Raw genomic sequence first — 56,815 nt, forward strand, 5'->3', positions numbered from 1 at the left:
TGGATCTCTGGACGCTCTTCCGGCTCGGACATCGGGATGCGGCTCCCTGCCTGCTCAAAAGGGGGGACGGTTACTCAGCCGTAGCGTAGTGGCGGCCCCACCGATCGGCAGTGCGGCATTTACCACACCTAGGGTGGCTTGCATGACGCCCCGCGATGCAGCAGACGACCATTCCGCGAACGACGGCAACTCCTCGGGGGGAAGCCGCTGGTCCGACCTCGACCGCCCGCCCCTGAACGCCACGGCGCTGCGCCGCGCGCTGGTCCGCCCGGGCGGCCTGTGGTCCGGCCTGGAGGTGGTGCAGAGCACCGGCTCCACCAACGCGGACCTGGTGGCCGCCGCCGAGTCCGGGAAGGCGGCCGAGGGCGCCGTGCTGGTCGCGGAGGCGCAGACCGCCGCGCGCGGCCGCCTGGACCGGCGGTGGACCGCCCCGGCCCGCTCCGGCCTGTTCTTCTCGGTGCTGCTGCGGCCCGGCGACGTGCCGGTGGCCCGCTGGGGCTGGCTGCCGCTGCTGACCGGCGTGGCGGTGGCCACCGGACTGGCCCGCTCCGCCGGTGTCGACACGGCGCTGAAGTGGCCGAACGATCTGCTGGTCACGGTCGGCGGCGAGGAGCGCAAGGCCGGCGGCATCCTCGCCGAGCGGGCCGGGAACGACGGCGTCGTCATCGGCGTGGGCGTCAACGTCACCCTCCGCGCGGACGAGCTGCCCGTCCCGCAGGCCGGCTCGCTGGCCCTGGCGAACGCGGTGAGCACGGACCGCGACACGCTGCTGCGGGCGGTGCTGCGCGCGCTGGAGGACTGGTACGGCCGCTGGCGCACCGCCGGGGGCGACCCGTCCGCCGCCGGCCTTCAGGAGGCGTACGCGGCGGGCTGCGCCACCCTGGGCCGCCGGGTGCGCGCGGAACTGCCGGGCGACCGGTCGCTGATCGGCGAGGCGGTGGCGGTGGACGGCGACGGCCGCCTGGTCCTCGCCACGCAGGACGGCGTGCAGGAGCCGGTGGGAGCGGGCGACATCGTGCACCTGCGCCCGGCGTGACGGGCCGCGCCCGGTGAGGGCCCGGACCCGAGAAGACGCCGGTCAGGTCACCCCTCGGCCCAACCTGACGGAGTGAGCTGGCGCACACCTGCCGTAGAGTTGAGGCCGGTCGGTACCTGACCGTGGCAGATGGGAAGGGCAGCAGGCGTGACCGTCGACGACACGGGCTCCGGCGCGGACGACGCGGACGACGCGGACGGCCGGGTGGACCCGGAGGCCGCCGACTCCGGCGAAGACCCGCTGGCGCTGCGACTCGAACAGCTGATCCTCGGCGCCGAGCGTCGCTACACCCCTTTCCAGGCGGCCCGCAGCGCCGGCGTCTCCATGGAGCTGGCGTCCCGCTTCTGGCGGGCCATGGGCTTCGCCGACATAGGGCAGGCCAAGGCGCTGACCGAGGCCGACGTGCTGGCCCTGCGGCGGCTGGCCGGTCTGGTCGAGGCGGGGCTGCTCAGCGAGGCCATGGCGGTGCAGGTGGCGCGCTCCACCGGGCAGACCACCGCCCGGCTGGCCGAGTGGCAGATCGACTCCTTCCTGGAGGGCCTGACCGAGCCGCCCGAGCCGGGCATGACGCGCACCGAGGTGACGTACCCGATCGTCGAGCTGCTGCTGCCCGAGCTGGAGGAGTTCCTGGTCTACGTCTGGCGCCGCCAGCTCGCCGCGTCCGCCGGGCGGGTCGTGCAGGCGGCGGACGACGAGGAGATGGTGGACCGGCGGCTCGCGGTGGCCTTCGCGGACCTGGTCGGCTTCACCCGGCTGACCCGCCGGATGGAGGAGGAGGAACTCGGCGAGCTGGTCGAGGCCTTCGAGACGACCTCCGCCGACCTGGTGGCCGCGCGCGGCGGCCGCCTGATCAAGACCCTCGGCGACGAGGTGCTCTACGCGGCGGACGACGCCGGTACGGCGGCGGACATCGCGCTGCGCCTGGTGGAGACCCTGGGCAACGACGAGACGATGCCCGAACTGCGGGTCGGCATGGCGTTCGGCACGGTCACCACCCGAATGGGCGATGTCTTCGGTACGACCGTCAACCTCGCCTCCCGCCTCACCTCCATAGCCCCGCGCGACGCGGTGCTGGTGGACAGCGCGTTCGCCGAGGAACTGATCCGCACGGGTGACGCCCCCGCGTCCGAGGCGGAGGCGGCCGAGGCCGCCGCGGCGGCGGAGAAGGAGGGCGAGGAGCCCCCGGTGTACCGCTTCGCCCTGCAACCGACCTGGCAGCGCCCGGTCCGAGGCCTGGGCGTGGTCGAACCCTGGCTGCTCACCAGGCGCGAGGGCGCGGCGCCGTGACCACCGTGGGGCCCGGCGCCCCCCGCCCCGCCCTCACCGCACCCCGATACACAGTCCGATGATCGGAACGCACAGGCCGCCGCCCCCGGCGGACGGGGTGGGCGCCGGACTCTCCGGAGCGGCCGGCCCGCTCCGGCTGGGTGCCGGGGTCGGGGTCGGCCGCGGCTCCGACCCGCCACTGGCGGACGGCTGAGGCGCGGGCGCACCGCCCGAGGGAGCCGCCGACCCCGGCCCGCCCGCACCGTCCGCGGCCCCGTCACCCGGACCGTACGACGACGGGACAGGCGCCGCGGAGCCCGGCCCACGGGAACCACGGGGCCCGGCCGCCACGGAGGCCGCCCCGGCGCTCCCCATGGGCCCGGCCGCCGAAGCCGCACCGGACCCACCGGCCCACGTACGGCCACGCGCCCCCTGCCCCGCACCACTCCCCGCACTCCCGCCCGCACCACCACGCGCGCCCGGCGACGCCCCTGCACCTCCGGCACCACTGGCCTCCGGCGCGGCATGCCGCACGGGAGGGGACTCCGCCTCGGCGGTCCCCAACCCCCCGCCCGCGTACTCGGGGGCCAGCCGTACGAGACCGAGCGCACCGGCGGCCAGGGCGAGACCGCCGGCGGCGAGCAGCGCCTTGCGCCGCCGGGACCGACGGTGCCGGCCGCGCGCCCGTACGCCGATGACGCCTATGTGGGCCTGACCGTCCCGAACCGTACTGGTGTCCGTCATAACCGCCCTCCCGACGCGCTCGCGCCCCCGTTGCGCCCCGGCACGTTATGCGCCGAACCGCGGGTTACGCGGAAGTCGGACGAAATGTCACTCGAACGGGGTGCCGGACCTCGACAAGGGGAGCGCGCAGGGGTGACCGCTCTTCCCCCGCACGGGCGAGGCCTGCGATGATCGGACCAGCAGTCTTGTTAACACGCGTTAACCGGGAGGGTGTCATGAGCGAGGAGCGGTTCGGCGAGTTCGTACTGGTCCGGCGGCACGGATACGTCGCGGAACTCGTACTGGACCGGCCGAAGGCCATGAACGCCGTGTCGACCGACATGGCCCGGTCGATCGCCGGGGCGTGCGCGGCCCTCGCCGCCGACCGGGACGCGCGCGTGGTCGTCCTGACCTCGTCGCACGAACGGGCGTTCTGCGTCGGCGCGGACCTCAAGGAACGCAACTCCTTCACGGACGCCGACCTGATGAGGCAGCGCCCGGTCGCGCGCGGGGCGTACACCGGCGTACTGGAGCTGCCGATGCCGACGATCGCCGCGGTGCACGGCTTCGCGCTGGGCGGCGGCTTCGAGCTGGCGCTGTCCTGCGATGTGATCGTGGCCGACAGGACGGCGCTGGTGGGCCTGCCGGAGGTGTCCGTGGGGGTCATCCCGGGCGGCGGCGGCACCCAGCTGCTGCCGAGGCGGGTGGGCGCGGCACGGGCGGCCGAGCTGATCTTCACGGCCCGCCGCGTGGAGGCGGCCGAGGCCCGCGAGCTGGGCTTGGTGGACCAGCTGGTGGACGAGGGCCAGGACCGTACGGAGGCCCTGGCCCTCGCCGCCCGCATGGCGGCGAACTCCCCGATCGGCCTACGCGCCGCCAAGCGCTCCCTGCGCCTCGGCCAGGGCCTGGACCTGCGCGCCGCACTGGACGTGGAGGACGCGGCCTGGCGCACCACGGCCTTCTCGGCGGACCGCGCGGAGGGGGTAGCGGCCTTCAACGAGAAGCGCACCCCGAACTGGCCGGGCGAGTAAGCCCCACACACCCCGGCCCGACCCACGGCCCGCCCACCCCCGCGCACCCTGCCCCCACCAGGCCGCACCCGCCTTACAACGAAAGCGGGCCACCGCCCTCGCGCCTCGGCCCCCACCGGGCCGCAGCCGCCGTACGGCGGAAGGGGCCGTGGTGGTACGTCCATATGCCCGCCGCGTACTGCGGTCCCTCCTCCGTCAACGAGTCAACCTCCGGGCCGTATGTCCGTGGGCGGCGGGCTGGACGTACCACCACGGCCCCGACCCACCACGCACCCCAAGCGCCCCGGCCCACCACTCACCCAGGGCGCCCCGACCCACAGCGCACCCCACGCCCACCGGGACCCACGCTCAGCCCTTTCGAGTCCCCGTTCGGAGAAAACATCCCTAGCCTGGGGTGATGGGTGAGAACAGACGGCTGGCCGCCGTCGTGGCGTTGGCGCAGGGAATGGCCGCGGCGCACACTCCACGCGAGTCGTGGCGCGCGGCGGCACTGGGAGCGTGCCGCGCGCTGGAGGGCAGCTTCGCCGCCCTCTCCGTATGGGAACGCGACCGAAGCCGCCTGCGCGTCCTGGTGAACGTGGGCGACCGCGCCCCCGAGGAGGAGGAGTTCCCGGAGGACGAGACGTACCCCGTGCACCAGTTCCCGGAGATCACGGAGTTCCTGCACGAGCGCTGGGCCTCGGGCGGCGAGCCCGACGCCTGGGTGGAGACCGCAGAGGGCCCCGCCGCCGGCCGGCCCGGCTACTGCCACCAGCGGGTAGCCGCCCTGCGCCGCAGGGGCCGCGGCTGCTGCGTGGTCGCCCCGATCGTGCTGCACGGCCGCGCCTGGGGCGAGCTGTACGTCGCCCGCAAGACCGGCGCCCCGCTCCTGGACCGCGCGGACGCGGACTTCGCGACGGTCCTCGCGGCGGTCGTGGCGGCCGGTCTCGCGCAGACGGAACGGCTGGAGGAGGCCCGCAGGCTGGCGTTCACGGACTCGCTCACGGGCCTGGCCAACCGCCGGGCCGTGGACGTCCGCCTGGACGAGGCCATCGAACGGCACCGCACCGAGGGGGTGGTGGTCAGCCTCGTCGTCTGCGACCTCAACGGCCTCAAGCGGGTCAACGACACCCTCGGCCACGCGGTCGGCGACCGCCTCCTGGAGCGCTTCGGGTCGGTGCTGTCGCTGTGCGGGGCGATGGTGCCGGGGGCCCTTGCGGCACGCCTGGGCGGCGACGAGTTCTGCCTGCTGGCGGTGGGCCCGTCGGCCGACGAGGTGGTGAAGGCGGCCGAGGAACTGTGCGGGCGCGCGGCGGAACTGGAGCTGGGGGAGGGGGTGGCGTGCGGCGTGGCGTCGACGGAGGACGACGTCGGCACGGTGGCGTCGGCCCGTCGGCTGTTCCGGCTGGCGGACGCGGCGCAGTACCGCGCGAAGGCGCTGCGCGCGGACCGTCCGGTGGTCGCGGGCAGGGAGGGCCCCGACGACCCGGTGGTCCGCCTGGCGGACGAACCGTCCCCGCCGAAACCCCCGGCGGAACGCCGCCGCTTCCGCGGCCGCCGACTCTGAGCGAGCCCCAACCCGCACGCACCCCCAACCCGCACGCACCCCCACCCCGAAGGCCACCCCCCGCCCCCACCCCCAAAGCTGGCCCCACCCCCAAGTAAGGGTCACCCGCCTCCCCCACTAGTGACATCCCCGCATTCAATGCGTACGCTCCTGAATATGGATATGCACACTGTGGTGGTGGGGACGACCGGCGTCACCGCGTCGGACGTCCTCGCCGTGGCCCGCGCCGGCGCCCGGGTCGAGCTCTCCGAGGACGCGCTGGCCGCCCTCGCCGCGGCCCGGGAGATCGTGGACGCCCTGGCGGCCAAGCCGGAACCCGTCTACGGCGTCAGCACCGGCTTCGGCGCCCTGGCGACCCGGCACATCAGCCCGGAACTCCGAGCCCAGCTACAGCGCAACATCGTCCGCTCGCACGCGGCCGGCATGGGCCCGAGGGTCGAGCGCGAAGTCGTACGCGCCCTGATGTTCCTGCGCCTGAAGACCGTCTGCTCCGGACACACGGGCGTGCGCCCCGAGGTCGCGCAGACGATGGCGGACGTCCTCAACGCGGGCATCACCCCGGTCGTCCACGAGTACGGCTCCCTCGGCTGCTCCGGCGACCTGGCCCCGCTCTCGCACTGCGCCCTCACCCTGATGGGCGAAGGCGACGCGGAGGGCCCCGACGGCACGGTGCGCCCGGCCGGCGAACTCCTCGCCGAGCACGGCATCCAGCCCGTCGAGCTGCGCGAGAAGGAGGGCCTGGCCCTCCTCAACGGCACGGACGGCATGCTCGGCATGCTGATCATGGCCCTCGCCGACCTCGACACCCTCTACAAGTCGGCCGACATCACCGCCGCCCTCTCGCTGGAGGCGCTGCTCGGCACGGACAAGGTCCTCGCCCCCGAGCTGCACGCCATCCGCCCGCACCCGGGCCAGGGCGCCTCCGCCGCCAACATGCTGGCCGTCCTCAAGGGCTCGGAACTCACCGGCCACCACCAGGACGACGCCCCCCGAGTACAGGACGCGTACTCGGTGCGCTGCGCCCCGCAGGTCGCCGGCGCCGGCCGGGACACCCTCGCGCACGCGCGCCTCGTCGCCGAGCGCGAACTCGCCTCCGCCGTCGACAACCCGGTCGTCCTGCCCGACGGCCGCGTGGAGTCGAACGGCAACTTCCACGGCGCCCCGGTCGCCTACGTCCTGGACTTCCTCGCGATCGCCGCCGCCGACCTCGGCTCGATCGCCGAGCGCCGTACCGACCGGCTGCTCGACAAGAACCGCAGCCACGGCCTGCCGCCGTTCCTCGCGGACGACGCCGGCGTCGACTCGGGCCTGATGATCGCCCAGTACACGCAGGCCGCGCTGGTCAGCGAGATGAAGCGGCTGGCCGTACCGGCGTCCGCTGACTCGATCCCGTCCTCCGCGATGCAGGAGGACCACGTCTCGATGGGCTGGTCGGCGGCGCGCAAGCTGCGTACGGCGGTCGGCAACCTGACCCGGATCATCGCGATCGAGCTGTACGCGGCGGCCCGCGCGGTGGAGCTGCGGGAGGGGCTGACCCCGGCGCCCGCGACCCGGGCGGTCATCGAGGCCGCACGGGCGGCGGGCGTGGGCGGCCCCGGTCCGGACCGCTTCCTCGCCCCCGACCTGGCCGCCGCCGACGCCTTCGTGCGCGACGGCGGACTGCTGGCGGCGGCGGAGACGGTCACGGGCCCGCTGCAGTGAGCGATCCTCTTCGGTGAGCCATCCCCTGCGGTGAACCAGGGAGGCCCCGCCGCGACGACACGCGGCGGGGCCGTCACCTGCGCGGTCGGAAAGCCAACTGGCGGCAGAACGAGCCGGGTTCGGAGCCAGAGCCCGAGCCGGTTCAGAGCCCGAGCCGGTTCAGAGCGTGAGCCGGTTCACAGCCCGAGCTTGTTCAGAGCCCGAGCCGCTCCCGCCGCACCGAATACACCACGAACCCGGCGCCCAGGGCGAGGAAGACCGTACCGCCGACGACGTACGGGGTGGTGTCGATGCTTCCGGTGTCGGCGAGCAGAGTGCCCTCCTCGGAACCGGCCTGCTCCGAACCACCCGCACTCTCGGCGCTGTTCGCGCCGTCCGCGCCGTCCGTCTCGGTGTCCGCGGCGGCGGCCCGGAACCCGGCGGCGTGCGCCCCGTCCGAGCCGGACGAGGACAGGGTCAGCCCCTCGCCCCGACCGCCCCCCGCGTCCCGCGCCGCCGAGGCGACGGTGGCCGCCCCGGCCGCCGTTCTCGCCGGCGCCTCTCCGGTCGCGCTCGCGGAGGGGACGAACCACAGGGCGCCCAGCAGGGTCCCCGCGGCGGTGGCGGTCAGCAACGTACGGCGAGCGGATGACACGGAATATCGATCCCCTTGTGGCGCTGGCGAATTGGCCGTGTGGGCTGATGGTAGTGAAAGTCGAGGGTCACGGGAAAGTCACGGGTTCCCGGCGCCACTCGCCACGCCGGTACGCCCCACTACGCCCCCTTCCCGCCCCCGACCACGCCCTCGACGCCCTGCCGCGCCCCTCCGCAACCCCGCTGGAACGCACCGCCGTTATCGCGCTGTGACAAAGGACACCGGAGAACTTCACAGAAGTCCCGGCGTGCCCGGCTCCTCGGCGAGAATGAGAGGGAACGGCACGGCGCGCGGGCCGACGCGGGCGCGCCCTTCCCCGCGGACGTGGTGTGTCCCACATCCGTACGCCCTGGGGAACGGGACGAATCGGTCGTAGCGTTGTTCGTTCGTGACGGGGGAAGCAAGGGGTCTTGGGGAATTCGGCAACGATGGAGAAGCGTGTGATGACGAACAGTAGGCGGCGCAGGGTCCTCGTGGCCTCGTCCGCACTGCTTGGCGGTGTGCTGATGCTCTCGGCGTGTTCCGGCAGCAGCGACGCCGCCGACGGGTCCGGCGACGACAGCACCTCGCAGGCCAAGACGGACCAGGCCGCGGCGCAGGAGTCGTCGGAGGCCCAGATCAAGATCACACCAGCGGACGGCTCCGACGACGCCTCGATCAACAACTCCGCCACCGTCACGGTCGCCAAGGGCACGCTGACGGACGTCACGATGACCACGACCGACGGCAAGGCGGTCCAGGGGCAGATATCCGCGGACAAGACGAGCTGGAAGCCCAGCGTCCAGCTGAGCCGCGCCACCACCTACAAGGTCGCCGCGACCGCCACGGACGCCAAGGGCCGCGCCGCCCACGAGAACGCCTCGTTCACCACGGTCGCCCCGGCGCACAGCTTCATCGGCTCCTTCACGCCGGACAACGGCACCACGGTCGGCGTCGGCATGCCGGTGTCGATCAACTTCGACAAGGCGATCACCAACAAGGCGGCCGTCCAGAAGGGCATCACGGTCACCTCCTCCAGCGGACAGGAGGTCGTGGGCCACTGGTTCGGCGCCAACCGCCTGGACTTCCGGCCCGAGGAGTACTGGAAGGAGAACTCCACCGTCACGCTGAAGCTCAACCTCGACGGTGTGCAGGGCGCGCAGGGCGTCTACGGCGTCCAGCAGAAGACGGTCACCTTCCACATCGGCCGCAACCAGGTCTCCTACGTCGACGCGAAGACCAAGCAGATGAAGGTCACGCAGGACGGCAGGACCGTCAAGACCATCCCGATCTCCGCGGGCGCCCCCGACCACACGACGTACGAGGGTCAGATGGTGATCGCCGAGAAGTTCACCCAGACCCGGATGAACGGCGCGACGGTCGGCTTCAAGGACTCCGACGGCAAGGGCGAGTACGACATCAAGGACGTGCCGCACGCCATGCGCCTGACCACGTCCGGCACCTTCATCCACGGCAACTACTGGGGCGCCCCGTCCGTCTTCGGCAGCGCCAACACCAGTCACGGCTGCGTGGGCCTCCAGGACAAGAAGGGCGCGAACGACCCGAGCACGCCGGCCGCGTGGTTCTACAGCCACTCGCTCATCGGCGACGTCGTGGTCGTGCAGCACACCGGCGACAAGACGGTGGCCCCGGACAACGGCCTCAACGGCTGGAACATGAGCTGGTCCCAGTGGAAGGCCGGCTCCGCCGTCTGACCCGCGCTCAACCCCCTGCCGATGCCGCCCCTCCGAGGGCGGCATCGCTGTTCCCCGGCCCCGCCCGCCGCCCCGGATCAGGGTCCTGGCCCCGCCCGCCGCCCCGGATCGCCGCCCCGGATCGCCGCCCCGGATCGGCGTCCCGGCCCGTCCGGCGCCCGCGACGGGCATCCCGGCGCCGAGCGGCGCCGACGCCTTCTCATGCTCCTCTTATGCCGGCCTTATCGCTTCATCACAGTGCCTCCCTAGCTTGCGGCGCATGTTCTTCACCTACCTGAGGCGCGAACTGCGCCGCCGTAGAAAAGCGGCCCTCGTCGTCGCCTCCGGTCTCGCCCTCGGCATCGCGCTCGTCATCGTGGTCACCTCCGTGTCCAACGGCATGAGCAAGGCTCAGGACAAGGTCCTCCAGTCGCTGTACGGGCTCGGCACCGACATGACCGTCACCAAGGCCGCGACGCCCACCTCCGGCGAGTCACAGCGCCCCCGCTTCCAGTTCGACGCGAAGGGCAGTGACGACAGCAAGACCCAGAGCAGCGACCGGGTCATGGCGCAGGGCTTCACCACCCTGCCCACCACGACGGTCACCAAGGTCGCGGGCCAGCAGGGCGTCTCCTCGGCCGTGGGCGGGCTCAGCCTCAACGTGGTGAAGATCAGCGGCCAGTTCACCCGCGGCGAGTTCCAGCAGCAGAAGGGCAGTGGCGAGGGCGGCCGGTACGGCGGCGGCGCCCCGCAGGGCAGCGTCCAGGGCGGCGGCGCGAACTTCGACGTCAACCAGTACAGCGTCTACGGCGCCGACGTCACCCAGCCCGCCCTCGGCCCGCTGACCTCCTCGAAGATCACCAGCGGCCGTACCTTCAAGACCACCGAGACGGACGCGAAGGTCGCCGTGGCCGACTCCGCGTACGCCAAGGAGAAGAAGCTCACCACCGGCAGCACGGTCACGATCAAGGACGTCAAGTTCCAGATCATCGGCATCGCGACGGCGAACAGCGGTGACGCGGCGGCCAACCTCTACATCCCGCTGAAGCAGGCGCAGACGCTCAGCGACAACAAGGACAAGGTCACCACGATCTACGTCAAGGCGGCCGACTCCCAGCAGATCGACACCGTCAAGAGCGCCATCCAGAAGAACGTCTCGGGCACCACGGTGACCACCTCCGCCGACCTGGCGAAGACCGTCTCCGGCTCGCTGTCCACCGCCTCCAGCCTGGCCGCCAACGTCGGCAAGTGGCTGTCGATCGCGGTGCTGGTGGCCGCGTTCCTGGTCGCCGGACTGCTGACCTCCTCGGCGGTGTCCCGGCGGGTGCGCGAGTTCGGCACGCTGAAGGCGCTGGGCTGGAAGTCGGGCCGGGTGACCCGGCAGGTGATCGGCGAGGCCGTCGTCAACGGCCTGGTGGGCGGCGTGCTCGGCATCGCGCTCGGCCTGGCGGGCGCGTACGCGGTGACCGCGATCAGCCCGTCGCTGCAGGCCGAACTCGGTTCCTCGGCCGGCTCCGGCGCGGGCGGCGGCTTCGGCAGGAGCGGCGGGGGCGGCGGCTTCGGCGGCCCCGGCCGGCAGACGGCGAAGTCCCTCGAAGTGGCGCTCACCGCGCCGGTCAGCCTCACCACCATCGCCGTCGCGGTCGGCCTCGCGGTGGCCGGCGGCCTGGTCGCGGGCGCGTTCGGCGGCTGGCGCGCCTCGCGACTGCGCCCGGCGGACGCGCTGCGCCGGGTCGAGTAGCGCGAGGCGCTTCCCGCCCTTCCCTTCCCGCATCCCTCCAGGAGCTGCTTCACCCATGTACGAACTCAGAGGCGTCACCAAGCGCTACACCCGGGGCAAGGAGGCCGTCCTCGCCCTCGACGGCATCGACCTGACGATCGGCGACGGCGACCGGCTGGTCATCCAGGGCCCCACCGGCGGCGGCAAGTCCACGCTGCTGCAGATGCTCGGCGGCCTGGACCGGCCGACCTCCGGCGAGGTCGTCCTGGACGGCACCGACATGGCGAAGCTGTCCGAGGCCCGGCTCACCAAGGTGCGCAGCGAGAACATCGGCTTCGTCTTCCAGTCCTTCAACCTGATACCGACCCTGACCGCGCAGGAGAACGTCGAGACCGCCCTCGTCCCGCTCGGCGTCAAGACCAAGGAACGGCGCGAGCGGGCCGCCGAGGCGCTGACGTCGGTCGGCCTCGGCGAACGGCTCGGCCACCTGCCCGGCGAGATGTCCGGCGGCCAGCAGCAGCGCGTCGCCATCGCCCGCGCCCTGGTCAAGCAGCCCAAGGTGCTCCTCGCCGACGAGCCCACCGGCAACCTGGACGAGTCCACCCGCGACGAGATCATGGACGTCCTCGAACGCCTGTGGAAGGAGCACGGCCTGACCTTCGTCATGGTCACCCACGACTCCGCCATCGCCAGAAAGGCCCCCCGCCTGGCCACCATCCGCAAGGGCCGCATCACGGTGAAGGAGAACGCGCAGGCGTAGCCGCGGGGGCGGTACGGCGGCCCGTGCGGGGACCCTCTGTCCCCGTACGGGCCGCACCGCCCGGCGGATACGGAATGGCCTCGAATCCTCGGGCGTTGAGCGAGGTGGGCGAGTGTCGGCCCGTGGGTGAGCCGAGCGGCCCGAGTGACCGAGCTGACCGAGACATTGGAGGGCCGCTATGGCTGCGCAGACGCAGAGGGCCGTGCTCGCGGGCGGGTGCTTCTGGGGGATGGAGGAGCTGATCCGCCGGCTCCCCGGCGTGACGGCGACCCGGGTCGGATACACCGGCGGCGACGTGCCGAACGCGACGTACCGCGACCACGGCACGCACGCGGAGGCCGTGGAGATCCTCTTCGACCCCGAGAAGACCGACTACCGGGCGATCCTGGAGTTCTTCTTCCAGATCCACGACCCGAGCACCAAGAACCGCCAGGGCAACGACATCGGTCTCAGCTACCGCTCGGCGATCTACTACGTGGACGACGAGCAGAAGCGGATCGCCGAGGACACGATCGCGGACGTGGACGCCTCCGGGCTGTGGCCGGGCAAGGTCGTCACCGAGGTGGAGCCGGTCGGCCCCTTCTGGGAGGCCGAGCCCGAGCACCAGGACTACCTCCAGCGCTACCCGAACGGCTACACCTGCCACTTCCCGCGTCCGGGATGGCGGCTGCCCGCCCGCGCCGAGGGCTGACCCCGCCCGTACCGGGGGCTGACCCCGTCCGCGTCGGGGTGCGCCGGCTCGCGTCGGGGTGCCCCGCCTGCGCGGGGCTGACCGCGACGCGGCCCGGCCTTCCTGAGACGGGCCGCATACCCCGAGTCGGTGCGGCAGTTCAGTGCGGCAGCGTCGCCGGGCTGCCGCCGTTCGCCTCGTAGCCCGCGACCGCCAGGGCGCGGTAGACGGCGAACTCCGCCGCCGGGTCCGCGGAGAGCGTCCAGGGCAGGGCGCCCACATGGCCGTCGACGTGTATGAGCTGGCTCATGGCCTCCGCCCAGCGCTCGGAGCGGACCAGGAAGAAGATCAGCAGATGGCGGACGTGGGCCGTCATCGGGTCGCCCGGACGGGCCGCCTCCACCGCGAACAGCGCGCCGTGCACCGCCTTGGTGACGACCTCGCTCTGGTAGAAGCCGCGGACCAGGTTCACCTCGGGCAGGTGCTCGAAGACCGCGAACAGCGGCATCGCCGCCAGCAGCGAACCCCGGGGCGCGCGGGCCGCCGCCGCTTCCGCGAAGGACATCGCCAGCTCGCGCGAGCCGTGCCACTTCTCGCACCAGTAGTGCAGGGCCGCCAGGTGTGCGCCCATGTGGGCCGGCGCCCGGTCCAGGATCTTCAGCCACAGCTCCTCGAACTGCGGCTGCGTGTACCCGAGGCCGCGGGCCACGGCCAGTTCGATGATGTACGGGACCGGGTCGCCGGGCGCCAGCAGGGCGGCCTGGCCGCAGGTCTCCCGGGCCTCCTCCATGATGATCCGGAACTCGTCCGTCCCCGGCGTGGACGTGCGCCACGCCTGCTGCACCAGGAACTCCGCGTGCACGGCGGCGCCGCCCGCGTCCTTGGGCGCCTCGGCCCGCCACACCCGCAGCCACTGGCCCCCGGGCGTCTCGTGCACCCCGCCCGGCCGCTGCTGCAGCTCCAGCGCCGCCGCGCCGGCGAAGGCCTGCACGCGCTGCCAGCGCAGCTCGCCCTCGGTCTCGGTGCCGGCCAGCAGCTGCGCGGCCGCGCGGTAGTCCTGGGTGCGCTGCACCAGGTCCAGCACGTCCAGCAGGTCCTGGTCGGGGCCGGGCATGCGGACGTCCAGCTCCTCCTCCGGCGCGAAGCCGTAGTCCGCCGGGTCCGCGGCGTCGGGGTGCCCGGGCGGGACCTGCTCGATGACGCCACGCCTGCGCCGCAGGAACGGCAGCAGCACGAAGCCCAGCATGACCAGCGCCATCAGGACCCAGAGAATCTCCATGCCCCCAAGCGAACCAGACCGCGCCGACAATTGGCCAACCTGTCCCGCGGACCTGTGGAAAACCCCGCGCCGGTGCCTGTGGAAAACTCCGCCCGCCCCGTTCGCCCCTTCCTCCACGCGCCCCGTCAACCGTCCCCGTCACCCGCCCCCGTCGACCGGCCGCCCGCCTCCGCGGGCCGACCCCCCTTCCTCCGCCCGCCCCCTTCCTCCGCCGCCCGGCCCGCCGTCCCGCACCGGCCGCCCGGGCGCACTACGCTCGGGCGCATGAGTGACAGGCACATCAGTGAGCACTTCGAGACCCTCGCGATCCACGCGGGCAACACCGCGGACCCCCTGACCGGCGCGGTCGTCCCGCCGATCTACCAGGTCTCGACCTACAAGCAGGACGGCGTGGGCGGTCTGCGCGGCGGCTACGAGTACAGCCGCAGCGCCAACCCGACCCGGACCGCCCTGGAGGAGAACCTCGCCGCCCTGGAGGGCGGCCGCCGCGGCCTCGCGTTCGCGTCCGGACTGGCGGCCGAGGACTGCCTGTTGCGTACGCTGCTCGCCCCCGGCGACCACGTCGTCATCCCGAACGACGCCTACGGCGGCACCTTCCGGCTGTTCGCCAAGGTCGTCTCCCGCTGGGGCGTCGAGTGGTCGGTCGCCGACACCAGCGACCCGGCCGCCGTACGGGCCGCGCTGACGCCGAAGACCAAGGTCGTGTGGGTGGAGACGCCCTCCAACCCGCTGCTCGGCATCACCGACATCGCCGCCGTCGCGCAGGTCGCCCGGGACGCCGGCGCCCGGCTCGTCGTCGACAACACCTTCGCCACCCCCTACCTCCAGCAGCCGCTCGCGCTCGGCGCGGACGTGGTCGTGCACTCGCTGACCAAGTACATGGGCGGCCACTCCGACGTCGTCGGCGGTGCGCTGATCACCGGCGACGCGGCCCTCGGCGACGAGCTGGCGTACCACCAGAACGCCATGGGCGCGGTCGCCGGTCCGTTCGACTCCTGGCTGGTGCTGCGCGGCACCAAGACGCTCGCGGTGCGCATGGACCGGCACAGCGAGAACGCCACGAAGATCGCGGACATGCTGTCCCGGCACGCGCGCGTGACGAGCGTCCTGTACCCGGGCCTGCCCGAGCACCCCGGTCACGAGGTCGCCGCCAAGCAGATGAAGGCGTTCGGCGGCATGGTCTCCTTCCGGGTCGCCGGCGGCGAGGAGGCGGCCGTCGAGGTCTGCAACCGCGCCAAGGTCTTCACGCTCGGCGAGTCCCTCGGCGGCGTCGAGTCCCTGATTGAGCACCCGGGCCGGATGACGCACGCCTCCGCGGCGGGCTCCGCCCTGGAGGTCCCGGCCGACCTGGTGCGGCTGTCCGTCGGCATCGAGAACGCCGACGACCTGCTGGAGGACCTCAAGCAGGCCCTCGGCGGCTGACGGCGGCGCTCACCAGCCGCGTACGGGTGGAGTCGTCCGCGACGGCGGCTCCACCCAGGGGCGTGCGGCCGAGACCCACACCGTGAGCGCGATCACCGCCGCCAGCAACGTCAGCCACAGCACGCGGCGGACGAGCGCCTGGCGGCGCAGCAGCCGCTCGCCCCGGCGTACCGCGTCGGCGTACAGGCCGGGCGGCACCTGGGGCCGGGGCTGCGCCAGGAGGCGCCGTACGACCCGCTCGCGTTCCGTCCTGTTCACTTTCCGCCCCCTCCGCCCGGCCCCGTCCCCGCGCCGTCCGCCCCTCGTCGTGCACGCGCGCGTGCACGACGCCGTACGACAGGGCTACGACGGGGCCGGCTTCGGGGCGCCCGCGTCCGCCGGGGCGCGCGCGGGCGGACGGGCGAGGGCGGCGACCGCGCGGTCGCCGAGGACGCGGACCCGGTCCTCGGGCAGTCCCAGCAGCGCCGCCGTCTGCTCCTCGGCGACCCCCTCGTACAGCGTGAGGACGACGACCAGCCGCTCCTCGGGCGGCAGGTCCCCCAGGGTGCCGGCCGGGCGGGGACGGGCGCGCGGCAGCGGGGCGTGCGCCCGCCACGCCTCGCGGGCGAAGCGGGCGGCGAGGTGACGGCGGGCGTGGTCGTACGGGTCGTCGCCGCGCAGCCGGTCCCAGGACGCGTACGTCCGGGCGAGGGCCAGCGTCAGCAGGCGTCGCGCGCGCGGGTTGTCGTCCGGGGCCTCCGCCGTCAGCAGCGTCGCGGTGTGCAGCAGCCGTCCGCCGGCGCCCGCGACGAACGCCGCGAAGTCCCCGGCCGGGCGGTTGCCGCCCGACGACGCCTGCCGTTCTCGCACCGCGCCTCCCGCGAAGGGCGATCTTGGGGGAACAGGACCCGGACGCGTGCGGCCCGGGTGCGGGGACGGATCAGGACGCCCGGCCCGGTTCCGCCGCCGCGGCCGGCCCCGTCGCCGCGGCGCCCGGGGAGGTCTGCCGGGCGGACAGCGCGTGGTTGAAGCGGGTCAGCAGCGAGCAGAACACCTCGCGCTCCTCCGGCTCCCAGTCGTGGGTCAGCTCGGCCATCAGCCGGCGCCGGGACGAGCGCACCTCCGCCAGCCGCGCCAGCCCGCGCGGGGACAGCTGCAGCACCACCGCGCGCCCGTCCTCGGGGTGCGAGGTGCGCTTGACGAGCCCGGTGTCGACGAGCGGCGCCACCTGCCGGGTGACCGTGGAGGAGTCGATGCCCATGCTCGCGGCGAGCGCCTTGACGCCCATCGGGCCCTCCTGGTCGAGCCGGTTGAGCAGCAGGTACGCGGCACGGTCCATGGAGTTGCGCACCTGCGCGACGCCGCCGAGCCGGGTCTGCTCCGCGCGGCGGGCGAACAGGGCCACCTCGTGCTGGAGCGCGTCGAGGAGACCGGTGTCACCGACGGTCGTCATGTCCATCGACATTTCAGGTGTTGTGGGCATGGCCGGACGCTCACTTCTGAAGGGCTGCTGGTTGGGGGACAGGGTACGCGGCCCGGCGGCGCGTCGTACCGGCGCTGCGCGAACCGGTCCCAGAGGTTGGTCACACCGGATGCGAACGGCCGTGGACTGCGAGACTTGAGGGATGAACTACCGCACGGCCGGCTCCTTCCCTCCCGTCACCCTGGACGACGTGCGCGGCGCCCGGAAGATGCTGTCCGGAGTGGCGCGGGTGACCGCGCTGGAGACCAGCAGACACCTGTCCGAGCTGGTGGGCGCGCCGGTGCTCCTGAAGTGCGAGAACCTCCAGCGGACCGGCTCGTTCAAGCTGCGCGGCGCCTATGTCCGCATCGCCGGGCTGCTGCCCGAGGAGCGCGCGGCGGGCGTGGTGGCGGCGAGCGCGGGCAACCACGCGCAGGGCGTCGCGCTCGCGTCGTCGCTGCTCGGCGTGCACGCCACGGTGTTCATGCCGAAGGGCGCCCCGCTGCCGAAGATCAGCGCCACCGAGGAGTACGGCGCCGAGGTGCGGCTGTACGGCCAGGTGGTGGACGAGACGCTGGCCGCCGCGCAGGAGTACGCGGCCGGGACCGGCGCGGTGTTCATCCACCCGTTCGACCACCCCGATGTGATCGCGGGCCAGGGCACGGTCGGGCTGGAGATCCTGGAGCAGTGCCCCGAGGTGCGCACGATCGTCGTCGGCATGGGCGGCGGCGGGCTCGCGGCCGGCATCGCGGTCGCGGTGAAGGAGCTGCGGCCCGATGTGCGGATCATCGGAGTGCAGGCGGCGGGATCGGCGGCGTATCCGCCCTCGCTGGCGGCGGGCCGCCCGGTGGCCGTCGAGAACCCGGCGACCATGGCCGACGGCATCCGGGTGGGCCGGCCGGGCGATGTGCCGTTCGCGATCGTGGACGAGCTGGTGGACGAGGTGCGCACGGTCGGCGAGGACGCGCTGTCCGCCGCGCTGCTGCTGTGCCTGGAGCGGGCCAAGCTGGTGGTGGAACCGGCGGGCGCGAGCCCGGTCGCCGCGCTGCTGAGCGCGGGCGGCGGCACGGGGGCCGGCGACATCGAGGGCCCGGTGGTGGCGGTGCTGTCCGGCGGCAACGTCGATCCGGTGCTGCTCCAGCGCGTCCTGCGGCACGGCATGGCCGCGCAGGGCCGCTACCTGGCGGTCCGGCTGCGCCTGACGGACCGGCCGGGCGCGCTGGCCACGCTGCTCGGCGTGCTGTCGGCGGCCGACGCGAACGTCCTCGACGTGAGCCACGTCCGCACCGACCCGCGGCTCGGGCTCGCCGAGGCGGAGGTGGAACTCCACCTGGAGACCAAGGGGCCGGCGCACTGCGCGGAGCTGGGGCGGGCGCTGCGCGACGCCGGGTACACGGTCATCGACTGACGGCGCATGGCCCGGCTGACGGGCAGGCACGGTGCGGCTGGCGGGCACGCACGGTGCGACTGGCGGCGCACGCACGGTGCGGCTGGCGGCGCACGGTCACCGGACGAGGGCGACCGGAGAGGCGGCACGGCGAAGCCCCCAGCGCTCCGCAGGGGGCGCCGGGGGCTCTCGGAAGGATGGTGGGGCCTCAGCCGCTGTACGGCTCGGCCTTCAGGATCGTCACCGAGGCCTTCTTGCCGTTCGGCAGCTCGTACTCGGCGTCCTCGCCGACCTTGTGGCCGATGACACCGGAGCCGAGCGGGGACTGCGGCGAGTAGGTCTCGATGTCGCTGCTGGCGTACTCGCGCGAGGCCAGCAGGAAGGTGAGCGTGTCGTCCTCGTCACCGTCGAAGGCGATCGTCACGACCATGCCCGGCGCGACCGCGCCGTCGGTGGAGGCCGGGGCCTCGCCGACCTTGGCGTTCTCCAGGAGCTGGGTCAGCTGGCGCACACGGAGCTCCTGCTTGCCCTGCTCCTCCTTGGCCGCGTGGTACCCGCCGTTCTCGCGCAGGTCGCCCTCCTCGCGCGCGGCGGCGATCTTGGCGGCGATCTCCGTGCGCGCAGGACCAGTAAGGTACTCAAGCTCGTCCTTGAGCTTGTTGTACGCCTCCTGGGTCAGCCAGGTGACGTTCTCGCTGGTCTGGGTCACAGGTGCTCCTCGTCGGTACTGGGGATACAAAGCATCGCCCTCCCCAGAAGAATGTTCCCTCTTGGATGGGCGAAACCACGAGCCTAACAATTCAGCGGCCAAAGGGGGAGGACATAAGCCATGTACATCACGTCAACGCTGGTCAGCGCCTCACTGTTCCGGAGGACGCCCGCGCGTCAGTCGGCGTGGCAGCCCAGCAGCTCGCCCGTGGTGCCCCGGGCCGTCGTGCGCAGCGTGACGACCTGGTCGATCTGCTTGGCGTGCTGATCGAAGCGGAAGTCGGCCCGGCCCACCTCGTCGCCGTCCTCCGCCTGCGACCGCAGCGTGCAGTAGCCGCGGGCGTCGGGGTCCTTGTGGACCTCCAGGTGGATCTTCACCGAGTCGTCCGAGGTCTGGAACGAGACGACCTGCGCGCTGATCTCGCTCTTGGCGACGTAGTGGTAGGCGAAGTAGCCGACCAGGGCCAGCACGAGCACGCCCAGGACGGCGCCCGCGATCTTGAGCTTGCGGTCGGCACGCTCGTCCGAGGAACGGCCGTAGCGGCCCTCGGGCAGCCGGGTGCTCGCCGTACTCATGATCGTCCTCTCGGCAGGGGCGGGACGGGCGTCCCGCGAGGGGCCTCCGGAGCCGTACTCCGGAATTATTCGCCCCCCGATTCGGTCACTATAGAAGCCCCGGCACGCCGTGCGAGCGCCGCCCCGGAGCGAGGAACGACCCGGGACGGCGCCCGCTGACCGCCCGCCGAGCGCGGGCGCCGACCTGACCTTGAGGATTGAGCCTTGACTGACCAGCTGCGACTGATGGCCGTGCACGCGCACCCCGACGACGAGTCGAGCAAGGGCGCGGCCACCATGGCGAAGTACGTGTCCGAGGGGGTGGACGTGCTGGTCGTGACCTGCACGGGCGGCGAGCGCGGCTCCATCCTCAACCCCAAGCTCCAGGGCGACAAGTACATCGAGGAGAACATCCACGAGGTGCGCCGCAAGGAGATGGACGAGGCCCGCGAGATCCTCGGCGTGAAGCAGGACTGGCTCGGCTTCGTGGACTCCGGGCTGCCCGAGGGCGACCCGCTGCCGCCGCTGCCGGAGGGCTGCTTCGCCCTGGAGGACGTGGACAAGGCGGCCGGCGAGCTGGTGCGCCGGATCCGCTCCTTCCGTCCCCAGGTGATCACCACCTACGACGAGAACGGCGGCTACCCGCACCCCGACCACATCATGACGCACAAGATCTCGATGGTGGCGTTCGAGGGCGCGGCGGACACCGAGAAGTACCCGGAGGGCGAGTACGGGCCCGCGTACCAGCCGCTGAAGCTGTACTACAACCAGGGCTTCAACCGGCTGCGCACCGAGGCGCTGCACAAGGCGCTGCTGGCCCGCGGCCTGGAGTCGCCCTACGGCGAGTGGCTGGAGCGCTGGGAGAAGTCCGGCCACAAGGAGCGCACGCTCACCACGCACGTGCCGTGCGCCGACTTCTTCGAGATCCGCGACAAGGCGCTGATCGCCCACGCCACGCAGATCGACCCCGACGGCGGCTGGTTCCGGGTGCCGATGGAGGTCCAGAAGGAGGTCTGGCCCACGGAGGAGTACGAGCTGGCGAAGTCCCTCGTGGACACCTCGCTCCCCGAGGACGACCTCTTTGCGGGCGTCCGCCGGGCCTGAGGGACAATGCCTGACATGAGCGCAAGCGCGAGCCTGGCAACGACGCATCTGGTCACCCTGGCGGAGTTCGACAAGAACAAGGTCACCCCCGGTGTCCTCGGCTTCATCGTCTTCGCGGCGATGGCCCTGGCGGTGTGGTTCCTGATGAAGTCCATGAACCGCCACATGGGCAAGGTCGACTTCAAGGAGACGGCGGACTCCGAGGGCGGCACGCCCAAGGGCGCCGCCGGCTCGGGCGGGGTCCAGCCCTCCAAGGGCTGAGCCGACAGGGGCGTCCGGCACGGCGGCCGTCGAGCCGCCTCCGGCCGCCTTCGGACCGGCTCTCCCGCGCGCGGCGGGCCGGTTTCCCATGCCCGGCGGGCCGGCTTCCCGTGCCCGGTTTCCCGCGCGCGGCGGACTGGCTTCCTGGGCCCGGTTTCCCGCGTCCGGCGGATCGGCTTTCCGCGTTCGGCGGACCGGCTTTCCGCGTCCGGCGGACCGGCTTTCCGCGCCCGGCGTACGGGCCGCGTGCCCCCGCCGGTGCGCGGAGTCACGCTGCCCTGGCACACGGCGCGCTGCGCGCCCGGCTCACCCCGCCGTGCCGGCCGTCACCCCCATCACCTCGCGGGCGTGGCGGTCCGGGACCATGCCCAGGCGCCAGGCCTGCCAGCCCGCGTCCAGGTCCACGCCGCGCTCCAGCAGGAGCTGGTAGGCGTCGATGCAGGGGTCGAGCTTCCCGTCCCGCAGCGGATGGGCGGCGCGGGCCAGCCGCGTCAGCTCCTCCTGCGCCACCGCCGTGCCGATCTCCACCCCGCCCGGCGCCGCGAACGGCAGCAGGGTGCAGCGCAGGAAGCGCGCCCAGTCCTCGCCGCGGGCGTCGCCGTACGAGGCGAACAGCGTCACCGCCTCGTCGCACAGGGCCAGCGCCTGCTGGGTGCGGGCGTTGCCCGCGTCGACCACGGCCAGCTCCAGGCAGGTCCAGGCCTCGCCGTGGGCGACGCCGATGCGCTGGAAGTCGGCGCGGGCGTCCACCAGCAGCTGCCGGGCGAAGCCGGAGTTGCGCAGCGAGCCGGTGCGGGCCGCGCGCTGGTCGCGGGTCACCCGCGCCGAGTGGTGCCGGGCGCAGGCCAGCCCGTACACGTCGCGCATCCGGGAGAACATCGTGCGGGACCGCTCCAGCTCGCGCACCGCCTCGTCCAGGTCGCCGGTCTCCTCCAGCGCCTGCCCCAGGTAGTACAGCGTCCACGCCTCGCCGCGCGCGTCCTCGTTGTCGCGGTGCCGGGCGGCCGCGCTGCGCAGCTCGGCCACCGCCTCGGCGGTGTCGCCGGCCACCAGCCGGGCCCGCGCCAGCTGGGTGAGCGCCCACGCCTCGCCGCGCGCGTCGCGGGTGCGGCCGTAGCGCTCCAGGGCCTGGCGCAGGTCCTCCTCCGCGCGCGGTACGTCGCCCTGGCGCAGCGCGAGCTGACCGAGCTGGAAGTGGGCCCAGGCCTCGCCGTGCACCGAGTCGCCCGCGCGGTGCAGGACCAGCGAGCCGTTGAGCAGGTCCAGGGCCTCGGCGAGATGGCCCCGGTCGCGTTGCACCGCGGCGAGCGCGTGCATGGTCCAGGCCCGGTCGGTCGCCAGTTCGGGCACCGACTGGAGGTCCAGCGCCTCGCGGAGCCGGGCCGCCGCCTCCGTCAGATTGCCCTGGTGGTGCAGGGTGATGCCGAGCGAGTTCAGCGCGCGGGCCGCGCCCGCGTCGTGATGGGCCTCCCGGTACAGGTCGACGACCGAGGCCAGGGTGGCGCGCGCCTTGTCCAGCTCGCCGAGCTGCCGGGCCGCGATGCCGGTACGCCACTGCACCGAGCGCACCAGCAGCCCCTGGTCGACGGCCTGCGTCAGCTCGCTGATCTCGCCGAGCCGGTACAGGTCGCCGCGCAGCAGGCAGTAGTCGCACAGCGCGCCCAGCAGATGGAGCACAGCGGCCTGGTCGACGCCCTCGTCGGCGTGCCGGAGGGCGGCGGTGATGAAGCTGGACTCGTCGTCCAGCCAGCGCAGCGCCTCGTCCAGGGAGGTGAAGCCGTGCGGGCTGAAGTGGTCGGAGCGGGTGGAGTTGTTGCCGTCGACCAGCCGCAGCACGGAGTCGGCCAGCTCGGCGTAGTTGCCGATCAGGCGTTCCTGCGCGGCGGTGCGCTCGGCGGGGTCCTCCTCGTCCAGCAGCCGGGCCTGGGCGAAGGCGCGGACCAGGTCGTGCAGCCGGTAGCGGTTGCCGCGTACGTGGTCGATGAGGCCCGCGCGGGCGAGGGCCGCCAGGTGCCGCCCGGCCTCCGTCTCGTCGGTGGCGGCCAGCGCGGCAGCGGCGGCGGCGCCGAGCGAGGCGCGGCCGGCCAGGGCGAGCCGGCGCAGCAGCCGCCGGGCCGGCTCCGGCTGGTCGGTGTAGCGCAGCCACAGCGCCCGTTCGACCGGCTCCACCGGGCCGTACGCCTCCAGGTCGGCGGCGAGCCGGCGCGGTGAGCGGGGGCCGAGGGCGGAGCCGGCGACGCGCAGCGCCAGCGGCAGCCCGCCGCACAGCCGGCGGATCACCTCGGCGGACTCGGCGTCGTACGGGCCCGAGCTGTCCTCGGCGGCGGCGCCCAGCAGTTCCTCCGCGCCCGCCTCGTCCAGCGGCCGGACGGGCAGCTGGTGCACCCAGGCCGACAGGTCGGCGGGCAGGTCCAGCGGCTGCCGGGCGGTGACGAGGACGAGGCTGTCGGAGCGTTCCGGGACCAGGGCGCGGACCTGGCCGGCGTCGGAGGCGTCGTCCAGCACGATGGTGACCGGCAGGCCCGTCACATGCTGTTCGTACAGTTCACCGAGCCGCTTGACCTGCTGGTCGGGGGAGGAGCGGTCGCGGAACAGCAACTGCTCGCGGGGTGCGCCGAGCCGGTTGAGCAGGTGCAGCAGGGCGTCGCGGGTGGGCAGCGGCGGCTCCTCGGGGCTGTCGCCGCGCAGATCGACCACGACCGCGCCCCGGAACTGGTCCTTGAGATCGTGGGCCGCGCGGACGGCGAGGGTGGAGCGGCCGGAGCCGGGCGCGCCGTGCAGCACGACGACCGTGGGGCGGGTCTCGCTGCTGGCGCGGGCCGCCTGCACCCACTGCCGGATCCGCGCCACCTCCTGCCGCCGCCCGGCGAACGCGCCCACCGGTTCGGGCAGTTGACCGAAGGACTGCTCCAGCACGCTGCGCCTGCGGGCCGCCGCGCTCTTGTCGGCGCCGCGCAGCCGGGGCGCGGCCTTCTTCGGCGTGGTGGCGGCGGTCAGGACGCGCTGCTGGTCCAGGAACGGGCGGATGCCGCGCACCTCAAGCGCGGTCAGCCATTGCAGCCGCAGCTGCTCCGGGCCGCCGGGCTGGCCGGCCGCGCCCGCCCGGTGGTGGGCGGCGGGCAGATGCACGGCGGTCACCTTGACGACGGTGGCGGCGGCGCCGACCGCGCCGACGGTCAGGCCCGCGCCGACGGCGGTGCCCGAGCCGGTGCCCAGGGCCAGGTCGGCGACGGCGGCGGCGACCGCGGCGACGCCCGCGACCAGCAGCGGAGTGCCCGCTCCCTCGCGGGCGTAGCGCTGCGCGAAGGTCTGCTGCCCGGCGGCGGCCTCGTCCAGGGCGCGGGTGTAGGCGGCGTACTCCTCGGCCGCGGGCTCGGCGAGGGTGTCCAGCGCGGCGCGCGCCCGGGCCAGCAGCACCGCACCGTCCGTCCGCCCGCCCGACCGCCGCACCTCCTCCTCCACGGCGGTCACCAGCAGCCGCTCGGCATCCACCCGATGACTGTCCCGCATGTCCCGTCCCCCTCCGGCGCCAATTCCTTGACCCCAAAGTGTCCTTCGCCACGCGCGGGAAGGCGAGGGGGCGACGATCACGGGTCGGGCCGGCCACGATCAAGCCAGCAGGATCTCGCCGAAGATCGTCCCGGCCAACGCCACATAGACGGTGCATGCGATGTAGTTCAGCGTGGCCGTCGCCTTGTTCGAGTCGGCAAGACGTGCATGGAAAAATCCCGCCATGACTCCGATGCATCCGTAAAGAACCACCTCCATCAGAACGTCGACCGCACCGAGCATCGCCATCTGCACTCCGGGGTTGTCCGCGCTTCCGATGAACTGCGGGAGCACCGCCAGGAAAAACAGAATGATCTTCGGATTCGTGACGCTGACGAAGACGCCTCGCAGATACCAGCGGCCCGCCGTGACACCACTGTGCCCGCTGATCGCACGACGCGCGTGGCGCATCGTCACGTAGGCCAGCCACAGGAGGTAGGCCGCACCCAGGATCCTGACCGCGTCGAGCACTAATGGGTGTGATCGGGCGATCTGCCCCATGCCGGCGACGACGGCGGCGGCGTAGAGGCTCATGCCGGTCCCGATGCCGAGGATGGCCTTCACCGCGGGCCGGCGACCGCCTTCGAGGCCCACCGCGAGCATGTAGGCCATGTCGGGCCCCGGGGGGCCGAGGAAGAGCAGGATCACCGCCACGTACCCCGGCAGCACCGTCAGATCCACCATCGTCAGCGACCTCCGGTCCTGGCAGGACGTGCGGGAACTCCGCCGTGCCGGTAGTGATCGCTCCGCGCCGGGTCACCGCCGACGGCGGACGGGCGCCCGATGCCGGCCTTCGAGGCTGTCATGAGATCTCCCAGTCGGTGTGGAACCAGCTAAGCTGGTTCCACCATACACGCGAAGCTCCCGATGGGCATGGGTGATCATGCATGTGGACCCATTCACCAGGAGCTTCACCGTTCACAGAAGTCAGGAACGCGGGACGAAGGTGATCGGCATTTTCCTCGCGCCTGTGTTCCCGGAATCAGGCAGCCACTCGGCGCCTTCTCCCACCCGTAGATCGGTCAGCCGCGCAGCCAGCGCCGAGAGGGCCACATTGAGGTCCGCCCTGGCGACGAAGTGCCCCAGGCAGTGGTGCAGGCCGCCGCCGAAAGCGAAATGAGGCGAGCGGTCGGCGTCGAGGTCGATACGGTCCGGGTTGTCGAACTGGGCGGGATCGGTGGCCGACGTAAGGGTGAACAGATGGACCGTCGTCCCCTTCTCGATCGTGCGCTCCTTGTGCTGGAAAGTTTCTGCCGCTTCGCGCGTGGTCCATCGGTTGATCGGGTTGACGCGGAGCACTTCTTCGACCGCCTTGACGGAATAGCGGTCCGGGTCCGCGGCCAGCTTCTCCCACTGGTCCGGCTGCCGTGAGAACGATTCGACAGCCAGCGCCAGTTGGTTCCGGGTCGTGTCGATCCCCGCGAAGATGAGCAGGATGATGAGATTGATCAGCTCCTGGTCCGAGAGCCTGCCGTCGTCCTCGTCCCTGGTCTCCACCAGGGTGCTGAGGATGTCGTCCCGGGGCGACTTCCTCCTGCTGCTCACCAAGGATTCCGCGTACCGGGTGAGTTCGACGACGGCTTCGTCGATCTGTGCGATGTTCTCCTGGATCGAGATGCCGATACCGAGCCCGATCGTGGACGCCAGCTGATTGATCTTCTTCCAGTCGCGCTCGTCTATGCCCAGCATCATGCACAGGATCCGGGTTGAGTACGGCGCCGCGAAGCGACTGGCGAACTCCGTCTGCCCGTCTTCGATCCATTCGTCTATCAGGCCGTCCGCCAGGGCGCGGAACCGGGCTCGCAACGGGTCTATCCGGCGCGGAGAGAACGCGGGGTTCACCAGGCGGCGGATCCTGTTGTGCTCGTCGCCCTCCAGTACCAGCAGAGTCTTCTTCCACCAGCTGTCGTAGTGCCCCCCGGCCACTCCGTGCTGAGCCGGCCACTTGGCCGACCCCTGCGTCAGACGGGGGTTCTTCAGCAGGGAACTGCTGTCCTCGTACGAGAGGACGGCAATGCCCCAGTCGGTTTCCGCGTACCAGTGTGCGGCCCGCGCCTTTCGCACCTCTTCCGAGTCCATGCGAAAGTACTTGTCATTGATGTCGAGGTGCAGAGGTGTCGGTTGCTGCGCCATGGGGAACGGCTCCTGATCGTCGGACACTGCGGGCTCAACCGGCGGTCAACGGGCCGATGCGGTAGAGGACCTCGTCGTGGTGGCTGTCGGGGAAGAGGCTGCCGGGGAACAGCACGCGGGTCTCGATGCGAGCCGAGTGCTTCTTGGCGAACTGCTTCAGCACCATGAGTATCGCCTTGTTCTCGGCGGACACCGTGGCCTCGACGTACCGGGCGCCCTGGGCCACCTGCCGGTCGGCCGCGGCCTGGAACAGCTTCACCCCGAGGAAGGGGATGCCGTGGCGCGGATTGACGGCGGTCTGCCAGACGAAGTAGGTCTCCGGCTCCTCGGGGCGGCGGTAACCGGTGAGGAAGCCGACGATCTCGTCGTCCACGGTCGCGATCAGCGAACCGTCGGTGAAGTCCCGGAACCACAGCGTGTAGTAGTAGATGCTGTTGGAGTCCAGGCCGGGCGTGTTCTCGACCAGTTTCCACACGGCCGGACCGTCCTCGGGCACCGGTGCCCGGAAGACCGCCTGCTTCTTCTCGGCGGTGCTCCGGTCCGCGCCGGCTGCGGGGGTGGTGCTGATCGTCATGGCGGGGGGATCCTTTCTCCGTCGGGGGTACCGGGCGCGGTCATGCCGTTTCGAAGACGGCGCGTTGCACGATGCGCAGCCCCAGCTCCAGTTCGTCGCCGGAGATGGTCAGCGGGGGCAGCAGCTTGACGACCTGGCCATGTGCTCCGGAGGTCTCCACGAGCACTCCGAGTTCGAAGGCCCGGCGTGCGGCGCGGCCGGCGTGCCGGGGGTCGGAGAGCTCAAGGCCCCAGACCATCCCGCGGCCGCGGTAGGCGGATCCGCTGTGGTGCGCGGCGGTGTCGCGCAGCGCGGCTTCGATGGTCTGGGCGTGTGCCAGGGTCTGCTGCTTCAGCTTGTCGTCGGCCCAGTAGGTGTTGAGGGCGGCGGCCGCGGTGACGAAGGCCGGATTGTTGCCGCGGAACGTGCCGTTGTGTTCGCCCGGCTCCCAGACGTCCAGTTCCGGTCGGAACAGGCAGAGGGACATGGGCAGTCCGTACCCGCTGATGGACTTGGAGACGGTGACGATGTCCGGGGTGATGCCGGCCTCCTCGAAGGAGAAGAACGCGCCGGTGCGTCCGCAGCCCATCTGGATGTCGTCGACGATCAGCAGCATGTCGTGCTGCCGGCAGAGCTGGGCGAGGCGGCGCAACCACTGCGGACGGGCCACGTTGACGCCGCCCTCGCCCTGGATCGTCTCCACGATCACCGCGGCCGGCTTGTCCAGCCCCGACCCGTGGTCCCGGAGCAGCCGCTCGAACCACAGGAAGTCGGGCGTCTTCCCGCCCATGTAGTGGTCGAAGGGCATGGGAGCGGTGTGCACGAGCGGTACGCCGGCGCCGGCCCGCTTGAAGGCGTTGCCGGTCACCGCCAGGGAGCCCAGCGACATGCCGTGGAAGGCGTTGGTGAAGGAGACGACCGTCTCGCGCCCCTTGACCTTGCGTGCCAGCTTGAGGGCGGCTTCGACGGCGTTGGTTCCGGTCGGGCCCGGGAACATGACCTTGTAGGGCAGGTCCCGCGGGCGCAGGATCATGTTCTGGAAGAACTCGAGGAACGCGCGCTTGGCCGTGGTCGACATGTCCAGGCCGTGGGTGACGCCGTCGCGCTCCAGGTAGTCGAGCAGAGCGCGCTTCAGCACCGGGTTGTTGTGGCCGTAGTTGAGGGATCCGGCGCCGGCGAAGAAGTCCAGGTACTCGTGCCCGTCCTCGTCGTACATCCGGCTGCCGTGCGCCCGGTCGAACACGGTGGGCCAGCCGCGGCAGTAGCTGCGTACCTCTGACTCAAGGGTCGTGAAGACGCTCAGGTCGGGCTGGATGAGCGTCATGCCGAGACCTGCTCGAGCCGGGTGCGCAGGACGAAGTCGGTGAAGGTGTCCACCGAGACGAAGTCGTCCGCGTCCAGGTCCTCCGGGTCGACGACCAGGCCGACGGAGTCCTCCATGGCCATCAGCATCTCGAGCATGGTGGTCGAGTCGAGGTGCAGGTCGTCGAAGAGCCTCACGTCGCCGGTGAGACCCGTGACGGGGCGTTCGAGGACGTCGGTGAGGGCGTTCTCGAGGGCGGTGACGACGTTCTGGCGATCCATGGGCATGTCCTTGTGTGTGAGGAGTTGCTGCGGTCGGGTGGAAGGAGGATCAGTGGGCCAGGCCGGCCCGCGGGGCCTCGGCGGTGACCGGGGCGGCCGAGGTCTGTTCGATCACAGCGGCCAGCTTCTTGCGGTCGACCTTGCCGTTGCCGTTGGTGGGCAGGGCGTCCAGGCGGACGCAGCGCCGCGGGATCTTGAAGGGTTCGATGTGGTCGCGCATGCTCTCGCGCACCTCGTCGGCGCTGATGTCGGCGACCACGGCGAGGAGCGCGCCCCGCTTGCCCTCGGGGGGCAGTACGGCGGCCGAGGTCACCCCCTCGACGCGGGTGGCGGCGGCTTCCACCTCGGTGGCGCTCAGCCGGAATCCCCGCTCCTTGTACAGGTCGTCCCGGCGGCCGGAGAAGTAGAGGTAGCCCTCCTCGTCCAGCCGGCCGTAGTCGCCGGTGCGCAGCTCGGGGAACAGTCCCTCGGCACGGGGGAAACGCTCGGCGGTCAGCTCGGGGCGTTTCCAGTAGCCCGCCATGACGTTCGGACCGCGCACGACGAACTGGCCGATCTGCCCGGGAGGCAGCCGGTGGCCGTCGTCGTCGACGACGAAGACCTCGGTGCCCGGCAGCGGCAGGCCGCATGATCCCGGACGGTCGAGGTCTCCGTCCGGTGGCATGATCGCCGTGCGCTTGCACTCCGTGAGGCCGTACATCACCTGGATCCTCAGCCGGGGCAGTGCGGCGCGCAGCGCGGACATGGTGGTTTCGGACAGGGCCGCTCCGGTGTTGGTCAGCAGCCGCAGCCGGCTCGGTCCTCCGCTGCTGCGGCGCAGCAGCCAGGCGAGCCGATCGGCGATGGAGGGCACGGCGGGCAGCACGGTCGCCCCGGCTTCCTCCAGACTGCGCAGCAACGGGGGTCCCGCCTCGGCGACCGAGCCCAGGTGCAGCCGGGCGCCGCTCAGCGCGGCGAGGTAGACCTGGTAGAGCCCGTAGTCGAAGGAGAGCGGCAGCGGGCAGTACACGACGTCGTCGCCGCGGTACCGCAGGCACTCCTGGATCGCGAAGACGGCGAAGAGCACCTGCTGGTGGGTGCCGACCACGGCCTTGGGCATCGAGGTGGTGCCGGAGGTGTAGATCAGGCTGACCGGGTCCACGGGCAGGGCGCTGCGGCCACCGGGGGCGAGCGGCACGTCGGTGTCCGTGTCGAGCGCGGTCCGGACGAGCTCGTCGAGCCCGAGGAAGCGCACCTCGTGCTCGGCGGCGGTCCGTCCCGCACCGGGATCGTCGGAGACCAGCAGTTTGGGTTCGCAGTCCCGCAGCACATGGTCCAGCGGCCCGCCGCGTACCTGCTCGTGCAGCACGCTGAAGACGGCGCCCAGGCGGGAGGCCGCGTAGAGCAGCACGGTGATGCCGATCCCGTCGGCCGCGGTGACGACGATCCGGTCGCCGCGCCGCAGTCCCTCGCGGTGCAGGAGCGCGGCCATCCTGGTGCTGGCGGAGGCGAGTTCTCCGTAGGTCAGGCTGCGGCTGTGCGAACTCAAAGCGGCCGATCGAGGGCTGCGGTCGGCGGCCGCCTCCAGCAGTTCGTGCAGCAGTTGCGCTGTACGGGCCATCAGGTCTCCTCGGCAACGGGGTGGAGGGCGTTCGCCGTGTCCGTCCTGCGGAAGGGGACGACAGTGGTGGCGGTGGCGGAGCAGACGAGCTCGGGGGCGTCGAGGACCGCGGCGGCGCTCTCTCCCGCTCCCGGGCGGGCGCTGAGGACTTTGTGCGCCTCGAGTTCGACCACCCGGCGCAGCCTGGTCCGTCGCACCAGTCGCCCGCGTGCCTCGATGTAGTCGCCCGGCTTCACGGGTGCGGCGAAGCGGACATCGCTGTACTGGGCCAGCAGCCCCTCGTCGCCGTCCGTGCGGATGGTGATCTCGGTGACCAGATCGCCGAACAGGCGCAGGAGGCGGGCGCCGTCCACCAGGTCGCCCCCGTAGTGGGCTTCCTCCTGGCCGACTCGTACGCGCAGGAAGGCGGTGGCCTCCGGGGTCTGTTCACCCCGGGCACTGTGCTGGGCGGGGGCTGTCGTGTGGATGCTGGGCGGCGACACGGTGTCAGGCTCCTTCGGTTCGGCGGGTGCTGTTCGTCCGTTCTCGGCCGCCGCGCCGCCGGTGCCGGGGACGCCGATGGCGACTGCGGCCACGACGGTCTGTTTGTGGGTGATGGACACGGAGACGGAGGGCGGGGCCCATCGGGCGGCTCTCCCGTGGAAGCGGACGGCGGGGGCGCCGTGCGGTGTGTGCGCCACGCATATCTCCCGCGGCGCCACGCCCTGGAGGAAGCCCCTGCCCAGGACCTTGAGAATGGCCTCCTTGGCGGCGAAGCGGCCCGAGAGGAACTCCAGGCGCCGTCGGCCGCCGAGCGTCTCGGCGTGGGCCAGTTCCTCCGGGGCGAAGCTGAAGCGCAGGAACCAGGGGCGCTCGACCAGACGGCGGAGTTCCGAGCAGTCGAGGACATCGACCCCGACCCGGACGGCCCGGCTTGCCGCGGTGGTCATCCGGCCGCGGTGCGGAAGTCGACGAGGTGCTGCTTGGCGAGCAGATCCTCCGTGGTGTCGCGGTCCCGGACCAGATGGGCCCGCCCGCCGCGCACCATCACCTCGGCCGGGAAACCGTGACTGAGGAAGAGCCCGGGTGAGGCCGTGGGCCCGTAGGCCCCGGACCGCTCCACCGCCAGCAGATCCCCCGGCCGCACCTCCGGCAGCCGGACCTTCTTGGCGATGACGTCGTTGGGTGTGCACAGCGGCCCCGTCACGCTGTAGGGCCGCAGCGCTCCGGCGCCCCGGTTCCCCACGCGGCGGATCGGGAAGTTGCGCTTGACGAAGCTCCCGACACCGACGGCGGCCATGTGGTGGTTCGTGCCGCCGTCGGCGACGACGAAGCTCTCCCCCATGGAGTTCTTCACATAGCGGGCCCGGATGAGGTACGTGCCGGCCGTGGCCGTCAGGAACCGGCCCAGCTCCGTGATCATCCGGCAGCGCGGGTTGCGCGCGGAGAAGGAGGAGAGGACGTCCGCCAGTGCGGTTCCCAGGGTGGCGAGGTCCAGATCCTCCTCGTTGTCGAAGTAGGCGACGCCGAGCCCACCGCCGAAGTCCACGGTCTCCAGGGGGAAGCCGAGCCGTCCGGCCAGCTCCTCGGCGGTGGCGAGGATCCGGCGGGTGTTGTGGACGACGTCCTCGTGGTTCAGGAACCGTGTCCCCATGTAGGCGTGCACCCCCTTCACCCGGACGCGGCGCAGGGCCGCGAGTCGGTGCTTGGAGTCGCGCAGTTCGGCTTCGTCGATGCCGAACTGCCGGGGCTTGCCTCCCATGGCCAGTCCTGACCCCTTGCTGCCGAAGGCGGGGTTCACTCGCAGAAGCACGGGGAACTCGTCGCGGCCGGCGGTTTCCAGCAGCGAGTCCAGCAGGTCGAGTTCGTCCAGCGATTCGCAGACGATCGCGTGGATTCCGGCTTCGACGCACGCGGTGAGTTCGCGTTCGTCCTTGCCGGGGCCGAGGAAGATGACGTCCTGGGGCGCGACCCCGGCGTGCAGGGCGGTGACCAGTTCGGCATAGGAGGAGACCTCGGCGCCGGCGCCGAACGAGTTCAGCAGTGCGCAGACACTGATGTTCGGGTTGGCTTTGAGCGAGTAGAAAACATCGACACCGGCCGGGAGAACGCCGCGCAGCTTGCGATACGTGTCCTCCAGGATGTCCGCGTCGTAGACGAACAGAGGGGTGCCGAACTCCTCGGCGAGGGCCGCCATCGTATTGCCCTGGATGTGGTCGTTCGAGGTAGCCATGCAATCACTGCCATCCGCCGTCGTCGGACCGGCGGCTTACGGTTCGCTCCTTCGTGAGTGAGCTGCCTGGGGTGGATGTCCGATCTTTCATCGCTCGCCTCTCGACTGGTTCGTTGTCCAGCAATCTCGATTCTGCGAGCTTTCACGCGGCAAAGGAAGGACTGACGGGTGGACAGAATCGGTCCTGACCTATTCAGGCCCGCGAGCGGACTTGTTGTCCGACGAATGAGGAGACGGCGGTCGCGATATTCCCCGTGCATACTGAATCAAACTTATGAAAAAGGCCCGGCTTCCCACGGTGGCCGACGAGAGCGGCCGCACCGGCCGGCATGCCTGGACGTGCCCGGGGGGATCGCCGGGCAGGGTGGCGGAAGATCGCCGCAGGGTGGCGGAGGATCGCCGGGCAGGGCGGTCCGGTCGTCCTGCCCGTCGGCGGGGACACCCGGACACGGGCCGGAAGGAGCACCCGCCCCGCGACGGATCGGATCAGGGCGAGACGGCCTCAATCCAGTTCGTAGTGCATGAGCGGCGCTTCAGCGCGCCGCAGGCACCATTCAGCCAGCTGAGGGCACGCGGCGGCGGCGCGCGCCCAGATCTGCTCGGCGGTCGACTCCGCCTCGTTCAAGGACGCGACGCGCAGGAAGAGCCCGATGACCGGGTCAGGTCGTGACTGCAGATGCACGCTGACATGTTCGAGGACGTCCGGTGCGGTGGCTTCCAGCAGCTGCCTGATCTCGGCGGGCAGGGAGGCGTCGCCCGGAGGGGAGACAGCGAGGTGGACGAGGTACATGAGGCAACTGTCCTATTCGGTTCGTCAATCCCTTCCACGCCGTGTCGATCAGCGACCATACGGACCGTCATGGCCGGACGAGCCCCCTCGCGACCGCGTGCACACCGGCCTGGAAGCGGCTTCGCGCGCCAAGGTGGTCCATGAGTTTCGTGGCGATGCGGCGTGCCGTGCGAGCCGACACACCCAGCCGGGCCGCGACGGATTCGTCGGTGTGCCCTTGGGACAGCAGCCGCAGGACTTCCGTCTGCTGCGGACTCAGCCTCCGCGTGTCCGCGGGCGAGGAGGTCGCGCCCAGCGGCCGGGCGGACTGCCAGACGCAGTCGAACAGGGCGTACAGCGACGAGACCACCCCCGGCGTCTGCAGAACCACCGCTCCGGCGGCGGTGTCCTCGCAGTCGGCGGCGACGACGGCGATCCTCCGGTCGCAGATGATCATGCGGTTCGGTAAGGAGGGGACGGTCCGTATGCGCCCGCCGAGCGTGGCCAGCCACTCCGCGTGCGCCACGGTGGCGGGGTCGTTGCGGGCGCTGTCCAGATAGACGGTGCGCAGGCGGACACCGCGTTCCAGCAGGTTCTCGGCGAGCGGTCGCGAACTGCGCACGTTGGCCGCCGTCTGGGCTCCGCCCGGAGCGAACGTCAACAGCTCGTCATCGACCCTGTCGTACAGAGTCGCCAGGTAGTCGCGGACGCAGTCGACCCCGTTCAGGCGGAGCAACTCCTCCCGCGCCTGGGTGAACTCCGATTTGAGACGTACGGCGGCGGCCTGAGCCTCTTGGACACGTTTTTGCTGCGCGGCCAGCTCGGCCCGTTGCCTTGCCAGCAGGATGTCCGCGGCCAGGTGCGGGTCGACTGCGTGGAAATTCTGGGGATCTTCGGAGGAGCTCCGTATCAGGGCCAGTTCGCTGAGGGTGTCGAGTGCTGTCAGTACCGCCTGCTCGGTCAGCTGGAGTCGGCGCGACAGATCGGCCACTCCGTCGTGCGGGTGCGCCAGCATCTCGCGGTAGACCACCTCGGCCGTGGCGTCCATTCCCAGAACATCGAACATGCGATTCCCCCTTTTCGAGCGGCGTGCGGTAGCGGGACTACGGAACGCGGGAGTCTCGATACCACGAAGTCACGACGACCGTCGATCGGGCGGCGCGGTCAGTCGGCGAGGCTCGACTTATTGCGCTTGCCGGCGAGGAAGCGTGCCTTCTTCTCGCGATTCCCGCATGTGTTCATGTCGCACCATTTGCGGGTGTAGCCGCGGCTGGTGTCGACGAAGGCGGCTCGGCACGTCGGCGATGCGCACAACGAGATCTTTCCTTCTCGTTCTCCCGCGAGAAGGCTGATCGCGTCGGCGGCGATCACGCTGAGCGCGTCTTCCACGGAAGCAGAACCCAGCCGCCATTCCCGGCTGCCCTCGGGCGTCAAGATCGCCGAGGCCAGGCCGTGAGTACTGCAGTCATTGATGACTTGGACAGCTGAAGGGGGAAGCGGGCTCTGGTTCGCGACGGCGGTGGCGGCTGCGTGAATTGATTCCCGTAGCTGTCGGGCGTGGTCGAGCTGCGACTGGCTGCAGGAGTCGACGGCGAGCCCGCTGATTTCCAGCCAGTCCGCGAGCCGGGACGGCACAGGAATGCGCTCCAGCGTCTCGCCGTAACGCTCGGACAGGGTCCCCGTGAAGCTGGTCGCCAGCACCTTGCCCAGGCGGAACTCGGGAAAACGCACCACTGCCATGGAACCATCTTAGCTGGTTTCCTCCTGCGGTACAAGCATGCGAGAACCCCCGCAGATGGTTCCGCGTGGCCGGGGTCCCGCATACTCTCCAAGGTCAACACCGGGTGCCCGAAGGCCCGTTGGGGAAACCAGGCGTGGGGCGCCGGCTGCGCCGCCCTCCCCGTGGGCCGCTCGCTGCGGGCCTGAACAGGCCAGGACCGCTTCAGGCCACCCGCCGCTTCTTCCGTCGCCGTGCGCGGGCTCGTAGGGTCGTGATCGCCGGATAACCACCGGCGAAAGGGACGAGCGATGGAAGACCAGGGACCATGAAGATTGTTGTCGACAGGGTCAAGTGTCAGAATCATGGGCAGTGCGCGATCTCGGCCCCGACCAACTTCGAACTCGACGCCGACGGGAAGCTGCAATACCAGGAAGCGTTCGACGAGGAGAACATCAGCGATATCGAGGACGCCGTCGACGCGTGCCCGCTGCAAGCGATCCAGCTGAAATCGTGATGCCGGCGACGGCTGACAGGCGGCCGCTCATCGGCATAGTCGGGTCCGGTATAGCCGGACTGCGAGCGGCCGACGCGATACTCAAGTGCGAGGTCGACGCCAGGATCGTCGTCTTCGGGGACGAGGCTCACCGTACCTACAACCGGCCAGGTCTGACGAAGAAGCGCTACCCCTTGTCGGGTGCTCTCGAAAAGACCATCGCCGAGGATGTGAGGGTGAAGGGAGCCGACAACGACGCTGTGACCTGGCGCCTCGGCATCAGGGTCGAGACCGCGGACCTGGGCGACCGGATCCTGCGTCTGAGTACCGGTGAAACGTTTGAGTACGACCGGCTGGTGATCGCTTCGGGGATACGCCCGCGTACCTCGGCCCGGGGCGACGGGGAGTGCGAGCTCCATACGCATCGCACCCTGCGTGGTCTGGGCGATGCGCGGTACATCCACCATCGGCTCCAAGCCGGCGAGAAGGTCACGATAGTGGGCGCCGGATTCGTCGCCTGTGAGCTTGCTTCGCTGGCCAAAGAGTACGGCTGTGAAGTCCTCGTGCTGGAGGCGCTGCGACGCGGGCCGTTCGAAAGCGTTCTGGGTGAGCGGGTCGCGATGACGCTCGGCCGCTGGCTCGCTCAGCAGGGCGTCACGTTCCTGACGGGCGATTCCGCACGGAAATTTCTCTGTGAGGCGAAACCGTCGAATCCCGAGCCCGCGTCCGATCGCTCTCTCTTCATCGAGGCGATCGGGAGCGTTCCGAACGTGGAATGGCTGCACGGGAACGGCCTGGATCTGTCCGACGGGGTGCGCGTCGACGAGTACATGCGGGTGTCACCGTGGGAGAACGTGTTCGCGGCCGGAGACATCGCCCGCTACCCCGATCCGTGGGCGGCCGGGAACCTGACCCGGATGGAATTCTGGAAGAACGCGATCGACACCGGTGATCTGGCGGGCAGGTCTGTGGCGGCGTCCTTGGGACACGGTTCGGTGACCTCTCGGATCGGATACTTCCCCAGCATGACCACGGAAGTGCTCGGACTGCGTATCCAGATCGCCGGCGACCCGAAGACGTCGGACTCGATGGAGATCGTCTGCGGGGACCTGGACCGGCCGGACCAGGGGGTCCTCGTGGCCTACCTCCGGGAAGGCGCCATGATCGGGGCTGCCTACCTGGACAAAGGCGCTCGGTTCAACAGTGCCTACATCAAACTCCTGAGGTCGTTGAGAGAGCGCTGAACGAGCGCCGCCGCGCCGCGTGCCGTCGGCGACGACCTCGCCGCCGGCGCCGCGCGATGCCCCCGGGCGGGGCAGCGCCCGTGCGGGTACCGCCGACGCGGGCGGGCGCTGTGAGAGGCTGGGCCGATGAACCGGCTGGCTGGTGTGACCTCGCCCTATCTGCTTCAGCACGCTGACAACCCCGTCGACTGGTGGCCCTGGTCGCCCGAGGCTTTCGAGGAAGCCCGGCGGCGCGACGTACCCGTACTGCTGTCGGTCGGGTACTCCGCGTGCCACTGGTGTCATGTCATGGCGCACGAGTCGTTCGAGGACCAGGCCACCGCCGGCTACCTCAACGAGCACTTCGTCAGTGTCAAGGTGGACCGTGAGGAGCGGCCCGATGTGGACGCCGTCTATATGGAGGCGGTGCAGGCGGCCACCGGGCAGGGCGGGTGGCCGATGACGGTGTTCCTGACCCCGGACGCCGAGCCGTTCTACTTCGGGACGTACTTCCCGCCCGCGCCCCGGCACGGCATGCCGTCCTTCCGGCAGGTGCTGGAGGGCGTCCGGCAGGCGTGGGCCACCCGCCGGGACGAGGTCACCGAGGTCGCCGGGAAGATCGTGCGGGACCTCGCGCAGCGCGAGATCGGCTACGGCGGCGTCCAGCTGCCCGGCGAGGAGGAGCTGGCGCAGGCGCTGCTCGGGCTGACCCGCGAGTACGACCCGCAGCGCGGCGGATTCGGCGGGGCGCCGAAGTTCCCGCCGTCCATGGTGCTGGAGTTCCTGCTGCGCCACCACGCCCGCACCGGCTCCGAGGGCGCCCTGCAGATGGCCCGGGACACCTGTGAGCGGATGGCCCGCGGTGGTATCTACGACCAGCTCGGCGGCGGCTTCGCCCGTTACTCCGTCGACCGGGACTGGATCGTGCCGCACTTCGAGAAGATGCTGTACGACAACGCGCTGCTGTGCCGTGTGTACGCCCACCTGTGGCGTGCCACCGGCTCCGAACTCGCCCGCCGTGTCGCCCTGGAGACCGCCGACTTCATGGTCCGCGAACTGCGCACCGGCGAGGGCGGGTTCGCCTCCGCGCTCGACGCCGACAGCGACGACGGCACGGGACGGCACGTCGAGGGCGCCTACTACGTGTGGACGCCGGAACAACTGCGCGACGCCCTCGGCGAGGAGGACGCGCAGCTCGCCGCCCAGTACTTCGGCGTCACCGAGGAAGGCACCTTCGAGCACGGCGCCTCGGTACTGCAACTTCCCCAGCAGGAAGGCGTGTTCGACGCCGAGCGGATCGAGTCGGTGCGGCGGCGGCTGCTGGAGCGGCGCGCCGGGCGGCCCGCCCCCGGCCGGGACGACAAGATCGTCGCCGCCTGGAACGGCCTGGCGATCGCCGCCCTCGCCGAGACCGGCGCCTACTTCGACCGCCCCGACCTCGTGGAGGCCGCGCTCGGCGCCGCCGACCTGCTCGTCCGGCTGCACATGGACGAGCACGCCGGGCTCGCCCGCACCAGCCGGGACGGGCAGATCGGCGCCAACGCCGGGGTGCTGGAGGACTACGCCGACGTCGCCGAGGGCTTCCTCGCGCTGGCCTCTGTCACCGGCGAGGGCGTCTGGCTCGACTTCACCGGACTCCTCCTCGGCCATGTGCTGACCCGCTTCACCGATCCCGACTCCGGCGCGCTGTACGACACCGCCGCCGACGCCGAGCAGCTGATCCGCCGCCCCCAGGACCCCACCGACAACGCCACCCCCTCCGGCTGGTCGGCGGCGGCGGGCGCGCTGCTCGGTTACGCGGCCCACACCGGATCGGAGGCCCATCGCACCGCCGCCGAGAAGGCGTTGGGCGTGGTGAAGGCGCTCGGCCCGCGCGTGCCGCGGTTCATCGGCTGGGGGCTGGCCGTCGCGGAGGCCGCCCTCGACGGGCCGCGCGAGGTCGCCGTCGTCGCGCCGTCGCTCGCCGACGAGGCGGGCCGCGTCCTGCACCGCACGGCCCTGCTGGGCACGGCGCCCGGCGCCGTCGTCGCCTACGGCACGGAGGGCGGCGAGGAGTTCCCGCTGCTGGCCGACCGCCCCCTGGTCGGGGGCGCCCCCGCCGCCTACGTCTGCCGCGACTTCACCTGCGACGCCCCCACCACCGACCCGGAACGGCTGCGGGCCGCCCTCGGCGGGTGAGGCGAGGGGCGGAATCGTCCGACTGCCGGTCCCTCCCCGCGCTCACTTCCCCCGCGTCCGCATGCTCAGGGCCCGTTCCACGATCGCCTCCAGTTGGTCGTGGTGGGCGCCCTTCCAGTAGGCGCGGCCGCAGTCGCGGCACTGGGCGAACACGTCGTAGGTGCGCTGGGTGCCGTGTTCGAGCTGGTCGGCCACCTCGTCCTTGGTGGCCTGCCGCAGCAGGCCGTTGCAGGCGGTGCAGCGGGTCCAGGGGCGCAGTTCGGGGTGGAAGCGGTCCAGGATGTCGCCGAGCTGGTCGTCGGGACGGGTGCTGTAGACGAAGGCGCCCGCCCACAGTTCGCGGCGGCGCAGCAGGCCCCGGTCGCGGCTGAGCAGCACCCGCTTCTCGGCCGCCGAACGCGCGGCGAGGGCCGGGTCGCCGATGTCCGTCGACTCGTACGCCGCGTCGACGCCGAGCAGACGCAGCCGGCGGGCGAGGGTGCCGAGGTGCACGTCGAGGAGGAAGCGCAGCGGGGCGCCGGGGACCTGCTGGGGGCGTTCGACGGCGCGTACCTCGACGGTCTCCGCGGCGCGCGGGACGTGCGAGACGGGCACCGGGCGGCCGTCCACGACCAGCGCGCCCACCTCGGTCAAAGGCACGCCGAGGGACTCGACGACATGCCCGAGGGTGGAGACGCCGTCGGTGACGACCGCTGTGGCGCCGCGGCGCCGGGCGTGCGGGAGGAACTGGCCGAGGGCGGGGGCGAACTCGACGTGGATCTCTGGACCGTTCACCCGGCCAGGATGGCACGGCCGGCCGCGCACGCCTGAGGGGTTTTCGGGCGGTGGCGGGGCGGGCCGGGGGAGGGGCCGGGAGGGTGCGGGCGGGCTCGGCCGCCGGTCCGCCCGCGCGCTCCACCGTGGGGTGGATTCGCGGGGCGGACACGGAAACGGCCACGGCTCACCCGAGCCGTGGCCGAAGGCGCGCAGGCGCGCTCACGGGCGGAGGCAGGCCCGCACGGAGCGGTACGCAGCCGTACCGGGACCCGTACGGAGCGCAGCCGCGAGAACCCGCACGGCACGCAGCCGCACCGAGACCCCGTACGCAGCGCCCCCTACGCGTGCTGGTAGGCCACCAGCGAGATCCCCACGTAGTGGACGACGAACGCGGCCAGCGTGAAGGAGTGGAACACCTCGTGGAAGCCGAACCAGCGCGGGGAGGGGTTCGGCCGCTTGATGCCGTAGACGACGCCGCCCGCGCTGTAGAGCAGGCCGCCGACGATCACCAGGACCATCACCGCGATGCCGCCCGTGCGCATGAAGTCCGGCAGGTAGAACACCGCGGCCCAGCCCATGGCGAGGTAGCACGGGGTGTAGAGCCAGCGTGGCGCGCCGACCCAGAAGACGCGGAAGGCGATGCCCGCCAGCGCGGCGGCCCAGATGCCCCACAGCAGCCACCGGCCGGTGGCGCCGGGCAGGAGCAGCAGGGTCAGCGGCGTGTAGGTGCCGGCGATGATCAGGAAGATGTTCGCGTGGTCGAGGCGGCGCAGCACCCCGCTCATCCGGGGGCCCCAGTCGCCCCGGTGGTAGAGGGCGCTGACCCCGAACAGGAGGCAGGCGCTGAGGACGTAGATCCCGCAGGCGATACGTCCTCGGGTGGAGTGGGCGAGCGCGGTGAGCACCAGTCCCGCTATGAGCACGGCGGGGAACATGCCGAGGTGCAGCCAGCCGCGCAGCTTCGGCTTGATCGGATGCGGCAGCGACAGCGCGGCCGGACCGCGGCCACGGGCCGGCGGGTCCAGGGGCGCGTCGGAGGCGGACGCAGTCATGGCCGCATGGTACCGGCGACCCCGTAAGTCGGGGGTGAGCGCCCATGGGACGGAGGACGGTGATCGTCCGCACGGGGCAAACGCAAAAAGTCCTTCAGGTGAACCCAACGCGGACGCAAAAAAGCACGGAAAACCGTGGGATTCCTCACGCCGCTCACCTGTGCGGCCCTCTGGACAGATGGGCGCGGGAGTCGGATGATCAAATGAGTGCGGTCGGCACCGGATGAGCGGCTACGAAGCGTCCGGGTCGCAGCCCCCACGGGGCGACAAGACAAGAACCCCTCATTTAGGAGCAATCGTGGCGCGCGACATCGCGGCTCCCCCCGTCGTTCCCACCCACCACAAGGACCTGATCTCGTGGGTCAACGAGATCGCGGAACTCACGCAGCCGGACAACGTGGTCTGGTGCGACGGATCCGAGGCCGAGTACGAGCGACTGTGCGAGGAGCTCGTCCAGAAGGGCACCTTCCGGAAACTCGACCCGATCAAGCGCCCCAACTCCTACTACGCGGCCTCCGACCCCTCCGACGTCGCCCGCGTCGAGGACCGCACCTTCATCTGCTCCGAGAAGGAGGAGGACGCCGGCCCGACCAACCACTGGAAGGCCCCCGCCGAGATGCGGGAGATCTTCCGGGGCAAGGACGGCAAGGGCGGCATCTTCCGCGGCTCGATGAAGGGCCGGACGATGTACGTCGTCCCGTTCTGCATGGGCCCACTGGGCTCCCCGCTGTCCGCGATCGGCGTCGAGATCACCGACTCCGCCTACGTCGCCGTGTCCATGCGCACCATGACCCGCATGGGACAGCCCGTCCTGGACGAGCTGGGCGAGAACGGCTTCTTCGTCAAGGCCGTGCACACCCTCGGCGCCCCGCTGGCCGAGGGCCAGGAGGACGTGCCCTGGCCGTGCAACTCCACCAAGTACATCTCGCACTTCCCCGAGGACCGCGAGATCTGGTCCTACGGCTCCGGCTACGGCGGCAACGCCCTGCTCGGCAAGAAGTGCTACGCCCTGCGCATCGCCTCCGTCATGGCGCGCGACGAGGGCTGGCTGGCCGAGCACATGCTGATCCTCAAGCTCACCCCGCCCACCGGCGAGTCCAAGTACGTCGCGGCCGCCTTCCCGAGCGCCTGCGGCAAGACCAACCTCGCGATGCTGGAGCCCACGATCTCCGGCTGGACCGTCGAGACGATCGGCGACGACATCGCGTGGATGCGGTTCGGCGAGGACGGCCGGCTGTACGCGATCAACCCCGAGGCCGGCTTCTTCGGCGTCGCGCCCGGCACCGGCGAGCACACCAACGCCAACGCCATGAAGACGCTGTGGGGCAACTCGGTCTTCACCAACGTCGCCCTCACCGACGACGGCGACGTGTGGTGGGAGGGCATGACGGAGGAGATCCCGGCCCACCTGACCGACTGGAAGGGCAACGACTGGACGCCCGAGTCGGCCCGCGAAGCAGACGGATACCGCCCGGCCGCGCACCCCAACGCCCGCTTCACCACCCCCGCCGCCCAGTGTCCGATCATCGCGCCGGAGTGGGAGGACCCCAAGGGCGTGCCGATCTCGGCGATCCTCTTCGGCGGCCGCCGGGCCAGCGCGGTGCCGCTGGTGACCGAGTCCTTCGACTGGAACCACGGCGTCTTCCTCGGCGCGAACGTCGCCTCCGAGAAGACCGCCGCCGCCGAGGGCAAGGTCGGCGAGCTGCGCCGCGACCCGTTCGCCATGCTGCCGTTCTGCGGCTACAACATGGGCGACTACATGGGCCACTGGGTGGACGTCGCCAAGGGCAAGGACCAGTCCAAGCTGCCCAAGATCTACTACGTCAACTGGTTCCGCAAGAACGACGAGGGCAAGTTCGTCTGGCCCGGCTTCGGCGAGAACAGCCGGGTGCTGAAGTGGATCGTCGAGCGCCTGGAGGGCAAGGCCGAGGGCGTCGAGACCCCCATCGGCATCCTGCCGACCCGCGAGGCCCTGGACACCGACGGCCTGGACCTGTCCGAGTCCGACCTGGAGTTCCTGCTCACGGTCGACAAGGACGTCTGGCGCGAGGAGGCCGCCCTGGTCCCCGAGCACCTGAACACCTTCGGCGACCACACGCCCAAGGAGCTGTGGGACCAGTACCGCGCGCTGGTCGAGCGGCTCGGCTGAGCCGGCCCGCCCTCGGTCGCATGAACTCCGCGGCCGGCCGCGACTTGCCCTGACCTGCGACGTCGCTCCGGCCGGCCGCGGCACGGATTCGGAAGGCCGGGTACGCACAACGGCGTGCGCACCCGGCCTTCCGCCGCGCGCGGGCCTGTACGACGCCGGTACGACCACCGGGCGGTCGCCTGACGATCCCCGCCCCGTCCCGTCCCTGGGCCGTCCGTGCGCAGGCCGCCTGACGATCCCTGCCCTGTCGCTGTGCCGTCCGTGCGCAGGCCACCGGGTGGTCCCTGCCCTGTCGCTGTGCCGTCCGTGCGCAGGCCGCCGGGTGGTCCCTGTTGCCGTCCCCGGGCCGTCCCTGCGCCGGGCCTGCCCGGCCGCCGGGCGGTCCCCGGCCGGACCGCGGCCGCTCCCGCCGCGGGCGCGGTGGGCGGCGCAGGCGGCCGCCGTCCGCCACCGCAGGCCGCGGTGGCCCCAGCCGTCACCCACCACCCGTCACCCACCATCACCTATCACCCGTCACCCGTCACCCGTACGGCCCACCTGCTCGTATGGCCGCTCCCGCTCCGGGGTACCCGGGTGGCCTCCCGGTGAAGGAGCGTGATGAGCGCATGGCTGGAGACGGCGACTTCTACAAGCACGACCGCCCGGACGATCCGGGCCTGGCCGAGGACCGGCCGCGCGGCGGCGGCCCCGAGGAGCCGCACGGGCGCGGCAACTGGCCGGTCTGGATGGTGGTCCTGGCGATCCTGGTGCTGTTCGTGATCTTCGTGGTGATCTTCGGCTGACTCTTCCGCGGGGCGCGGAGCCGGTGGGGCGCGGAGGCCGTGGGCACGGAGATGCGGAGGCCGTGGGCACGGAGATCGTGAGCGTGGGGAGCGTGGACGGAGATCGTGAGCGTGGGCGCGGAGTCCGTGGAGTGCGGGGTCCGCGCCCCGTCCGTGTCACAGCGTGCGCTGGAGCAGCACCGTGTCGAGCCACCGGCCGTGCTTGTGGCCGACCTCGGTCAGCCGGCCCGCCTCGGTGAAACCGAGCCGGCGGTGCAGGGCGGCCGAGGCCTCGCTGCCGGGGGCGGTGATCACCGCGATCACCTGCCGCACTCCGGCCCGCGCGCACTCCGCCAGCAGCTCGGCGAGCAGGGCGGCGCCGAGGCCGCGGCCGGTGGCCGCCGGGTCGAGGTAGACGGTGTCCTCGACGGTGTTCCGGTACGCCGGTTTCGGCCGCCACGGCCCGGCGTAGGCGAAGCCCGCGATCCGGCCCGCCTCCTCGGCGACGAGGAACGGCAGCCCGCGCCCGGCGATCTCGTCGTACTTCAGCTCCCACTGTGCGAGCGGGCGCGGTTCCTCGTCGAAGGTGGCGACGCTGTGCAGGGCGTAGTGCCCGTAGATGCGGGCGACCTCGGGGAGGTCGGCGCGCAGGGCGGCCCGGACGGTGGCGGTGGGGGCGGTCACGGCTTCTCTCTCGCCTCGGGAACGGGACTCTTGCCCGCCTCGGGAACGCGGCTGGGGCGACGCGGCTCGGAGGCGGCGCGGCTCGGAGGCGACGCCGCCGGAGGCGCGGCTTCGTGCCCGCCTCGGGAGCGCGGCCCGCGCAGTGTAGGGCACCCGGTCCGCGCGTCGCTGCGGGTGCGCGCGGACCGGGGCCGTCAGGGGCGCCCCCGGTCCCGGCCGGACCGGCGCGAGGCGGCCGGGCCGGAGGTGACCGGGGCGGGACGGACGCGTGGCGTCCGCAGGGGAGGAGCGGGGGCCTGCCCGGCAGGTCCTACTGCGCGGCGCCGATCGGCCTGCGCGGTTCCTCCTGGGCGGCGGCCGCGTGCGCGTCCATCCGCTCGGCGGCCAGGATCGCCGCCTTGGTGTCGGCGCGGGACGCGGCCACGACGAGGGCGCGCCCGGCGAGCGTGTGCGCCCGCCGGTGCAGCGCCGGCGCCTGGTCGGCCGTACGGCCGGCGGACACGGCCGCCCGCAGCGGGGCGCGTCCGCCGCGCAGGCGGGCCACCTGCTCGGCGAGCCGTTCGGCCGCGGTGTCCAGGTCGGCCGAGGACGGGGTCAGCGCGCGCAGCTCGTCGGTGACGGCGAGCAGCGCCGCGAGATGACCGGCGAGCTGGATGTCCAACTCCTCCTCGCGTGAGCGGTGGGGGAAGTCGGAGTCGGTGCCGGCCATCGTGTGGACCGACTTGGCGCGGATCGGTTCGTACATGGGATGGCCTCCTGTGCTCTGACAGAAAACATCCTAGCTTAGAACTCGTCTAAAGTTGAGCCCGGTCGCGAAAACCGGCCCAGGCGCACACCGAGGGTGAGCGCGCGGGCCGGGCGTGCGTGGTCAGGACGTCATCTCGCGCGGCCAGTCTGCCGAGGCGGAGGCCGCACGGGATCGACCGGCCGGTCCCGGGTCCACGCATCACGACGCAGGGCTGGCCTATGGGGTGAGCCGGAGTGTTGAATGACGCACCATGATCGCGAACAGGAACATCCACCCCAGCCGCCGCTCCATGCTCGCTCTGGGCGGTGCCGGCGCGCTCACCGCCGCGACCGTCTCCCTCGGCGCCGGGACGGCCTCGGCCGCCGCCTATCCCGCCCCGGGATCGGCCCTCCTGGTGCCCTCCCCGCGACTTGATCTGAACAGCGCGTCGAACAACTGGATACGCGAAAAGGCCACCAAGGACGCCACCATCATCCAGTCGTTCGGATACGACAACGCCAACAGGCACATCTACCTCGTGCAGGTGACGCAGGGAGGCCTGAAACTGGCCGGCGAATCCGCCCCGGTCAGCAGTGCGAACCGCAATCTCCACGGCGACCTGACCGTGACCAAATGGGACATGTCAGGCAACGTCCTCGGCTATATGTACCTGCGCGGGTTCGGTCATGGGATGAGTATCGGCATCGAGCCGGTCGGCGGCTCGGCCTATTTGTGGACGGAGGTCGACGCCGTCGCGCTGAGCGACGGCACCAGCCGCGGCAGGCGCCTGGCCCGCTTCCCCTTCGTCAACGGCCGGGTGCTCGACTCCACCTCCGCCGACCTCACCACCTACACGCCGGTGCCTGGTTCCACGGTCAACACGGCCAGTGTCGACCCGGTCTACGGCCGCCTCGTCGTCCGTTTCCAGGACACGGACGGAATCAAGAAGTACCAGGTGCACGATCTCGACCTGGCCCGCCTCGGCATCTGGAGCGAGCCGCTGGCGGCCATCGACGAGCCGGACATCACCGCGGTCCCCGGATGGCCTCTCACCACCTACGGCCACCCCTTCCTCCAGGGGTACGTCGTCGTCGGCCGGTACCTCTACATGCTGCACGGAAACAGCTACGGCTCGACCGAGAAGATCAACGGCCAGAACGTGGTGATCTCCCAGCCGAATGTCGGCAACACGTTCATCAGCTCGGTGGACCTCACCACCGGCGCCTTCTCCCCGGCCCCGCCTTCCCCCTTCAACGTCAACGTCAATCCGTGCTACACCGCGGCCGCGTACACGTTGGACTACCGCGAACCCGAAGGTCTCGGGGTCTACATCCCGGACCTCGCCCAGCCGGGTGTGTTCAGCATCGGCATGGGATTCGCCTCGGGCCCCGAAGGCGCGCGTCTGGCGAGCATCTATGGAAAGTCCGATCTCATCCAGCCCTGACGTGATCTGCGACGTCCGGTGTCGAACGGTGCGCCGAACTTGATCACCTGACGGACCAAAGACCGGCCTCACCCCATAGGACACGGGCCAAGGCGGGCGTCAGGGCTGGCTGTAGCCGTCCAGGAAGTGGCCGATCCGGCTCACCGCGTCGCGCAGGTCGCCGACCGAGGGCAGGGTGACGACCCGGAAATGGTCGGGTTCGGGCCAGTTGAAGCCGGTGCCCTGGACGACCATGATCTTCTCGCGGCGCAGCAGGTCCAGGACCATCCGCCGGTCGTCCTTGATCTTGAAGACCTTGGGGTCCAGGCGCGGGAACAGGTACAGCGCCCCCTTGGGCCGTACGCACGTCACGCCCGGGATCTGGGTGAGCAGCTCGTGGGCGACGTCCATCTGCTCCTTGAGCCGGCCGCCGGGCAGGACCAGGTCGTTGATGGTCTGCCGGCCGCTGAGCGCGGCGACCACGCCGTGCTGTCCCGGCATGTTCGCGCACAGGCGCATGTTCGCCAGGATGGTCAGGCCCTCGATGTAGGAGTCGGCGTGGGCGCGCGGACCGGAGATCGACATCCAGCCGACCCGGTAGCCGGCCACCCGGTAGGCCTTGGACATGCCGTTGAAGGTGAGGGTCAGCAGGTCGGGGGCGACCGAGGCGGTCGGGGTGTGCGTGGCGCCGTCGTAGAGGATCTTGTCGTAGATCTCGTCGGAGCAGACCAGCAGGTTGTGCCGGCGGGCGATGTCGGTCAGCCCCTTGAGCACCGCCGGGTCGTAGACCGCGCCGGTGGGGTTGTTGGGGTTGATGATGACGATCGCCTTGGTGCGGTCGGTGACCTTGCGCTCCACGTCGGCGAGGTCCGGCATCCAGTCGGACTGCTCGTCGCAGCGGTAGTGCACGGCGGTGCCGCCGGACAGGGAGACGGCGGCGGTCCACAGCGGGTAGTCCGGCGCGGGCACCAGCACCTCGTCGCCGTCGTCCAGCAGCCCCTGCATCGCCATCACGATCAGCTCGGAGACGCCGTTGCCGATGAAGACGTGCTCGACGTCGGTCTCGATGCCGAGGGTCTGGTTGTGCATGACGACCGCGCGGCGCGCCGCCAGCAGGCCCTTGGCGTCGCCGTAGCCGTGCGCGGTGGAGACGTTGCGGAGGATGTCCTCCAGGATCTCCGGGGGGCACTCGAAGCCGAACGCGGCCGGGTTGCCGGTGTTCAGCTTGAGGATGCGGTGACCGGCCGCCTCCAGCCGCATCGCCTCCTCGAGCACCGGGCCCCGGATCTCGTAACAGACGTTGGCGAGCTTGGTCGACTGGATCACCTGCATGTCTGGGAGCTTACGGCCGGGTATCGCCCGGCGGCTCGTGTTTTCCGCCACGTGAGACATTCCAGGGCCCCGGCCGGACGCGGGTTGACGCCCGCGCCGGTGCCGCCGATCACCGCACTCCCTATGCTTTCCGGCCATGTCCATGCCTTCCGACCGCCCCGCCGTCCCCCGCACGGGTGATGCGCCCCAGGGACCGCCGAACGTGTACCACCCCCAGGCTCCGGCGGCCCCGGCGTACGACGGGTACGCCGACCCGGCCGCCGCGCACGGGTGGCAGAACGCGTACGACGAGACGCGCGAACTGCCCCCGCTGACGGCCGGGATCCTCGTGGGGCAGGGGCAGGGGCAGGGGCAGGGGCAGGGGCAGGGGGCGGGGCAGGGTCAGGGGAGCGCGGGCGCGGGGTTCGGTGAGCGGGCGGATGCGGGGGCCGGTGCCGGGGGCCGCGGTGCGCGGCGGGCCGCCGCCCGGCGCTCGCGGCGGTCGCGGCGCGTGGTGGTGGCCGCGGGGGCGGCGGGGATGGTGTCCCTGGCCGCGGTGATCGCCGGCCTGTCGGCCCTGGGCCCGTCGGCGGACGGCTCGGGCGGCGGCTCGGGGCGTACGGAGCCGTCGGCCGGCGCGGCGGACGCCCCGGCGGACGGCGGCACCGCCCCGGCGGCGGGCGGCCTCACGGCCCCGGCGGCGCCCACGGGGGCCGCGCGCCGGACCGCCGCGCCCCCGGCGGCAGCGCCCGCCACCCACGCGCCCGCGACCGCCGCGTCGAGCCCCGGCGCCGCCGCGCCGCCGCACGGCACTCCGGCGTCCCGTACGACGACCACGGCCCCCGCCGCCTCGCCCGCCGTCACCTCCGCCGCCCCGTCCCCGACGTCAGGCTCCCCGTCCCCCTCTCCCACGGGCGGCTGGGGTCACGGCGGACGGCACGGCGGAGGCGGTCACTGGCACGGCGGCTGAGGGGGAGCGGCGGCATTCCCGCTCCCGATTCCCCCTCCCGTCCCGGCAGTCCCCTCCGCGTTCTTGTGGGCGTACCCCCCTCGCCATCACAATGCGCATGACAAAACAGGCGGCCGGAAGATCTCCGGCTGCCTGCGTCTCAAGAGGGGACCCCACATGAACAAGCCTCTCCTTGCCACGCTCGCCACCCTGGTGATCACCGGGGCGGGCATGGCGCCCGCGGCGGCCGCCGCGCAGAACGGCGGCGCGGCCGCCGCTCCCGCGAAGAAGGCGGCCCCCGCGGTCAAGGCCGTCGACTTCGCCGGCACCGTCTCGCTGAGCAACTGCTCCGGCTCCGTCATCCGCTTCCCCGCCTCCGCGGACAGCGACCCGGCGCTCGTGCTCTCCAACGGCCACTGCCTGGAGACCGGCTTCCCGGACCCCGGTGAGGTCATCACCGGCCAGTCCTCCAGCCGCACCTTCGGCCTGCTGAACTCCGCCGGCACCAAGGTCGCCACGCTCCGCGCCAACCAGGTCGTCTACTCGACCATGACCGACACGGACGTCACGATCTACCGCCTCACCAGCACCTACGCGCAGATCAAGAACTCGTACGGGATCAGCGCGCTGACCGTGAGCGACACCCACCCGGTGGCCGGCACCGCCATCAAGGTGGTCTCCGGGTACTGGAAGAAGATCTACAGCTGCAACATCGACGGGTTCGTCTACCGCCTGAAGGAGGGCGGCTGGACCTGGAAGGACTCCGTCCGCTACACCTCCGCCTGCAACACCATCGGCGGCACCTCCGGCTCGCCCGTCGTCGACACCGCCACCGGCAAGGTCGTCGCCGTCAACAACACCGGCAACGAGGACGGCCAGCGCTGCACGGAGAACAACCCGTGCGAGGTCGACGCGAGCGGCAACGTCACCGTCCGGCAGGGCATCAACTACGCCGAGGAGACGTACCAGATACCCGCCTGCTTCACGACCGGCAACAAGCTCAACCTGAACGCGAGCGGCTGCGTCCTGCCCAAGCCGTGAGCGACCCGCACTGAGCCGTAGGGCGGGCGGTCACACCGGAGTACGGCGGACCGCCCGCCCCGCCAGCACGTCCGTGCGGCGGCCGTCCTCGATGACGAACCGGCCGTCGATCAGCACGTACGGGATGCCGGCCGGCGGGGTGCGCGGCTGCTCGAAGGTGGCGCCCGCCGCGACGGTCGCCGGGTCGAACAGGACCAGGTCGGCCCGGTACCCCTCGCGCACCACGCCCCGGTCGGGCAGCCGCAGCCGCGCCGCCGGCCGCCCGGTCAGGTGCGCGACGCACTCCTCCAGCGACAGCACGCCCGACTCCCGCACGTAGTGCCCGAGATAGCGGGGGAAGGTGCCGTAGGCGCGCGGGTGCGGCTTGGCGCCGCGCAGGATGCCGTCGGAGCCGCCGGTGTGGACGGGGTGCCGCATGATCGCCCGGACGTTCTCCTCGTGGCCGACGTGCTGCAGGATCGTCGTGCCGAGCCGGTCCTCGGCCAGCAGCCGGCGGGCGACGGTCCACGGGCTCTCGCCGCGCCGCGCCGCCGACTCGGCGACCGTCCGGCCCACGTACCCGGCGAGCGCGGGAGCCGTGACGCCGGAGATCTCGATCGTCTCCCACTCCACCGGCACCCCGTGGCAGCCGTCGGAGCCGGTCACCTCCAGGTCGTGGCGGACGCGCTCGGCGGTGGCCTCGTCGGCGAGCCTGCCGAGGACGCGCTCCGGGCCGCCCTCGCTCGCCCAGCTCGGCAGCAGCGCCACCAGGGTGGTGCAGCCGGGGGTGTACGGATAGGTGTCCAGGGTGATGTCGGCCCCGGCGGCCAGCGCATCGTCCAGCAGGGCCAGCAGCTCGGGCGCGCGGCCCTTGTTGGGACCGAAGTTCATGGTGGCGTGCGCGAGGTGCAGCGGACAGCCGGCCGCGCGGCTCAGCGCCACCATCTCCGCGTACGCCTCCAGCGCACCCGCGCCGTAACTGCGGTGGTGCGGGCAGTAGTAGCCGCTGTACCCGGCCACCACCCGGCACAGCTCGGTGAGTTCGGCGTCCTCGGCGTACATGCCGGGCGTGTAGGTGAGCCCGGAGGACATGCCGACCGCCCCCTGCTCCATGCCCTCGGCGACCAACCGCCGCATCCGGTCCAGCTCCTGGGGCGTGGCCGGGCGGTCGCCCCAGCCCACGGCGAGCGCGCGGACGGTGCCCTGCGGGACGAGGTAGGCCGCGTTCACGGCGATGCCCTCGCCGTCGAAGCCGTGGTCGAGGCGGTCCAGGTACTCGCCCACCGACCGCCAGGAGAAGTCGATGTCGTCGCCGTGGCCGTTCCAGCCGGTGATCGCCCGGCGGACCTCGGCGAGCGTCCGGTCGTCCACGGGCGCGTACGACAGGCCGTCCTGGCCGATCACCTCCAGCGTGACGCCCTGCGCGGCCTTCGCGCTGTGGTCGGGGTCGCGCAGCAGCTCCAGATCGCTGTGGGCGTGCATGTCGATGAAGCCGGGGGAGAGGACCAGGCCCTCCGCGTCCAGTTCGCGTCTCGCGCGCGGCCGCTGGCAGCCCGCCGAGGCGGCCTCCTTCACGATCGAGACGATCCTGCCGTCCTTGACCGCCACGTCCGCGCGGTAGGAGGGCGCGCCGGTGCCGTCCACGACGTCCGCGTCCCGGACGACGAGATCGGCGAAGTCGGCGGGCTCGACCGGGTCCATGGGTGACTCCTTCCACGGTGGCGTGGGCTAGAAGAACGTCCGTACGTACTCCACGACCGTCCCGTCCGCCTCCGTCACCGGGATCAGCGGCCACTTGTCGAAGGACGTGCACGGGTGGGACAGGCCCAGGCCGATCCAGTCGCCGACCTCCACGTCCGCCTCCGGCGTGGTGCTGAGCCACGTGTGCTGGTCGGACAGGCCGGTGACGGTGACGCCCGTCGCCGGACGTTCCACGCCGTCGCGCCGCACCACCTGCGCCACGGGCAGATCCAGGTCGTAGGCCGCGTCCCGCTTGCCCGCGTTGGCGAAGGCCTGTCCGGCCGAGGGCCGGGAGACGACCTGCGCCCACAGCCGGAACGCGGGCTCCAACGCCCCTTCCCCGGGCACCCGGTTGAACGGGGTGACCTCGCGGTAGCGGCCGTCGTCGTGCGAGACGTACGCGCCCGAGCGCAGCAACTTCAGCACCGGCAGCGAGAGTCCGGGGATGCCGGCGAACACGTCGGCCACCGCGTCGAACCAGGCGCTGCCGCCCGCGCTCACCACGATCTCCTCCACGCCCCGGAACCGCCCGGCCTTGTCGAAGCCCGCCGCCAGGTCCACCAGCCGCCGCAGATACGCCCGCACCCGCTCCGGATCGGCCTCGGGAACCTCGCCCTCGTACCCGGCGACGCCGGCCAGCCGCAGCGTCGGCGCGGCGGCCACCGCGTCCGCGACCGCCGCGCAGTCGGCCTCCGTGCGCGCACCGGTCCGGGCGCCCTCACCGGCGGCGAGTTCGACCACCACGTCCAGCGGCCGGGCGGCGCCGCGCAGCGCCGCGTCCATCAGCTCCACGCCGCGCACCGAGTCGACGTAGCAGACCAGGTGGAAGGACGGGTCGGCGGCGAGTTCGGCGGCGAACCAGCGCAGGGCGGCCGGGTCCACCACCTCGTTGGCCAGGAAGATCCGCCGCACGCCGAACTCCCGCGCCACCCGCACCTGGTGGGGCAGGGCGAGGGTGATGCCCCACGCCCCGTGGTCGAGCTGCCGCTGGAACAGCCGCGGGGCCATGGAGGTCTTGCCGTGCGGCGCGAAGGCGAGGCCGTGGCGGGCCGTGTACGTCTCCATCAGCTTCAGGTTGTGCTCCAGGCGCTCGGCGGACAGCGCGAGCACCGGGGTGGTGAAGCCGTCGGTGAAGAGGTTGCGGCGCTGGGCCGCCAGCTCGCCCACGGTCAGGCCGTCCGCGTCCGGCGGGAGGCCCTTGAAGCGGTGGTCGACGCGTTCCTCGTCCAGCCCGGCGAATGCCTCGGTGCTCACGGAACCTCCCTGATCAGCGGCGTTGCACGTAATGCAACACTCATTGCGTATGACGCTCACTGCTGTCTAACATCTCGGCCACGCGAGGTCAACGGACGTCCCCGCACCCCGGCACCGAGGAGCTACGAGCATCGTGACCGCCACCGGACCCCGCAACGGCCCCGGCACCGGCAAGGACAGCGGCACCGGTGCCGACGCCGCCCCGGGGGCACGCGCCGTGGACGTCGCGACGCTCGGCGAGTCCATGGTCGCCTTCCGCCCCTCCCGCCCCGGTCGCCTCGCCGACGTGCCGTCCTTCGAACGCGGCATCGGCGGCGCCGAGTCCAACGCGGCCTGCGTGCTCGCCGCCGCCGGGCACTCCGCGCGCTGGGTGAGCCGGGTCGGCGCGGACGGCTTCGGCGACCACCTGGTGGAGACGATCGGCTCCTGGGGCGTCGACGTGGACGCCGTGCGCCGCGACCCCGACCGCCCCACCGGCGTCTACTTCCGCACCGCCGGCGACCGCGCCACCGACGCCCACGAGGTGGCGTACTACCGGGCCGGCTCGGCGGCCTCCGCGATGTCCGCCCGCACCGTCGACACGGCCGCGCTGCGCGCCTGCCGGGTGCTGCACCTGTCGGGCATCACGGCGGCCCTCTCCGGCGACTGCCTGGAACTGCTGCGCGAGCTGACGGCCCCCGGACCCGGCCGCCCGCTGGTCTCCTTCGACGTGAACTTCCGGCCCGCGCTGTGGCCCGACGCCGACGGGCCGCGCGTCCTGCTGGAGCTGGCCCGCCGCGCCGACATCGTCTTCGTCGGCGACGACGAGGCCCGCGCCGCCTGGGGCCTGCGCGGCGGCCGGGCCGTGCGCGAGGCGCTGCCCGAGCCGGGGACCGTCGTCGTCAAGCAGGGGGCGGGCGGGGCGACCGCGTTCGAGCGGAACGCCGAGTGGGCGGTCGTGACCGAGGACGCCGACGGCACCGCCACGCACGTCGCCGCCCCGCACGTCGACGTCGTCGCCCACGTCGGCGCGGGCGACGCCTTCGCCGCCGGGTTCCTCTCCGCCACCCTGCGCGGCCTGCCCGTGCGCGACCGGCTGCGCCACGGCCACCTCGCGGCCGCCGCCGCCCTCACCGTCCCCGGCGACCTCGCCCCGCCGCCCGCCCGCGACCACGCCGACCGGCTGGCCGCCCTCGACGACGCCGCGTGGGGGAGACTGCGACTCGGCCCCGGCTGGACGCGCACCGCCCGGCGGGCCGAGGAGGAGGTACGCACCCCATGAGCCAGACCGTCGACCGCGCGCTGAGCATCCTGCCGCTGCTCGCCGAAGGCCCCGCCGACCTCGGGAAGGTCGCCGACCGCCTCGGCGTCCACAAGTCCACCGCGCTGCGCCTGCTGCGCACCCTCCACGAACACGGCCTGGTCTACCGCCAGTCCGACCAGCGCTACCGCCTCGGCGCCCGCCTCTTCGCCCTCGCCCAGGAGGCGATGGAGAACCTCGACGTCCGCGAGATCGCCCACCCCCACCTGGTCCGCCTCAACGAGGCCTGCGGCCACACGGTGCACCTCGCCGTGTACGAGGAGGGCGAGGTCCTCTACATCGACAAGGTGGATAGCCGCTACCCGGTCCGCATGTACTCGCGGATCGGCCGCCCGGTCGCCATCACCGTCGCCGCCGTCGCCAAGCTGCTCCTGGCCGACCTGCCCGAGCCCGAGCGGCGCGCCGTCGCCGAGAAGCTCGACTACCCCCTGTACACGGCCCGTTCGACGCCCGGCCCCGCCGCCTTCCTCACGGAACTGGCGACCGTGCGCGAACAGGGCTGGGCCACCGACCTCGGCGGCCACGAGGAGTCCATCAACTGCGTCGCCGCCCCCGTCCGCGGCGCCGACGGCCGGGTGGTCGCCGCGATGTCGGTCTCCGCGCCGAACGTCGTCGTCACCGCCGACGAACTCCTCACCCTGCTCCCGCTGGTGCGCCGTACCGCGGACGCCATCAGCGGCGAGTACTCCGGCAGAACCCCCGTACCGACCCCAGACAGGGACCCCGCATGACCGAGAAGACCGCCCTCACCCCCACGACCCACACCGTCCCGCCCGCGAAGTTCTCCCACGGGGTCCGGAAGGGCAACATCCTCCAGGTCGCCGGCCAGGTCGGCTTCCTGCCCGCCGAGGAGGGCAAGCCCCCCACGCCCGTCGGCCCCGGCCTGCGCGAGCAGACCCTCCAGACCCTCGCCAACGTCAAGGCGATCCTGGAGGAGGGCGGCGCGAGCTGGGACGACGTGATGATGATCCGCGTCTACCTCACCGACGTGGACCACTTCGCCGAGATGAACGCGATCTACAACCAGTACTTCGAGGAGCAGGGCCTCACCCAGCCGCCCGCCGCGCGCACCACGGTCTACGTCGGCCTGCCCGCGGGACTCCTCATCGAGATCGACGCGCTCGCCGTCCTCGGCTGAGGCGGTAGCCGGTCGGGGCCGCCCCCGACCGGGGCCGCCCCCGACCGGGCCGTACGGACCCGAGTCCCGTGCCCCGAGTCCCGTGAGCCTCCCCTGAGCCGAGGCCGCCACCGCCTCCCCTGAGCCGAGGCGCCACCGCCTCCCTCACCCGCACCTCCGCACCTCCGCACGGCACGGCGCCCACCACCCCTCGGGCGCCGTGCCGCGATCAGCCCTGCCCGAAAGCCCCATGCACTTACGCCCCTCACCCCACTTCCGCAGAGGACCCCCGTATGTCCCCTTCGCTCGCCGCCGCCCCGGCCGCGCCCCCGCACACCGGCGGTCTGCTCCTCCTCCTCGACGGCACCCCCGGCCTGCTGCTGGTGGCCGGCATCGGCATCGCCCTGCTGCTCTTCCTGATCATCAAGGCCCGGCTCCAGCCGTTCGTGGCGCTGCTCGCCGTCTCCATAGCCGTCGGCCTGCTGGCCGGCCTGTCCGTCACCGAACTCTTCGGCACGGTCCAGCGCTCGGACGCCGTCTCCACCATCGAGTCCGGCATGGGCGGCATCCTCGGCCACGTCGCGATCATCATCGGCCTGGGCACCATGCTCGGCGCGATCCTGGAGGTCAGCGGCGGCGCGGAGGTGCTGGCCGCCCGGCTGCTGAACCTCTTCGGCGAGCGGCGCGCACCCCTCGCCATGGGCCTGACCGGCCTGATCTTCGGCATCCCGGTCTTCTTCGACGTGGGCATCTTCGTCCTCGCGCCCCTCGTCTACGCCGCCGCCAAGCGGGGCGGCCGGTCGATCGTCCTGTACTGCCTGCCGCTGCTGGCCGGCCTGTCCATGACCCACGCCTTCCTGCCCCCGCACCCCGGCCCGGTGGCCGCCGCCGGACTGCTGCACGTCCAGCTCGGCTGGATCATCCTCATGGGCGTCGTCTGCGGCATCCCCGCGGTGCTGGCCGCCTGGGCGTACGCCGCCTGGATCGGCAAGCGCGTCTTCGTCGAGGTGCCGCAGGACATGGCCGAGGCGGCACAGGAGGCCCGTCGGGCGGTCCTCGCCGAGCAGCGGGCCTCCGGCGTCGAGCCGAGGGAGACGCCGGTGGCGCTCGGCACCGTCCTCGGGATCATCGGCACGCCCCTGGTGCTGATCCTCGCCGCCACCTTCTCCTCGGTCGCGCTCGACCCGTCGACGGGCCGCTCGGTGATCGAGTTCTTCGGGCACCCGTTCGTGGCGCTCACCATCGCCCTGGTGCTCGCCTACTACCTGCTCGGCATCCGCCGGGGCTGGTCGCGCAAGTCCCTGGAGGCGGTGTCGACGGCGTCCCTGAAGCCGGTGGGCAACATCCTGCTGGTGGTCGGCGCGGGCGGGGTGTTCGGCGCGGTGCTGAAGGCGAGCGGGGTCGCGCAGGCCCTCTCGGACACCTTCAACGGCGTGGGCCTGCCGGTGATCGTGCTGTCGTACCTGATCTCGCTGGTGCTGCGGGTCGCGCAGGGCTCGGCGACGGTGGCGATCGTGACGACGGCGGGCATCGTCGCCCCGCTGCTGTCCGAGGGCCACCACTCGCAGGCCTTCGTCGCCCTGGTCATCATGGCGATCTCGGCCGGCTCGATCTTCGCCTCGCACGTCAACGACGGCGGCT

51 protein-coding genes (1 of these 51 cut by a window edge) are annotated in these 56,815 nt (G+C 72.1%); 25 read left to right on the plus strand and 26 right to left on the minus strand.

Annotated elements, in window-relative coordinates; all coding sequences use genetic code 11:
• The first annotated feature begins 142 nt into the window (after nt 1–142).
• The 5 genes from K7787_RS18300 to hutH all read left to right on the plus strand — a co-directional run bounded on the left by K7787_RS18300 (nt 143) and on the right by hutH (nt 7,303).
• Nucleotides 143–1,036 carry a biotin--[acetyl-CoA-carboxylase] ligase gene (locus K7787_RS18300; protein WP_164392841.1) on the plus strand — a complete coding sequence of 298 codons (894 nt, stop codon included), beginning with the start codon at nt 143–145 and terminating at the stop codon, nt 1,034–1,036.
• 147 nt (nt 1,037–1,183) lie between these two features.
• Complete coding sequence (locus K7787_RS18305; protein WP_019980160.1) at nt 1,184–2,323, plus strand: adenylate/guanylate cyclase domain-containing protein; 1,140 nt, start codon at nt 1,184–1,186, stop codon at nt 2,321–2,323.
• Between the two features lie 938 nt (nt 2,324–3,261).
• Nucleotides 3,262–4,056, plus strand: a complete 795-nt coding sequence (locus K7787_RS18310) for an enoyl-CoA hydratase/isomerase family protein (RefSeq protein ID WP_223002211.1) — start codon at nt 3,262–3,264, stop codon at nt 4,054–4,056.
• Nucleotides 4,057–4,453: 397 nt separating this feature from the next.
• On the plus strand, nt 4,454–5,602 hold the full coding sequence (locus K7787_RS18315) for a GGDEF domain-containing protein (RefSeq protein WP_164389789.1): 1,149 nt from the start codon (nt 4,454–4,456) through the stop codon (nt 5,600–5,602).
• A gap of 162 nt (nt 5,603–5,764) precedes the next feature.
• The gene (hutH, locus tag K7787_RS18320; RefSeq protein ID WP_020657115.1) at nt 5,765–7,303 is read left to right on the plus strand and encodes a histidine ammonia-lyase; all 1,539 of its coding nucleotides are present in this window, start codon (nt 5,765–5,767) and stop codon (nt 7,301–7,303) included.
• Nucleotides 7,304–7,496: 193 nt separating this feature from the next.
• Here the strand turns inward: hutH and K7787_RS18325 are convergent, their stop codons facing one another.
• Nucleotides 7,497–7,937: a cell wall protein gene (locus tag K7787_RS18325; RefSeq protein ID WP_308036383.1), complete on the minus strand. Its 441-nt coding sequence runs from the start codon at nt 7,935–7,937 to the stop codon at nt 7,497–7,499.
• A gap of 443 nt (nt 7,938–8,380) precedes the next feature.
• Here K7787_RS18325 and K7787_RS18330 point away from each other — a divergent pair, with 443 nt between their 5' ends.
• The 4 genes from K7787_RS18330 to msrA all read left to right on the plus strand — a co-directional run bounded on the left by K7787_RS18330 (nt 8,381) and on the right by msrA (nt 12,781).
• Entirely contained in the window at nt 8,381–9,631 is a 1,251-nt protein-coding gene (locus tag K7787_RS18330; RefSeq protein ID WP_231573835.1) for a L,D-transpeptidase, read from the plus strand.
• 259 nt (nt 9,632–9,890) lie between these two features.
• Complete coding sequence (locus K7787_RS18335; RefSeq protein WP_223002212.1) at nt 9,891–11,351, plus strand: ABC transporter permease; 1,461 nt, start codon at nt 9,891–9,893, stop codon at nt 11,349–11,351.
• A 55-nt stretch (nt 11,352–11,406) separates the two neighbouring features.
• Nucleotides 11,407–12,090 (plus strand): ABC transporter ATP-binding protein, encoded by a 684-nt coding sequence (locus K7787_RS18340; RefSeq protein WP_009190326.1) that lies wholly within the window; start codon nt 11,407–11,409, stop codon nt 12,088–12,090.
• A 178-nt stretch (nt 12,091–12,268) separates the two neighbouring features.
• Nucleotides 12,269–12,781, plus strand: a complete 513-nt coding sequence (msrA, locus tag K7787_RS18345; RefSeq protein WP_223002213.1) for a peptide-methionine (S)-S-oxide reductase MsrA — start codon at nt 12,269–12,271, stop codon at nt 12,779–12,781.
• Between the two features lie 139 nt (nt 12,782–12,920).
• Here msrA and K7787_RS18350 read toward each other — a convergent pair whose 3' ends face one another.
• On the minus strand, nt 12,921–14,039 hold the full coding sequence (locus tag K7787_RS18350) for a hypothetical protein (protein WP_009190328.1): 1,119 nt from the start codon (nt 14,037–14,039) through the stop codon (nt 12,921–12,923).
• A gap of 264 nt (nt 14,040–14,303) precedes the next feature.
• On the opposite strand from K7787_RS18350, the gene K7787_RS18355 reads away from it, so the two are divergent.
• Nucleotides 14,304–15,461 (plus strand): cystathionine gamma-synthase, encoded by a 1,158-nt coding sequence (locus K7787_RS18355; RefSeq protein WP_009190329.1) that lies wholly within the window; start codon nt 14,304–14,306, stop codon nt 15,459–15,461.
• Nucleotides 15,462–15,470: 9 nt separating this feature from the next.
• On the opposite strand, the gene K7787_RS18360 is transcribed toward K7787_RS18355, so the two are convergent.
• From K7787_RS18360 to K7787_RS18370, 3 genes are all read right to left on the minus strand, one after another.
• Nucleotides 15,471–15,719 carry a hypothetical protein gene (locus K7787_RS18360; RefSeq protein WP_223002214.1) on the minus strand — a complete coding sequence of 83 codons (249 nt, stop codon included), beginning with the start codon at nt 15,717–15,719 and terminating at the stop codon, nt 15,471–15,473.
• Nucleotides 15,720–15,803: 84 nt separating this feature from the next.
• A complete protein-coding gene (locus tag K7787_RS18365) occupies nt 15,804–16,310 on the minus strand; it encodes a sigma factor-like helix-turn-helix DNA-binding protein (RefSeq protein WP_223002215.1) in 507 nt (168 codons plus the stop codon).
• A 70-nt stretch (nt 16,311–16,380) separates the two neighbouring features.
• Nucleotides 16,381–16,905 (minus strand): MarR family winged helix-turn-helix transcriptional regulator, encoded by a 525-nt coding sequence (locus K7787_RS18370; protein ID WP_439943662.1) that lies wholly within the window; start codon nt 16,903–16,905, stop codon nt 16,381–16,383.
• A gap of 160 nt (nt 16,906–17,065) precedes the next feature.
• Between K7787_RS18370 and ilvA the strand changes: the two genes are divergently transcribed.
• On the plus strand, nt 17,066–18,310 hold the full coding sequence (gene ilvA / locus K7787_RS18375; RefSeq protein ID WP_223002216.1) for a threonine ammonia-lyase: 1,245 nt from the start codon (nt 17,066–17,068) through the stop codon (nt 18,308–18,310).
• A 187-nt stretch (nt 18,311–18,497) separates the two neighbouring features.
• On the opposite strand, the gene greA is transcribed toward ilvA, so the two are convergent.
• Nucleotides 18,498–18,998, minus strand: coding sequence for a transcription elongation factor GreA (gene greA / locus K7787_RS18380; RefSeq protein WP_223002217.1), 501 nt, complete (start codon nt 18,996–18,998; stop codon nt 18,498–18,500).
• Between the two features lie 176 nt (nt 18,999–19,174).
• The gene (locus tag K7787_RS18385) at nt 19,175–19,573 is read right to left on the minus strand and encodes a DUF4307 domain-containing protein (protein WP_164394407.1); all 399 of its coding nucleotides are present in this window, start codon (nt 19,571–19,573) and stop codon (nt 19,175–19,177) included.
• Between the two features lie 225 nt (nt 19,574–19,798).
• Here K7787_RS18385 and mca point away from each other — a divergent pair, with 225 nt between their 5' ends.
• Nucleotides 19,799–20,656, plus strand: coding sequence for a mycothiol conjugate amidase Mca (mca, locus tag K7787_RS18390; protein WP_043261223.1), 858 nt, complete (start codon nt 19,799–19,801; stop codon nt 20,654–20,656).
• A gap of 6 nt (nt 20,657–20,662) precedes the next feature.
• Nucleotides 20,663–20,917: a hypothetical protein gene (locus tag K7787_RS18395; RefSeq protein WP_009190336.1), complete on the plus strand. Its 255-nt coding sequence runs from the start codon at nt 20,663–20,665 to the stop codon at nt 20,915–20,917.
• A 306-nt stretch (nt 20,918–21,223) separates the two neighbouring features.
• Here K7787_RS18395 and K7787_RS18400 read toward each other — a convergent pair whose 3' ends face one another.
• From K7787_RS18400 to K7787_RS18455, 12 genes are all read right to left on the minus strand, one after another.
• Nucleotides 21,224–24,427 (minus strand): tetratricopeptide repeat protein, encoded by a 3,204-nt coding sequence (locus tag K7787_RS18400; protein WP_223002218.1) that lies wholly within the window; start codon nt 24,425–24,427, stop codon nt 21,224–21,226.
• Nucleotides 24,428–24,526: 99 nt separating this feature from the next.
• Complete coding sequence (locus K7787_RS18405; RefSeq protein WP_223002219.1) at nt 24,527–25,150, minus strand: LysE family translocator; 624 nt, start codon at nt 25,148–25,150, stop codon at nt 24,527–24,529.
• 243 nt (nt 25,151–25,393) lie between these two features.
• On the minus strand, nt 25,394–26,626 hold the full coding sequence (locus K7787_RS18410; RefSeq protein ID WP_308036385.1) for a cytochrome P450: 1,233 nt from the start codon (nt 26,624–26,626) through the stop codon (nt 25,394–25,396).
• Between the two features lie 7 nt (nt 26,627–26,633).
• On the minus strand, nt 26,634–27,173 hold the full coding sequence (ectA, locus tag K7787_RS18415) for a diaminobutyrate acetyltransferase (RefSeq protein ID WP_223002220.1): 540 nt from the start codon (nt 27,171–27,173) through the stop codon (nt 26,634–26,636).
• A gap of 40 nt (nt 27,174–27,213) precedes the next feature.
• Nucleotides 27,214–28,476: a diaminobutyrate--2-oxoglutarate transaminase gene (gene ectB, locus K7787_RS18420; protein WP_223002221.1), complete on the minus strand. Its 1,263-nt coding sequence runs from the start codon at nt 28,474–28,476 to the stop codon at nt 27,214–27,216.
• Entirely contained in the window at nt 28,473–28,736 is a 264-nt protein-coding gene (locus K7787_RS18425; protein WP_223002222.1) for an acyl carrier protein, read from the minus strand. The genes ectB and K7787_RS18425 overlap by 4 nt, the downstream gene beginning before the upstream one ends.
• A 49-nt stretch (nt 28,737–28,785) precedes the next feature.
• The gene (locus K7787_RS18430; protein ID WP_223002223.1) at nt 28,786–30,336 is read right to left on the minus strand and encodes a class I adenylate-forming enzyme family protein; all 1,551 of its coding nucleotides are present in this window, start codon (nt 30,334–30,336) and stop codon (nt 28,786–28,788) included.
• Entirely contained in the window at nt 30,336–31,265 is a 930-nt protein-coding gene (locus tag K7787_RS18435; protein WP_223002224.1) for a holo-ACP synthase, read from the minus strand. Before K7787_RS18435 ends, K7787_RS18430 begins: the two co-directional genes overlap by 1 nt.
• The gene (locus tag K7787_RS18440) at nt 31,262–32,548 is read right to left on the minus strand and encodes a type III PLP-dependent enzyme domain-containing protein (protein ID WP_223002225.1); all 1,287 of its coding nucleotides are present in this window, start codon (nt 32,546–32,548) and stop codon (nt 31,262–31,264) included. Before K7787_RS18440 ends, K7787_RS18435 begins: the two co-directional genes overlap by 4 nt.
• 502 nt (nt 32,549–33,050) lie before the next feature.
• Nucleotides 33,051–33,338, minus strand: coding sequence for a hypothetical protein (locus K7787_RS18445; protein ID WP_223002226.1), 288 nt, complete (start codon nt 33,336–33,338; stop codon nt 33,051–33,053).
• Nucleotides 33,339–33,405: 67 nt separating this feature from the next.
• The gene (locus K7787_RS18450) at nt 33,406–34,383 is read right to left on the minus strand and encodes a helix-turn-helix transcriptional regulator (protein ID WP_223002227.1); all 978 of its coding nucleotides are present in this window, start codon (nt 34,381–34,383) and stop codon (nt 33,406–33,408) included.
• A 98-nt stretch (nt 34,384–34,481) separates the two neighbouring features.
• Nucleotides 34,482–35,057, minus strand: a complete 576-nt coding sequence (locus K7787_RS18455; RefSeq protein ID WP_223002228.1) for a CGNR zinc finger domain-containing protein — start codon at nt 35,055–35,057, stop codon at nt 34,482–34,484.
• Between the two features lie 305 nt (nt 35,058–35,362).
• On the opposite strand from K7787_RS18455, the gene K7787_RS18460 reads away from it, so the two are divergent.
• From K7787_RS18460 to K7787_RS18470, 3 genes are all read left to right on the plus strand, one after another.
• Nucleotides 35,363–35,551 carry a ferredoxin gene (locus K7787_RS18460; RefSeq protein WP_223002229.1) on the plus strand — a complete coding sequence of 63 codons (189 nt, stop codon included), beginning with the start codon at nt 35,363–35,365 and terminating at the stop codon, nt 35,549–35,551.
• The gene (locus tag K7787_RS18465) at nt 35,518–36,774 is read left to right on the plus strand and encodes an NAD(P)/FAD-dependent oxidoreductase (RefSeq protein ID WP_223002230.1); all 1,257 of its coding nucleotides are present in this window, start codon (nt 35,518–35,520) and stop codon (nt 36,772–36,774) included. Before K7787_RS18460 ends, K7787_RS18465 begins: the two co-directional genes overlap by 34 nt.
• Before the next feature lie 126 nt (nt 36,775–36,900).
• Entirely contained in the window at nt 36,901–38,931 is a 2,031-nt protein-coding gene (locus K7787_RS18470; protein WP_223002231.1) for a thioredoxin domain-containing protein, read from the plus strand.
• Between the two features lie 42 nt (nt 38,932–38,973).
• Here the strand turns inward: K7787_RS18470 and K7787_RS18475 are convergent, their stop codons facing one another.
• Together K7787_RS18475 and trhA are read right to left on the minus strand one after the other, a co-directional pair.
• The gene (locus K7787_RS18475; RefSeq protein WP_164389834.1) at nt 38,974–39,705 is read right to left on the minus strand and encodes a Mut7-C RNAse domain-containing protein; all 732 of its coding nucleotides are present in this window, start codon (nt 39,703–39,705) and stop codon (nt 38,974–38,976) included.
• A gap of 320 nt (nt 39,706–40,025) precedes the next feature.
• Nucleotides 40,026–40,739, minus strand: coding sequence for a PAQR family membrane homeostasis protein TrhA (gene trhA / locus K7787_RS18480; RefSeq protein ID WP_009190343.1), 714 nt, complete (start codon nt 40,737–40,739; stop codon nt 40,026–40,028).
• A gap of 298 nt (nt 40,740–41,037) precedes the next feature.
• Here trhA and K7787_RS18485 point away from each other — a divergent pair, with 298 nt between their 5' ends.
• Together K7787_RS18485 and K7787_RS18490 are read left to right on the plus strand one after the other, a co-directional pair.
• Nucleotides 41,038–42,888 (plus strand): phosphoenolpyruvate carboxykinase (GTP), encoded by a 1,851-nt coding sequence (locus K7787_RS18485; RefSeq protein WP_223002232.1) that lies wholly within the window; start codon nt 41,038–41,040, stop codon nt 42,886–42,888.
• 605 nt (nt 42,889–43,493) lie between these two features.
• Entirely contained in the window at nt 43,494–43,670 is a 177-nt protein-coding gene (locus K7787_RS18490; RefSeq protein WP_019980184.1) for a hypothetical protein, read from the plus strand.
• Between the two features lie 156 nt (nt 43,671–43,826).
• Here K7787_RS18490 and K7787_RS18495 read toward each other — a convergent pair whose 3' ends face one another.
• Nucleotides 43,827–44,333, minus strand: coding sequence for a GNAT family N-acetyltransferase (locus K7787_RS18495; RefSeq protein WP_009190345.1), 507 nt, complete (start codon nt 44,331–44,333; stop codon nt 43,827–43,829).
• Nucleotides 44,334–44,643: 310 nt separating this feature from the next.
• Nucleotides 44,644–45,078 (minus strand): SCO4983 family protein, encoded by a 435-nt coding sequence (locus tag K7787_RS18500; protein ID WP_223002233.1) that lies wholly within the window; start codon nt 45,076–45,078, stop codon nt 44,644–44,646.
• 253 nt (nt 45,079–45,331) lie between these two features.
• On the opposite strand from K7787_RS18500, the gene K7787_RS18505 reads away from it, so the two are divergent.
• A complete protein-coding gene (locus K7787_RS18505; protein ID WP_247721041.1) occupies nt 45,332–46,504 on the plus strand; it encodes a phage baseplate protein in 1,173 nt (390 codons plus the stop codon).
• A gap of 99 nt (nt 46,505–46,603) precedes the next feature.
• Here the strand turns inward: K7787_RS18505 and K7787_RS18510 are convergent, their stop codons facing one another.
• A complete protein-coding gene (locus tag K7787_RS18510) occupies nt 46,604–47,815 on the minus strand; it encodes a pyridoxal phosphate-dependent aminotransferase (RefSeq protein ID WP_169437862.1) in 1,212 nt (403 codons plus the stop codon).
• Between the two features lie 136 nt (nt 47,816–47,951).
• On the opposite strand from K7787_RS18510, the gene K7787_RS18515 reads away from it, so the two are divergent.
• Complete coding sequence (locus tag K7787_RS18515; protein ID WP_223002234.1) at nt 47,952–48,764, plus strand: hypothetical protein; 813 nt, start codon at nt 47,952–47,954, stop codon at nt 48,762–48,764.
• 156 nt (nt 48,765–48,920) lie between these two features.
• Nucleotides 48,921–49,784 carry a S1 family peptidase gene (locus K7787_RS18520; RefSeq protein ID WP_009190348.1) on the plus strand — a complete coding sequence of 288 codons (864 nt, stop codon included), beginning with the start codon at nt 48,921–48,923 and terminating at the stop codon, nt 49,782–49,784.
• A gap of 30 nt (nt 49,785–49,814) precedes the next feature.
• Here the strand turns inward: K7787_RS18520 and K7787_RS18525 are convergent, their stop codons facing one another.
• Nucleotides 49,815–51,464 carry an N-acyl-D-amino-acid deacylase family protein gene (locus K7787_RS18525; protein WP_223002235.1) on the minus strand — a complete coding sequence of 550 codons (1,650 nt, stop codon included), beginning with the start codon at nt 51,462–51,464 and terminating at the stop codon, nt 49,815–49,817.
• Between the two features lie 27 nt (nt 51,465–51,491).
• A complete protein-coding gene (locus K7787_RS18530; RefSeq protein ID WP_223002236.1) occupies nt 51,492–52,757 on the minus strand; it encodes an amino acid deaminase in 1,266 nt (421 codons plus the stop codon).
• Nucleotides 52,758–52,890: 133 nt separating this feature from the next.
• Between K7787_RS18530 and K7787_RS18535 the strand changes: the two genes are divergently transcribed.
• The 4 genes from K7787_RS18535 to K7787_RS18550 form a co-directional block, all read left to right on the plus strand.
• Nucleotides 52,891–54,018, plus strand: coding sequence for a sugar kinase (locus tag K7787_RS18535; protein WP_372456655.1), 1,128 nt, complete (start codon nt 52,891–52,893; stop codon nt 54,016–54,018).
• A complete protein-coding gene (locus tag K7787_RS18540; RefSeq protein ID WP_009190352.1) occupies nt 54,015–54,788 on the plus strand; it encodes an IclR family transcriptional regulator in 774 nt (257 codons plus the stop codon). The genes K7787_RS18535 and K7787_RS18540 overlap by 4 nt, the downstream gene beginning before the upstream one ends.
• Nucleotides 54,785–55,195: a RidA family protein gene (locus K7787_RS18545; protein ID WP_009190353.1), complete on the plus strand. Its 411-nt coding sequence runs from the start codon at nt 54,785–54,787 to the stop codon at nt 55,193–55,195. Before K7787_RS18540 ends, K7787_RS18545 begins: the two co-directional genes overlap by 4 nt.
• A 272-nt stretch (nt 55,196–55,467) precedes the next feature.
• A protein-coding gene (locus K7787_RS18550; RefSeq protein WP_009190354.1) for a GntP family permease crosses the window boundary here: on the plus strand, nt 55,468–56,815 show its 5' portion. It continues 125 nt past the right edge of the window; 1,348 of the gene's 1,473 nt are visible here — the first part of the coding sequence; the start codon lies at nt 55,468–55,470; its stop codon lies off the right edge, out of view.

Origin of the sequence: Streptomyces sennicomposti (assembly GCF_019890635.1) — a bacterium.
GTDB lineage: Bacteria > Actinomycetota > Actinomycetes > Streptomycetales > Streptomycetaceae > Streptomyces > Streptomyces sennicomposti.

Coding starts and splice junctions, on each gene's coding strand:
- K7787_RS18425 (WP_223002222.1), bottom strand. CDS start 28,736: ATGGATCGCCAGAACGTCGTCACCGCCCTCGAGAACGCCCTCACCGAC.
- K7787_RS18505 (WP_247721041.1), top strand. CDS start 45,332: ATGATCGCGAACAGGAACATCCACCCCAGCCGCCGCTCCATGCTCGCT.
- K7787_RS18310 (WP_223002211.1), top strand. CDS start 3,262: ATGAGCGAGGAGCGGTTCGGCGAGTTCGTACTGGTCCGGCGGCACGGA.
- K7787_RS18440 (WP_223002225.1), bottom strand. CDS start 32,548: ATGGCTACCTCGAACGACCACATCCAGGGCAATACGATGGCGGCCCTC.
- K7787_RS18500 (WP_223002233.1), bottom strand. CDS start 45,078: ATGTACGAACCGATCCGCGCCAAGTCGGTCCACACGATGGCCGGCACC.
- trhA (WP_009190343.1), bottom strand. CDS start 40,739: ATGACTGCGTCCGCCTCCGACGCGCCCCTGGACCCGCCGGCCCGTGGC.
- hutH (WP_020657115.1), top strand. CDS start 5,765: ATGCACACTGTGGTGGTGGGGACGACCGGCGTCACCGCGTCGGACGTC.
- mca (WP_043261223.1), top strand. CDS start 19,799: ATGGCCGTGCACGCGCACCCCGACGACGAGTCGAGCAAGGGCGCGGCC.
- K7787_RS18405 (WP_223002219.1), bottom strand. CDS start 25,150: ATGGTGGATCTGACGGTGCTGCCGGGGTACGTGGCGGTGATCCTGCTC.
- K7787_RS18385 (WP_164394407.1), bottom strand. CDS start 19,573: ATGAGTACGGCGAGCACCCGGCTGCCCGAGGGCCGCTACGGCCGTTCC.
- K7787_RS18400 (WP_223002218.1), bottom strand. CDS start 24,427: ATGCGGGACAGTCATCGGGTGGATGCCGAGCGGCTGCTGGTGACCGCC.
- K7787_RS18430 (WP_223002223.1), bottom strand. CDS start 30,336: ATGGCCCGTACAGCGCAACTGCTGCACGAACTGCTGGAGGCGGCCGCC.
- ilvA (WP_223002216.1), top strand. CDS start 17,066: ATGAACTACCGCACGGCCGGCTCCTTCCCTCCCGTCACCCTGGACGAC.
- K7787_RS18470 (WP_223002231.1), top strand. CDS start 36,901: ATGAACCGGCTGGCTGGTGTGACCTCGCCCTATCTGCTTCAGCACGCT.
- K7787_RS18395 (WP_009190336.1), top strand. CDS start 20,663: ATGCCTGACATGAGCGCAAGCGCGAGCCTGGCAACGACGCATCTGGTC.
- K7787_RS18315 (WP_164389789.1), top strand. CDS start 4,454: ATGGGTGAGAACAGACGGCTGGCCGCCGTCGTGGCGTTGGCGCAGGGA.
- ectA (WP_223002220.1), bottom strand. CDS start 27,173: ATGACGATCAGCACCACCCCCGCAGCCGGCGCGGACCGGAGCACCGCC.
- K7787_RS18515 (WP_223002234.1), top strand. CDS start 47,952: ATGTCCATGCCTTCCGACCGCCCCGCCGTCCCCCGCACGGGTGATGCG.
- K7787_RS18370 (WP_439943662.1), bottom strand. CDS start 16,905: ATGTCGATGGACATGACGACCGTCGGTGACACCGGTCTCCTCGACGCG.
- K7787_RS18545 (WP_009190353.1), top strand. CDS start 54,785: ATGACCGAGAAGACCGCCCTCACCCCCACGACCCACACCGTCCCGCCC.
- K7787_RS18330 (WP_231573835.1), top strand. CDS start 8,381: ATGACGAACAGTAGGCGGCGCAGGGTCCTCGTGGCCTCGTCCGCACTG.
- K7787_RS18460 (WP_223002229.1), top strand. CDS start 35,363: ATGAAGATTGTTGTCGACAGGGTCAAGTGTCAGAATCATGGGCAGTGC.
- K7787_RS18510 (WP_169437862.1), bottom strand. CDS start 47,815: ATGCAGGTGATCCAGTCGACCAAGCTCGCCAACGTCTGTTACGAGATC.
- K7787_RS18450 (WP_223002227.1), bottom strand. CDS start 34,383: ATGTTCGATGTTCTGGGAATGGACGCCACGGCCGAGGTGGTCTACCGC.
- K7787_RS18520 (WP_009190348.1), top strand. CDS start 48,921: ATGAACAAGCCTCTCCTTGCCACGCTCGCCACCCTGGTGATCACCGGG.
- K7787_RS18300 (WP_164392841.1), top strand. CDS start 143: ATGACGCCCCGCGATGCAGCAGACGACCATTCCGCGAACGACGGCAAC.
- K7787_RS18350 (WP_009190328.1), bottom strand. CDS start 14,039: ATGGAGATTCTCTGGGTCCTGATGGCGCTGGTCATGCTGGGCTTCGTG.
- K7787_RS18435 (WP_223002224.1), bottom strand. CDS start 31,265: ATGACCACCGCGGCAAGCCGGGCCGTCCGGGTCGGGGTCGATGTCCTC.
- K7787_RS18525 (WP_223002235.1), bottom strand. CDS start 51,464: ATGGACCCGGTCGAGCCCGCCGACTTCGCCGATCTCGTCGTCCGGGAC.
- K7787_RS18490 (WP_019980184.1), top strand. CDS start 43,494: ATGGCTGGAGACGGCGACTTCTACAAGCACGACCGCCCGGACGATCCG.
- K7787_RS18540 (WP_009190352.1), top strand. CDS start 54,015: ATGAGCCAGACCGTCGACCGCGCGCTGAGCATCCTGCCGCTGCTCGCC.
- K7787_RS18355 (WP_009190329.1), top strand. CDS start 14,304: ATGAGTGACAGGCACATCAGTGAGCACTTCGAGACCCTCGCGATCCAC.
- K7787_RS18340 (WP_009190326.1), top strand. CDS start 11,407: ATGTACGAACTCAGAGGCGTCACCAAGCGCTACACCCGGGGCAAGGAG.
- K7787_RS18455 (WP_223002228.1), bottom strand. CDS start 35,057: ATGGCAGTGGTGCGTTTTCCCGAGTTCCGCCTGGGCAAGGTGCTGGCG.
- msrA (WP_223002213.1), top strand. CDS start 12,269: ATGGCTGCGCAGACGCAGAGGGCCGTGCTCGCGGGCGGGTGCTTCTGG.
- K7787_RS18445 (WP_223002226.1), bottom strand. CDS start 33,338: ATGTACCTCGTCCACCTCGCTGTCTCCCCTCCGGGCGACGCCTCCCTG.
- K7787_RS18335 (WP_223002212.1), top strand. CDS start 9,891: ATGTTCTTCACCTACCTGAGGCGCGAACTGCGCCGCCGTAGAAAAGCG.
- ectB (WP_223002221.1), bottom strand. CDS start 28,476: ATGACGCTCATCCAGCCCGACCTGAGCGTCTTCACGACCCTTGAGTCA.